The organism is Sphaerisporangium melleum, assembly GCF_014646695.1.
GTDB lineage: Bacteria > Actinomycetota > Actinomycetes > Streptosporangiales > Streptosporangiaceae > Sphaerisporangium > Sphaerisporangium melleum.
The window spans coordinates 1-57,081 of record NZ_BMNT01000039.1 but is presented as its reverse complement, the minus strand read 5'-3'; the positions used below and the strand labels follow the sequence as shown (position 1 = coordinate 57,081).

Annotated in this window: 53 protein-coding genes and 1 riboswitch (1 of these 54 only partly in view); of the genes, 38 read left to right on the top strand and 15 right to left on the bottom strand. The window is 73.4% G+C overall.

Translation table 11 applies throughout. The annotated features are described in order from the left end of the window. Window positions 1-2,184 carry the 5' portion of a P-loop NTPase fold protein gene (locus IEY93_RS29385; protein WP_189166392.1) on the bottom strand. Its footprint begins 930 nt before the window's first position, so only the first 2,184 of its 3,114 coding nucleotides appear in the window; it begins with the start codon at window positions 2,182-2,184; its stop codon lies off the left edge, out of view. Between the two features lie 193 nt (window positions 2,185-2,377). Next, entirely contained in the window at window positions 2,378-3,289 is a 912-nt protein-coding gene (locus tag IEY93_RS29380; protein ID WP_189166391.1) for a bifunctional helix-turn-helix transcriptional regulator/GNAT family N-acetyltransferase, read from the bottom strand. A gap of 174 nt (window positions 3,290-3,463) precedes the next feature. Here IEY93_RS29380 and IEY93_RS29375 point away from each other — a divergent pair, with 174 nt between their 5' ends. After that, window positions 3,464-4,486: a lactonase family protein gene (locus IEY93_RS29375; protein WP_189166390.1), complete on the top strand. Its 1,023-nt coding sequence runs from the start codon at window positions 3,464-3,466 to the stop codon at window positions 4,484-4,486. Window positions 4,487-4,652: 166 nt separating this feature from the next. Further along, window positions 4,653-5,678, top strand: coding sequence for a 6-phosphofructokinase (locus tag IEY93_RS29370; RefSeq protein ID WP_189166389.1), 1,026 nt, complete (start codon window positions 4,653-4,655; stop codon window positions 5,676-5,678). A 129-nt stretch (window positions 5,679-5,807) separates the two neighbouring features. On the opposite strand, the gene IEY93_RS29365 is transcribed toward IEY93_RS29370, so the two are convergent. Then, the gene (locus IEY93_RS29365) at window positions 5,808-6,683 is read right to left on the bottom strand and encodes an MHYT domain-containing protein (protein ID WP_189166388.1); all 876 of its coding nucleotides are present in this window, start codon (window positions 6,681-6,683) and stop codon (window positions 5,808-5,810) included. Window positions 6,684-6,991: 308 nt separating this feature from the next. Here IEY93_RS29365 and thiI point away from each other — a divergent pair, with 308 nt between their 5' ends. Then, window positions 6,992-8,218 carry a tRNA uracil 4-sulfurtransferase ThiI gene (gene thiI, locus IEY93_RS29360; RefSeq protein ID WP_189166387.1) on the top strand — a complete coding sequence of 409 codons (1,227 nt, stop codon included), beginning with the start codon at window positions 6,992-6,994 and terminating at the stop codon, window positions 8,216-8,218. 45 nt (window positions 8,219-8,263) lie between these two features. Here the strand turns inward: thiI and aroF are convergent, their stop codons facing one another. Further along, window positions 8,264-9,301, bottom strand: a complete 1,038-nt coding sequence (gene aroF, locus IEY93_RS29355; protein WP_189166386.1) for a 3-deoxy-7-phosphoheptulonate synthase — start codon at window positions 9,299-9,301, stop codon at window positions 8,264-8,266. A 388-nt stretch (window positions 9,302-9,689) separates the two neighbouring features. Between aroF and IEY93_RS29350 the strand changes: the two genes are divergently transcribed. From IEY93_RS29350 to IEY93_RS29340, 3 genes are all read left to right on the top strand, one after another. Then, the gene (locus IEY93_RS29350) at window positions 9,690-10,298 is read left to right on the top strand and encodes a molybdopterin-dependent oxidoreductase (protein WP_189166385.1); all 609 of its coding nucleotides are present in this window, start codon (window positions 9,690-9,692) and stop codon (window positions 10,296-10,298) included. 62 nt (window positions 10,299-10,360) lie between these two features. Beyond that, window positions 10,361-11,560 (top strand): histidine kinase, encoded by a 1,200-nt coding sequence (locus IEY93_RS29345; RefSeq protein WP_189166384.1) that lies wholly within the window; start codon window positions 10,361-10,363, stop codon window positions 11,558-11,560. A 72-nt stretch (window positions 11,561-11,632) separates the two neighbouring features. Next, a complete protein-coding gene (locus IEY93_RS29340) occupies window positions 11,633-12,535 on the top strand; it encodes a LytR/AlgR family response regulator transcription factor (protein ID WP_189166383.1) in 903 nt (300 codons plus the stop codon). A 484-nt stretch (window positions 12,536-13,019) separates the two neighbouring features. Here IEY93_RS29340 and IEY93_RS29335 read toward each other — a convergent pair whose 3' ends face one another. Further along, window positions 13,020-13,877, bottom strand: coding sequence for a deoxyribonuclease IV (locus IEY93_RS29335; protein WP_189166382.1), 858 nt, complete (start codon window positions 13,875-13,877; stop codon window positions 13,020-13,022). A 253-nt stretch (window positions 13,878-14,130) separates the two neighbouring features. Here IEY93_RS29335 and uraD point away from each other — a divergent pair, with 253 nt between their 5' ends. The 10 genes from uraD (at window position 14,131) to IEY93_RS29285 (ending at window position 23,359) form a co-directional block, all read left to right on the top strand. Then, window positions 14,131-14,778, top strand: a complete 648-nt coding sequence (uraD, locus tag IEY93_RS29330) for a 2-oxo-4-hydroxy-4-carboxy-5-ureidoimidazoline decarboxylase (protein ID WP_189166381.1) — start codon at window positions 14,131-14,133, stop codon at window positions 14,776-14,778. A gap of 50 nt (window positions 14,779-14,828) precedes the next feature. Beyond that, on the top strand, window positions 14,829-15,098 hold the full coding sequence (gene uraH / locus IEY93_RS29325; protein WP_229691581.1) for a hydroxyisourate hydrolase: 270 nt from the start codon (window positions 14,829-14,831) through the stop codon (window positions 15,096-15,098). 2 nt (window positions 15,099-15,100) lie between these two features. Beyond that, window positions 15,101-15,985, top strand: coding sequence for a factor-independent urate hydroxylase (gene pucL / locus IEY93_RS29320; RefSeq protein ID WP_189166379.1), 885 nt, complete (start codon window positions 15,101-15,103; stop codon window positions 15,983-15,985). 32 nt (window positions 15,986-16,017) lie between these two features. Beyond that, window positions 16,018-16,887, top strand: a complete 870-nt coding sequence (locus IEY93_RS29315; RefSeq protein WP_189166378.1) for an FAD binding domain-containing protein — start codon at window positions 16,018-16,020, stop codon at window positions 16,885-16,887. After that, window positions 16,887-17,381, top strand: a complete 495-nt coding sequence (locus IEY93_RS29310) for a (2Fe-2S)-binding protein (RefSeq protein WP_189166428.1) — start codon at window positions 16,887-16,889, stop codon at window positions 17,379-17,381. The genes IEY93_RS29315 and IEY93_RS29310 overlap by 1 nt, the downstream gene beginning before the upstream one ends. 95 nt (window positions 17,382-17,476) lie before the next feature. Continuing rightward, a complete protein-coding gene (locus IEY93_RS29305) occupies window positions 17,477-18,964 on the top strand; it encodes an 8-oxoguanine deaminase (RefSeq protein WP_189166377.1) in 1,488 nt (495 codons plus the stop codon). A 124-nt stretch (window positions 18,965-19,088) separates the two neighbouring features. Beyond that, complete coding sequence (locus tag IEY93_RS29300; RefSeq protein WP_189166376.1) at window positions 19,089-20,234, top strand: glycerate kinase; 1,146 nt, start codon at window positions 19,089-19,091, stop codon at window positions 20,232-20,234. A 316-nt stretch (window positions 20,235-20,550) separates the two neighbouring features. Next, window positions 20,551-21,831: an allantoinase AllB gene (gene allB / locus IEY93_RS29295; protein WP_307837530.1), complete on the top strand. Its 1,281-nt coding sequence runs from the start codon at window positions 20,551-20,553 to the stop codon at window positions 21,829-21,831. After that, a complete protein-coding gene (gene alc / locus IEY93_RS29290; protein WP_189166374.1) occupies window positions 21,828-22,871 on the top strand; it encodes an allantoicase in 1,044 nt (347 codons plus the stop codon). The genes allB and alc overlap by 4 nt, the downstream gene beginning before the upstream one ends. A 47-nt stretch (window positions 22,872-22,918) precedes the next feature. Further along, the gene (locus IEY93_RS29285; protein WP_189166373.1) at window positions 22,919-23,359 is read left to right on the top strand and encodes a hypothetical protein; all 441 of its coding nucleotides are present in this window, start codon (window positions 22,919-22,921) and stop codon (window positions 23,357-23,359) included. 364 nt (window positions 23,360-23,723) lie between these two features. Here IEY93_RS29285 and pknB read toward each other — a convergent pair whose 3' ends face one another. From pknB to thiO, 4 genes are all read right to left on the bottom strand, one after another. Continuing rightward, window positions 23,724-25,637 (bottom strand): Stk1 family PASTA domain-containing Ser/Thr kinase, encoded by a 1,914-nt coding sequence (gene pknB, locus IEY93_RS29280; RefSeq protein ID WP_189166372.1) that lies wholly within the window; start codon window positions 25,635-25,637, stop codon window positions 23,724-23,726. Between the two features lie 93 nt (window positions 25,638-25,730). Then, entirely contained in the window at window positions 25,731-26,543 is an 813-nt protein-coding gene (locus IEY93_RS29275; RefSeq protein ID WP_203967845.1) for a thiazole synthase, read from the bottom strand. Window positions 26,544-26,643: 100 nt separating this feature from the next. Continuing rightward, entirely contained in the window at window positions 26,644-26,844 is a 201-nt protein-coding gene (gene thiS, locus IEY93_RS29270) for a sulfur carrier protein ThiS (protein WP_189166371.1), read from the bottom strand. Between the two features lie 146 nt (window positions 26,845-26,990). Beyond that, window positions 26,991-28,247, bottom strand: coding sequence for a glycine oxidase ThiO (thiO, locus tag IEY93_RS29265; RefSeq protein WP_189166370.1), 1,257 nt, complete (start codon window positions 28,245-28,247; stop codon window positions 26,991-26,993). Beyond that, window positions 28,241-28,353, bottom strand: a riboswitch (TPP riboswitch). Its footprint overlaps the gene before it by 7 nt. A gap of 170 nt (window positions 28,354-28,523) precedes the next feature. On the opposite strand from thiO, the gene IEY93_RS29260 reads away from it, so the two are divergent. Genes IEY93_RS29260 through thiE form a run of 3 tightly spaced genes read left to right on the top strand, consistent with a single transcriptional unit; the run spans window position 28,524 to window position 30,732 of the window. Then, on the top strand, window positions 28,524-29,693 hold the full coding sequence (locus tag IEY93_RS29260; RefSeq protein ID WP_189166369.1) for an NAD(P)/FAD-dependent oxidoreductase: 1,170 nt from the start codon (window positions 28,524-28,526) through the stop codon (window positions 29,691-29,693). Between the two features lie 48 nt (window positions 29,694-29,741). After that, on the top strand, window positions 29,742-30,116 hold the full coding sequence (locus IEY93_RS29255) for an Rv2175c family DNA-binding protein (protein WP_189166368.1): 375 nt from the start codon (window positions 29,742-29,744) through the stop codon (window positions 30,114-30,116). Next, a complete protein-coding gene (thiE, locus tag IEY93_RS29250; RefSeq protein ID WP_189166367.1) occupies window positions 30,094-30,732 on the top strand; it encodes a thiamine phosphate synthase in 639 nt (212 codons plus the stop codon). Before IEY93_RS29255 ends, thiE begins: the two co-directional genes overlap by 23 nt. Before the next feature lie 62 nt (window positions 30,733-30,794). Here thiE and IEY93_RS29245 read toward each other — a convergent pair whose 3' ends face one another. Continuing rightward, a complete protein-coding gene (locus IEY93_RS29245) occupies window positions 30,795-31,862 on the bottom strand; it encodes a polyprenyl synthetase family protein (RefSeq protein WP_189166366.1) in 1,068 nt (355 codons plus the stop codon). Window positions 31,863-32,194: 332 nt separating this feature from the next. On the opposite strand from IEY93_RS29245, the gene metF reads away from it, so the two are divergent. Continuing rightward, a complete protein-coding gene (gene metF / locus IEY93_RS29240) occupies window positions 32,195-33,121 on the top strand; it encodes a methylenetetrahydrofolate reductase [NAD(P)H] (RefSeq protein ID WP_189166365.1) in 927 nt (308 codons plus the stop codon). A gap of 281 nt (window positions 33,122-33,402) precedes the next feature. On the opposite strand, the gene IEY93_RS29235 is transcribed toward metF, so the two are convergent. Together IEY93_RS29235 and IEY93_RS29230 are read right to left on the bottom strand one after the other, a co-directional pair. Next, window positions 33,403-33,957: a GNAT family N-acetyltransferase gene (locus IEY93_RS29235; protein ID WP_229691573.1), complete on the bottom strand. Its 555-nt coding sequence runs from the start codon at window positions 33,955-33,957 to the stop codon at window positions 33,403-33,405. Between the two features lie 40 nt (window positions 33,958-33,997). Beyond that, window positions 33,998-34,474 (bottom strand): YbaK/EbsC family protein, encoded by a 477-nt coding sequence (locus IEY93_RS29230; protein ID WP_189166364.1) that lies wholly within the window; start codon window positions 34,472-34,474, stop codon window positions 33,998-34,000. A 128-nt stretch (window positions 34,475-34,602) separates the two neighbouring features. On the opposite strand from IEY93_RS29230, the gene IEY93_RS29225 reads away from it, so the two are divergent. From IEY93_RS29225 to IEY93_RS29210, 4 genes are all read left to right on the top strand, one after another. Further along, window positions 34,603-35,478 (top strand): L,D-transpeptidase family protein, encoded by an 876-nt coding sequence (locus IEY93_RS29225; RefSeq protein WP_189166363.1) that lies wholly within the window; start codon window positions 34,603-34,605, stop codon window positions 35,476-35,478. A gap of 134 nt (window positions 35,479-35,612) precedes the next feature. Next, entirely contained in the window at window positions 35,613-36,317 is a 705-nt protein-coding gene (locus tag IEY93_RS29220; RefSeq protein WP_189166362.1) for a hypothetical protein, read from the top strand. Next, window positions 36,314-39,103, top strand: coding sequence for a M48 family metalloprotease (locus IEY93_RS29215; RefSeq protein ID WP_189166361.1), 2,790 nt, complete (start codon window positions 36,314-36,316; stop codon window positions 39,101-39,103). Before IEY93_RS29220 ends, IEY93_RS29215 begins: the two co-directional genes overlap by 4 nt. A 469-nt stretch (window positions 39,104-39,572) precedes the next feature. Further along, the gene (locus tag IEY93_RS29210) at window positions 39,573-40,013 is read left to right on the top strand and encodes an SAV_6107 family HEPN domain-containing protein (protein WP_189166360.1); all 441 of its coding nucleotides are present in this window, start codon (window positions 39,573-39,575) and stop codon (window positions 40,011-40,013) included. Window positions 40,014-40,044: 31 nt separating this feature from the next. Here the strand turns inward: IEY93_RS29210 and IEY93_RS29205 are convergent, their stop codons facing one another. The 3 genes from IEY93_RS29205 to bldD form a co-directional block, all read right to left on the bottom strand. Then, a complete protein-coding gene (locus tag IEY93_RS29205; RefSeq protein WP_189166425.1) occupies window positions 40,045-41,304 on the bottom strand; it encodes a globin domain-containing protein in 1,260 nt (419 codons plus the stop codon). A gap of 91 nt (window positions 41,305-41,395) precedes the next feature. Further along, the gene (locus IEY93_RS29200) at window positions 41,396-41,824 is read right to left on the bottom strand and encodes an RrF2 family transcriptional regulator (RefSeq protein WP_189166359.1); all 429 of its coding nucleotides are present in this window, start codon (window positions 41,822-41,824) and stop codon (window positions 41,396-41,398) included. A gap of 294 nt (window positions 41,825-42,118) precedes the next feature. Continuing rightward, complete coding sequence (gene bldD, locus IEY93_RS29195) at window positions 42,119-42,613, bottom strand: transcriptional regulator BldD (RefSeq protein ID WP_189166358.1); 495 nt, start codon at window positions 42,611-42,613, stop codon at window positions 42,119-42,121. A 469-nt stretch (window positions 42,614-43,082) separates the two neighbouring features. Here bldD and pyrR point away from each other — a divergent pair, with 469 nt between their 5' ends. The 14 genes from pyrR to IEY93_RS29125 form a co-directional block, all read left to right on the top strand. Further along, the gene (gene pyrR, locus IEY93_RS29190; RefSeq protein ID WP_275411973.1) at window positions 43,083-43,700 is read left to right on the top strand and encodes a bifunctional pyr operon transcriptional regulator/uracil phosphoribosyltransferase PyrR; all 618 of its coding nucleotides are present in this window, start codon (window positions 43,083-43,085) and stop codon (window positions 43,698-43,700) included. Then, a complete protein-coding gene (locus IEY93_RS29185; RefSeq protein ID WP_203967843.1) occupies window positions 43,700-44,632 on the top strand; it encodes an aspartate carbamoyltransferase catalytic subunit in 933 nt (310 codons plus the stop codon). The genes pyrR and IEY93_RS29185 overlap by 1 nt, the downstream gene beginning before the upstream one ends. Further along, window positions 44,629-45,933 carry a dihydroorotase gene (locus IEY93_RS29180; RefSeq protein ID WP_189166356.1) on the top strand — a complete coding sequence of 435 codons (1,305 nt, stop codon included), beginning with the start codon at window positions 44,629-44,631 and terminating at the stop codon, window positions 45,931-45,933. The genes IEY93_RS29185 and IEY93_RS29180 overlap by 4 nt, the downstream gene beginning before the upstream one ends. Then, a complete protein-coding gene (gene carA / locus IEY93_RS29175) occupies window positions 45,930-47,078 on the top strand; it encodes a glutamine-hydrolyzing carbamoyl-phosphate synthase small subunit (protein ID WP_189166355.1) in 1,149 nt (382 codons plus the stop codon). The genes IEY93_RS29180 and carA overlap by 4 nt, the downstream gene beginning before the upstream one ends. Then, window positions 47,071-50,361: a carbamoyl-phosphate synthase large subunit gene (gene carB, locus IEY93_RS29170; protein ID WP_189166354.1), complete on the top strand. Its 3,291-nt coding sequence runs from the start codon at window positions 47,071-47,073 to the stop codon at window positions 50,359-50,361. Before carA ends, carB begins: the two co-directional genes overlap by 8 nt. Window positions 50,362-50,374: 13 nt before the next feature. Further along, window positions 50,375-51,271, top strand: coding sequence for a dihydroorotate dehydrogenase electron transfer subunit (locus IEY93_RS29165; RefSeq protein ID WP_372444370.1), 897 nt, complete (start codon window positions 50,375-50,377; stop codon window positions 51,269-51,271). Next, on the top strand, window positions 51,261-52,235 hold the full coding sequence (locus tag IEY93_RS29160) for a dihydroorotate dehydrogenase (RefSeq protein WP_189166353.1): 975 nt from the start codon (window positions 51,261-51,263) through the stop codon (window positions 52,233-52,235). The genes IEY93_RS29165 and IEY93_RS29160 overlap by 11 nt, the downstream gene beginning before the upstream one ends. After that, window positions 52,232-52,927: an orotidine-5'-phosphate decarboxylase gene (gene pyrF / locus IEY93_RS29155; RefSeq protein ID WP_189166352.1), complete on the top strand. Its 696-nt coding sequence runs from the start codon at window positions 52,232-52,234 to the stop codon at window positions 52,925-52,927. The genes IEY93_RS29160 and pyrF overlap by 4 nt, the downstream gene beginning before the upstream one ends. 423 nt (window positions 52,928-53,350) lie before the next feature. Then, window positions 53,351-53,674: an integration host factor, actinobacterial type gene (gene mihF / locus IEY93_RS29150; protein WP_114031276.1), complete on the top strand. Its 324-nt coding sequence runs from the start codon at window positions 53,351-53,353 to the stop codon at window positions 53,672-53,674. 121 nt (window positions 53,675-53,795) lie between these two features. Beyond that, the gene (gmk, locus tag IEY93_RS29145) at window positions 53,796-54,389 is read left to right on the top strand and encodes a guanylate kinase (protein WP_189166351.1); all 594 of its coding nucleotides are present in this window, start codon (window positions 53,796-53,798) and stop codon (window positions 54,387-54,389) included. Between the two features lie 96 nt (window positions 54,390-54,485). After that, entirely contained in the window at window positions 54,486-54,749 is a 264-nt protein-coding gene (rpoZ, locus tag IEY93_RS29140; RefSeq protein ID WP_189166350.1) for a DNA-directed RNA polymerase subunit omega, read from the top strand. A gap of 52 nt (window positions 54,750-54,801) precedes the next feature. Then, window positions 54,802-56,022 (top strand): bifunctional phosphopantothenoylcysteine decarboxylase/phosphopantothenate--cysteine ligase CoaBC, encoded by a 1,221-nt coding sequence (gene coaBC / locus IEY93_RS29135; RefSeq protein WP_189166349.1) that lies wholly within the window; start codon window positions 54,802-54,804, stop codon window positions 56,020-56,022. Window positions 56,023-56,519: 497 nt separating this feature from the next. Continuing rightward, a complete protein-coding gene (locus IEY93_RS29130) occupies window positions 56,520-56,849 on the top strand; it encodes a hypothetical protein (protein ID WP_229691572.1) in 330 nt (109 codons plus the stop codon). A gap of 134 nt (window positions 56,850-56,983) precedes the next feature. Next, window positions 56,984-57,081 (top strand): S-adenosylmethionine synthetase N-terminal domain-containing protein (locus IEY93_RS29125; RefSeq protein WP_189165915.1); only part of this gene is annotated, 98 nt, incomplete at its 3' end.

The following is a 57,081-nucleotide window of genomic DNA, read 5'->3' as shown; positions in this document are numbered from 1 at the left end:
CGCGGCCACCACCTCCGGCTCCATGGCCAGCACGAACACGCAGTTGGGGAACTCCCCGGCGAGGAACAGGTTGACCGCCTCGATGACCTGCGCGACCGTCCCCGGCGAGCACCGGTCGAGATCGTCCACGAACACCACCAGCGGGCGCTCCTCGGTGGCGACCATGCCGAGCACCCGGCGCATGTCGGTCTGCACCAGGTGCAGGAAACCCGTCCTGGACCGGTATCCGGGGCCGGCGGCGGCGACCAGGCCGGGCGCGTCGCCGAGCAGGTCGGGCTGGCGGACGAGCCGGGTGAACGCCGTGTCGGCCGACTCGCGCAGGAACCGCGCCAGCCGCAGGCACGCGGCGGCCAGCACGAGCAGCGAGCCGCCCGATCCGACGGCCGCCGCGGTGCCGCGCAGCAGCGCGCCGGCGGCGGGCACCAGGGCCGAGGCCGCCAGCGAGGCCGAGGTGACCAGCAGGGTCGCGCAGAACGCCAGCGCGACCGGCAGCAGCCGGGTGGCGGCCATCCGGTAGGCGCGGCGGCGCACCTCCTCGCGGTCGATCCGCGAAAGGTTGAGCGCCAGCCAGAAGCGCTCCCGCTCACCGCGCGGCAGCCGTCCGGTGACCTGGCTGATGATCTCGTGGGCCAGTCCCGCCCACACCTGCTCGCCGCTCTGGTACATCCAGGGGTTGAACCAGACCGTGGGCCGCCAGTCGGCGTGCCGCAGCGGCAGCTCGCCCGGCACCGCGTACTCCGCGCCGCCGGCCTCCGCCTTCCTGGCGCGGGACAGCACCTCGCCGTTGGTCACCCGCCCCCGGACCGCACCGGCACCGGACGCGGACGCACCCCGGGCATGGCGACCGGCGAGCCGTTCGCGCAGGGACGGACGGCCGGCGGGCGCGGCTGCGGCGAGATGGATCTCGGCGGGCCGGTCCTCGGCGGCGCCCGGATCGAGCAGGTCCTGCACCATGCGCATCAACGACGTCTTGCCCGCCCCCCACGGCCCCTTGACGCCGATCGTCAGCGGCGGCCGGGTCTCCGGGTGGCGGACGAACGCGGCGATGGCCTCGGCGTGGACCCGGTGCCCGAGACGGTCCTTCAGGGTCCACCGGTCCCCGGTGAGCCGGGCCCGGGGACGGACGGCGCGACGACCGGCCCGCCAGCGGCGCAGCACGCCGGAGACCCGGGCCTGCTCCCGGCGGTCCAGCCGGGCCGACAGCGCCGCGCGCACGGCGGGTACGGCGACCGGGGCGCCCTCCCCGAGCAGCCCCCACGACGCCAGCTCCGCCAGTGCCGCCTGCGCCGGGCCGCCCTCCATGAGCAGCGCGGCGGTCTCATCGGTGAGCGGCTCGTCCTCGGCCAGCAGGCTGGTGCGGCGCAGCAGCCGCCGGGCGTCCTCGTCCAGGTGGACGTCGTGGACGCGCGCGGCCAGGTCGCCGGCCGAGCAGGGCGCGACCGTGTCACCGGCGTCGGCCAGCCGGGCCAGCGCCGCGGCGAAGGCGGGGCCGAGGGCCTGACCCGGACCGCGGGCGCAGGCCACGGCGATCGACTCGCCCTCGCCGTAGGTGAGCAGGTAGGGCCGCCGGTCGGCGCCGAGGCCGGCGCAGCGCTCGTCGGCGTACCGGTAGAGGTCGGCGACCGAGATGGTGCCGTCCCGGTCGAGGTCGGCCTCCCCGGACAGGATGCCGTCGGCCAGCATGGCGGTGAGCGAGACGGCCCGGTCCGGCCGCTTCCCGGGAAGGGCGGCGCTGGTGGTGAGCGCGGCGGCCGCGGCGACCGGCTCGCCTCGCACCCGCAGATGGGTGAGCGTCTCGTCCGGGCGGCCGGGGCCGGCGCTCACCAGCCAGCCGAAGTCGACGATCAAGAGCAGGGCGGCCCCGTCGGACCGTTCGACCCGGCGGGCGAAGTCGGTCATCAGCGCGCCGAAGTCTCCCGGCCCCCGCCCCGAGTCGGACGACCAGCGGACCAGCAGCAGGTCGCCCGGCTCGACGCCGTCCAGGAACGCCCCCACCCGGGAGTGGTCCCCCGCGTCGGACTCCACGGTCCGCACCGCGTACCCCTCGGTGGTCAGGGCGTGGGCGAGCCGGCGGCCGGCCGCGCCGCCGGAGGCCTTCCCCGCGCCCGCGCCGTCGAGGAACACCAGGGCCTTGCGGTTCCTGATCGCCGGAGCGGGCGGCGCGGAAAGGGTCATCGTGGTCATCGGCGGGCTCCCAGTGCCGGGCGGCGGGCGGGCGGGAGCGCCGGCCCGTGCGACGGGGCGCGGGCACGATGCTCCCGCGGGCCCGGCCGACCCTAGGCCGGACGCGCACGCCCCGGCCGCCCCTTTGCCGGAAGTTTCCGCCGCCCCGAACGAGGGAGGAGCCGGGGCGGGAGCGCCGGAGGGCGGTGCGGGATCAGAGCGGGCGTGACCAGTACTGTTCGACGAGGTCGCGGCCGTACGCCTTCATCGGGTGCTGCTCGTCGAGCGTGAAACCCGCCCGCTGGTAGAGCCGGCGGGCCTCGGCGAGCTCGTCCACGGTCATGAGCACGATGCGCTCGTAGCCCACCCGCTTGGCGAAGGCCAGGCACTCCTCGATCAGCCGTCCGCCGATGCCCATGCCGCGGGCGGACGGCTCGACCAGCAGCAGGCGCAACTGCGCCGTACGGTCGTCCCGCTTCACGCAGAGGATGGACCCGGCGGGCTCGCCGTCGACCTCGGCGATCCAGCCGGCCTCCCGCTTCGGGTCGTGGTCTTCGGCGTAGTCGGCGACGATGCGCGCGGCCAGCCCCTCGAAGTTCTCGTCCCAGCCGCGCTCCTCGGTGTACAGGGTGGCGTGGCGGTGGACCACCCAGCCGAGGTCGCCCGCACGCGGCGGCCGGATGACGTACCCACGGGGAGCGGGGGCGTCGCCCAGGATGCGCTGGATGGCGGTCATGGCGGCGATCAGGCGCCGCCGGTCCTCCCCGCTCAGCGGGACCAGCTGGTCCCGCACGGCGGCCGAGGACGCGTCGTCGAGCTCCCGCTGCACCTGCCTGCCCCGCTCGGCGAGGCGCAGGACCTGCCGGCGGGCGTCGGCGGGGGAGCGTTCTTTGGTGAGCAGGCCGTCGGCCTCGAACCGGGCCAGCATGCGGCTGAGGTACCCGGCGTCCAGGTCCAGCATCCGGCGCAGCTCGCCGGTCTCCATCTCGCCGGTCTGCCGCAGTTCGTAGAGCACCCTCCCCTCGGTGAGGGAGTACGAGGTGTCGTACATGCCGGCGCCGACCACACCGATGACGCGGGTGTAGAAGCGGTTGAACGCACGTACCTGGGAGACGAGCTCGTCCATACCGTTGCTCCGATCAAGGGAATCGTTGCCTCAGTCAAGCATGCTGCGGGCCGGAGATCCAGCCCTTCGGCCGAGGCGGGCCGTGGACCGGGCGATCCGGATCGCGCGCCGGCTGGTCAGGAGGGACGGTGTCGCATGATCAAGGAACCCGGGGTTGGCGGTATCGTCGATCACATGACATCGGGGCGTGAGCTGCTCTACATCGGCGGATACACGCCGGACACCGGCGGGACGGGCCCCGGGCTGACCGTGGTCCGGCGAGGGGCGGACGACACGCTCGAGGTCGTGGCCGAGACCCCCGCCTCCGGTCCGTCGTTCCTGGCACTGCACCCCCGGCTCCCCGTGCTGTACGCGGCCCTGGAGCGCGAGGAGGGCGGCGTGGCCGCCTACTCCGCCGACCCGGAGGGCCCCGTCCTGCTCGCCGACGGCGCCAGCGGCGGGTCCTACCCCTGTCATCTCGCCGTGGACCCGGCCGGCGCCTGGCTCGCGGTGACCAACTACGGTGACGGCACGCTGGCGCTGTACCGGCTCGGCGACACCGGGCTGCTCACGGGGCGGCCGGTGCCGTTCCACCACGAGGGCCACGGCCCCGACCCCGCACGCCAGGCCGAGCCGCACGCCCACCAGGCGGTCTTCGGCCCCGATGGCGTCCTGTACGTCACCGATCTCGGCACCGACGAGGTCCGCCGCTACGTGCTCGGCGCCGCCGGCCCCGCGCCGCACCCGGAGGGGCCGGTGCGGCTGAAGCCCGGCAGCGGGCCGCGCCACATGGTCCACCTCGGCGGCCGGTGGTTCGTCGGCTGCGAGCTGGACGGCACCGTCGCGGTCTACGACGAGGAGTGGCGCGAGCTCGCCCGCACCCCCGCCAGTCATCGCACCGGCGTGCCCAACCAGGTCTCGCACGTCCAGGCGTCCGGCGACGGCCGCCACCTCTACGTCGCCAACCGCGGGCCGGACACCATCGGCGTGTTCGCCGTCGGCCCGGCCGGCGGCGGAGATCCGCTCACCCAGGTGGCGGAGGTCGGCTCGGGCGGCCTGTGGCCCCGGCACTTCGCCCTGGCCGGCGAGCGGATGTACGTCGCCAACCAGCGCTCCGACGACGTCGCGGCCTTCGTCCTGCGCGAGGGCGTCCCGGTCCCCACCGGGGAGAGCCTGGCCATCGGCAGCCCTTCGTGCGTACTCGCCCTGCCGATCTGACGCCGGGGATAGGGTGGTGATGCCCGCTCACCGTTTGGTCTAGACCAATGTTGGCGACTGCGGCAAAATCTCCATGGCGCAGGCCGCACCGTGTCCGTGAATCGCCCGGAGCGGCCCCGTGTCTCACCGGTAATCTGAATGCGTACCCCATCGGGAGGAACCCGTCATGCGTATCGGAGTGCTCACAGGAGGCGGCGACTGCCCCGGACTCAACGCGGTCATCCGCGCGGTGGTCCGCAAGGGCGTCGGCGTCTACGGCCACGAGTTCGTGGGGTTCCGTGACGGCTGGCGCGGCCCGCTCGAAGGCGACACCATGCCGCTGGACGTCCAGGCGGTGCGCGGCATCCTTCCCCGGGGCGGCACGATCCTCGGCTCGTCCCGCACCAACCCGATCAAGATCGACGGTGGTGTCGACCGCATCAAGGCCAACCTCGCCGAGCAGGGCGTCGACGCGCTGATCGCGATCGGCGGCGAGGACACCCTGGGCGTGGCCAAGCAGCTGTACGACCGCGACGTCAAGGTCATCGGTGTGCCCAAGACCATCGACAACGACCTGAACGCCACCGACTACACCTTCGGCTTCGACACGGCCGTGAACATCGCGGTCGAGGCGATCGACCGGCTGCACACCACGGCCGAGTCGCACCACCGCGCGCTGATCTGCGAGGTCATGGGCCGTCACGCCGGCTGGATCGCCCTGCACGCCGGCATGGCGGGCGGCGCGAACGTCATCCTCATCCCCGAGAAGCCGTTCGACATCGACAAGGTCTGCGAGTACGTCGAGAGCCGCTTCCAGACCCGCTACTCGCCGATCATCGTGGTCGCCGAGGGCGCGCACCCGATCGAGGGCCAGATGGCCCTGCAGGCCGGCGAGCTGGACGCCTTCGGCCACGTCCGCCTCGGCGGCATCGGCGAGTTCCTCGCCAAGGAGATCGAGAAGCGCACCGGCAAGGAGGCCCGCACCACGGTCCTCGGCCACGTCCAGCGCGGCGGCACCCCGACCGCCTACGACCGCGTGCTCGCCACCCGGTTCGGCCTGCAGGCCATCGACGCCGCCCACGAGGGCGACTTCGGGAAGATGGTCGCGCTGCAGGGCACCGACATCATCCGGGTCGGCCTGGACGCCGCGACCGCCGAGCTGAAGACCGTGCCGGCGTCCCGCTACGAGGAGGCCGAGGTCTTCTTCGGCTGATCCTCCCGCCGCACCGTGGGCCCGCGTCCGGGACGCCGGCCCGCCGGGTGGCACCCGCGTGAGCATCCGCCGCCCCTGGCCGTCACGGCCGGGGGCGGTTCGCTTCGTCCCCCCGCCGCGTGCCGCCTCTCAGGGTTCCCGCCGGTCGGGCCGCTGGAACAGCGACCCGGCGCCCGGCGGCGGTGACGGGGCCGAGGGCGCGGCCGCCGGGGCGGCGCCGGCCTGCGCGCGTCGCTCCTCGATCTGGCCGAGCAGCCGGGTCTCGCTCTCCAGCTCCTCCCGGGACGGTGACAGCGTCACCACCAGCAGCAGCACCAGCGTGATCAGGCTGATCCCGATGAGGAGCGGCAGCAGGAAACTCATGGCGGTCGCGCCGGCCAGCGCCTCGGCGGCCTTGGAGCGATCCAGGGTGACGCTGAGCGAGAACATACCGGTGTAGTGCATGCCGGTGACCGCGACCCCCATGATGAGCGCGGCGCCCGTGGTCGCGAGCAGCCCCTCCACCCGCAGGCTGAACCACAGGGCGACGGTCGAGGCCACCACCGCGATCACCACCGACGCCGCGACCGGCAGCGGGTCGTAGTGCTTGACGGCGGCCATGTGCATGGCGGCCATGCCGAGGTAATGCATGGCGGCGACGCCGAGCCCGGTGACCAGCCCCGCGCCGAGCAGCGCGGGCAGGCGTTCGCCGGACCGCGAGACCATGGCCAGGCCGACGCCGACGATGACGACGGCCACCAGGGCGGACACGATGGTGAGCGGCACGTCGTAGGTGATCGCCGTGCCGGGGACGCGGAATCCCGTCATGGCGACGAAGTGCATCACCCAGATGCCGGTGCCGCCGAGCGCGAGCGCGGCGCCCGCCAGCCACCTGAGGCGGGCGCCGCCCTGCGTCCCGCGTGCCCGGCTGGCCAGCAGCAGACTGAGGAACGATCCAATGGCCGACATCACATAGGCGGCCAGCGGAGTGAATATTCCTTGCGCGAAGTGGTCAATATGCGACACTAGGTTTCCTTGGGCAATAAAGATGATCTACAGCATGAAAAACTGATGTTCTGGACAGTGAGCATGGGCGGAGAAGGATTTTCGGTCAAGCTGAGTCCTCGGTTTGTTATCGCCGAAAAGAGGGATCCGGGTCCCCGCCATGATCCGCCGAACGACCGTCCCGCCGGTCCGCGTGCCCACCGCCGATGTCGCCGGGCGGGCTCGGCGGCCCTCGATCCGGGATAAATTGAAGGGTGCCCAGCGCGGGAGGACCTTCCGCCGGCACGTGTCCCCACCCCGACCCCACCATCCCCGCCGGAGGCAGCCCCATGTCCGTCGTGCCCCCGTCAGCGCTGGGCGAGCCCTGCGTACTGCTCAAGCTGGGCGAGGTCGTCCTCAAGGGCAGGAACCGCGAGCTGTTCGAGCGGCGGTTGCAGAACAACATCAGGGCCGCGCTGAAGGACATCGGCATCCGGGTCGACGTGCGGCAGCGCCATGGCGTCATCGCGATTCTGCTCCCCGAGGGCACCACCGTCGAGACCGCCGACGCGGTCGCCCACCGTCTCACCGATGTGATCGGCCTGGTGTGGGTGCACCGCGCCTGGCGGGTGGCCAAGGACCCCGACGCCGTCACCGCCGCCGCGCTCGAGCTCGTCGCCGGCCGCCCCGAGGTCGAGCGCCGCGCCACCTTCGCCGTGCGCTCCCGCCGCCGCGACAAGCGCTTCCCGTTGCGCTCCAACGAGCTCGACCGGCTGGTCGGCGGTGAGATCAACGACAAGTACGACCTGCCGGTGCGGCTGAAGAACCCCGAGCTCACCGTGTACATCGAGGTCGACAGGGACGAGGTGTTCGTCTTCACCGACGGCCTGCCCGGCCAGGGCGGCCTGCCGGTCGGCACCAGCGGGCGCGGCCTGGTGCTGATGTCCGGCGGCATCGACTCCCCGGTGGCCGCCTACCGCATGATGCGGCGCGGCCTGCAGGTCGACTTCCTGCACTTCTCCGGCATCCCCTTCACCACCTCAGAGTCGATCTACAAGGCGTACGCCCTGGTGCGGGCGCTGAGCAGGTTCCAGGGCAAGGGGCGGCTGTTCGTGGTGCCGTTCGGCAAGGCGCAGCAGTCGCTCAAGGCGTCCGGCGCCGACCGGCTGCAGGTCGTGGCGCAGCGCCGCCTGATGCTGAAGACCGCCGAGGAGGTCGCCCACCGGCTGCACCGCGGCGTGCTGGTCACCGGCGACTCGCTGGGCCAGGTGTCCTCCCAGACCCTGCAGAACATCACCGCGCTGGACGACGCCGTCGACATGCCGATCCTGCGTCCGCTCATCGGCATGGACAAGACCGAGATCATGTCCGAGGCCCGGCGCATCGGCACGCTGCAGATCTCCGAGCTGCCGGACGAGGACTGCTGCACGCTGCTGACCCCGCGCCGCGCCGAGACCGCCGCCAAGATCGCCGACCTGCGCCAGATCGAGAAGCGCCTGGACGCCGAGGAGCTCGCCGTCCAGCTCGCCGGCTCCATCCAGGAGTACAAACTGGACGGCGCTCCCGTTCCCGCCTGACCCGTGGCCGGCCGCTCGTGCGGCCGGCCACGGAGGCTTTTCTCGCTAGGCCACCGGGGTGAGCCCGGTGGCGAGCGTGCGGCCCATCAGCGGAGGCAGCTCGCGGACGATGCGGCCGAGCTCGTCCAGATCGCCGTCGACCAGCGCCTGCGGGCCGTCGCACAGCGCCTGCTCGGGGGTGGGGTGCACATCGATGATCACGCCGTCGGCGCCCACCGCGATCGCCGCGCGGGTCAGCGGCAGCACCAGGTCGCGGCGGCCGCCCGAGTGCGAGGGGTCCACGATGACCGGCAGGTGCGCCAGCCGCTGGACCACCGGCACCGCCGAGATGTCCAGCGTGTTGCGGGTGGCCGTCTCGAAGGTGCGGATGCCGCGCTCGCACAGCACGATCTCCAGGTTGCCGCGCTGGGCGATGTACTCCGCGGCCATCAGCCACTCCTCGATGGTGGCGCTCATGCCGCGCTTGAGCATGACCGGCTTGCCGACCGACCCCACGGCCTGCAGCAGGCCGAAGTTCTGCGCGTTGCGGGTGCCGACCTGGAGCATGTCGGCGTAGGAGGCCACCAACTCGACATCGTGCGCGTCCACGACCTCGGTCACGATCGGCAGGCCGGTCTCGGCGCGCACGTCGGCCAGGATGCGCAGGCCCGCCTCGCCCAGCCCCTGGAAGGCGTAGGGGGAGGTGCGGGGCTTGTACGCGCCGCCGCGCAGCAGCGTCGCCCCCGCGGCCTGGGCCATCCGTGCGGCGGCGAGCGTCTGGTCCGGGGTCTCCACCGCGCACGGCCCGGCGATCAGGGTGATGGTGCCCGGGCCGATCGGCACGTTCCCGACGCGCACGGTCGAGCGTTCGGGATGGTGGTCCCTGCTCACGAGCTTGTAGGGCGTCGACACGCGCATGACCTCCGCCACACCGCTCATGCCGCCCAGGTTCAGGTTCATGAACCGGGCGATGTCCCCGACGAGGCCGATGATCGTCCGGTTGACGCCACGGCTGACGAACGCGTCGCCGCCGGCCCTGCTCACCAGGCCGACGATCGCCTCGATGTCCTGCTGCGTGGCCTCCGGGGCCATGACGATGACCATGTGGTGCCTTTCTGCTCCGACCGCGTCGGCGGTCGTCTGGGTTGGCCGGGAACGACAAAGGCCCCGGGTCCGTCCTGGACCCGGGGCCTTCGCCGATGTTTGCCGGTCAGCGCAGCGTCTGACGGCGAACGGACAGCTCCACGGGTCCGTCGCCATACCAAAACTCAAACGCGGTACGCATCGCCGTCAGCATAGCTCATCTCCGCGCCCGCGACGCCGCCCGCCGCCCGCGCCGGGGTGACCCCTGCCCCGGCGGCCCGGCCCCGCCTCGCCCGGATCGTGGCCGGCCGTGGCACGGAAAAGGGGGTACCCCGAGGCAGGGACGCGGTCACCGCGCTAACGGGGTGCCAATGACACGCGGTCAGGAGCGCGGTGGCAGGATTGCTGCGTGCCGGATCATACGGAGGAAGCTCGCCTGCCCCCCGGGCAGTACGTCCCGCGTGGCCACCCCGTCCTGCACTACGGACGGGTCCCGCAGTTCCGCCCGGAGCGCTGGAACCTGGCGGTGTTCGGCGCGACGGCGTCCGGGGAGGAGACCCGCTTCGCCTGGCCGGAGTTCTCCGCGCTGCCGCGCACCAGCGTCATCGCCGACTTCCACTGCGTCACCAAGTTCTCCATCATGGGCAGCGAGTGGGGCGGCGTCCCGGCCACCGTCCTGCTGGACCTGGTCCCGCCCGCTCCCGGCGTCGCCCACGTCATGATCTGGGGCGAGTACGGCTACAGCGCCAACATCCGCATGTCCGACTTCCAGCGCGACACCACCCTGTTCGCTCTCGAACTGGACGAGAAGCCGCTGACCGCCGAGCGCGGCCTGCCGGTGCGCATGGTCGTCCCCCACCTGTACGCGTGGAAGAGCGTCAAATGGGTGCGCGCGGTGGAGTACCTCCTCGCCGACCGCCGCGGGTTCTGGGAGGAGCGCGGCTACCACAACGTCGGCGACCCCTGGCGCGAGCAGCGGTACGCCTACCAGGAGGAGCCCGGCGAGGGCCCGGCCTGACGCGAGGCGTTCTCTCCGCGTTCGCCCACGCTCACCGACGGTGACCGATTACGGTTGCCCGCATGCTGCACACCGGGTGGGCGCTGCTGTGCGCCCTGAGCGGCCTTCTCGGGTACGGACTGGCCCGCCGTGGCCCCGGCGCGGGGCCCGGCGACCGTCCGGGGGACGCCCCCGAGGCCGCGTGCACGGCACTGCACACCGCCTCGGTCGCCGCTCCCTACCTGCGGGCCGGGCTCTCCCGCGACTCGGCCCGCAGGGCCGTCCGCCACCTGCGCGTCCTGGTCGGCGCCACGGCGCTCGTGGTCACCTCCACCGAGCAGATGCTCGCCTGGGACGGCGAGGGGGAGCCGCCCGGCGAAGACCACGTGCGCGATCTGCTCGCGCACGTCCACGGCATCCTGGCCGGCGGGCGGCCGCACGTGGTCGCCGGCGACGAGCTGTTCTGCGAGGCCGACGACTGCGCGATCAGCAGCGCCGTCGTGGTGCCGCTGACCGTCGACGGGCGGGTCATCGGCGCGCTCGCCGCCTACGACCCGCGGGTGAGCGCCACGCTGGTGCGCGCGGCGACCGAGGTCGGCAGGTGGGCGTCCGGGCAGCTCGAACTGGCCGAGCTGGACGCCGTCCGGCGCCGGGCGCTGCGGGCCGAGAGGCGGGCGCTGCGCGCGCAGATCTCCCCGCACTTCATCTGCAACTCACTGGCCACGATCGCCTCCTTCACCCGCAGCGAGCCCGACCGGGCCCGGGAGCTGCTGCTGGACTTCGCCGACTTCGCCCGGCACGCCCTGCGGCGCTCCGGAGACTTCACCACGCTGTCCGACGAGCTCACCTGCGTCGACCGCTACCTGCTGCTGGAGCGGGCCCGCTTCGGGGAGAAGCTCCGCTACGTCGTCGACGTCGTCCCGGAGGTCATGCCGGTGCCCGTGCCCTTCCTGTGCCTGCAGCCCCTGGTGGAGAACGCCATCACCCACGGCATCCGGCACGGCCGGGGCTCCGGCGAGGTGAGCGTCGTGGTGCGCGACGCCGGCGACGAGGTCCACATCACCGTCGGGGACGACGGCGCGGGCATGGAGCCCGAGCGGGTGCGCCGGCTGCTCACCGGCGAGCAGCCCAGCGGCGAGGGAGGAGGCATCGGCCTGGCCAACGTCGACGTCCGGCTGCGCCAGATCTACGGTCAGGAGTACGGGCTGGTGATCGACACCGCTCCGGACAAGGGCACGACCGTGCGCATGCGCGTACCGAAAACCCGGCGCAACCAGAGCTAATCGCATTCGGGTCACTACCGAATGTTGATAGAGGGCTTGCCTGAGCGGCGGTCCGGGCGGCAGCGTGTCCCCATGCTCCGTGTCTTGGCGGTCGACGACGAGGTGCACGCGCTGTCGGAACTGGCCCTGCTCCTGCGGCAGGACAGCCGCGTCGAGCAGGTCCTGACGGCCTCGGACGGCGTCACGGCCCTGCAGGACATGGTCGCGATGATCGGCGCGGGGGACCGGCTCGACGGCGTCTTCCTCGACATCCGCATGCCCGGCCTCGACGGCCTCAACCTCGCCAGGCTGGTCGCCGCGTTCCCGAACCCGCCCAAGCTGGTCTTCGTCACCGCGCACGACGACCGCGCGGTGCAGGCGTTCGAGCTGGAGGCCGTCGACTACCTGCTCAAGCCGCTGCGGCCCGAGCGGGTCGCCGAGGCCGTGCGCCGGCTGGAACAGGCCACCTATGGCCCGGCGGCGCCCGAGCCCGCGATGGACGACGTCATCCCGGTCGAGCTGAGCGGACGCACCAGCTTCGTCCACCAGCACACCGTGGCCTACGCCGAGGCCAGCGGCGACTACGTGCGCCTGCACACCGCCGACGGCACCCACCTGGTGCGCATGTCGCTGGCGGCCCTGGAGCGCCGCTGGGCGTCCTCGGGGTTCATCCGGATCCACCGCAGCACGCTGGTGTCGGCCCGGCACGTCACCGAGATGCGCTTCGACGAGGGCCGCATCGTGCTCCGCGTCGGCGAGACGACCCTGCCGGTGAGCCGCCGCCACAGCCGCCGCGTCCGCGACCAGCTCGTCCGGCAGTTCCGCGTCCCCCCGTCCCCGGCCTTCGGCCTCCCGGCCTGCCCCGCGCCGCCCGCGCCCGGCGCCGAGGCGTCCGAGGCCGGCGGCCAGGCCGCTCGCGCGCCCGGCACCGAGCCGGCCTCGGGCGAAGGGCCAGGGCACCGGGGCGCCCCGCCCGCGCAGCGGCCGGAGGGCTGAGCGGCGGGCGCGCGAGCCCCCGCGCCACCGTTCGTCGGCCCGGGCGCGCCGCTCGTCGCGCCGTGACGCTCCGCATATCGAGGACTACGCACCGCTCGGCGAGCGGAGCCGCAAGAGCCGGCACGACCGCGATGACCCAACGTAATGTCGTCCGCATCGAAGAGCCACTCTGCGTGACCGGGGGGGACACCGGCCCTGACAAGGGCGGACGGACCTTGGACACGCGGATCCCGATGGTGATCACCGGGTCCGGCGCGCCCACACGCGCCGCCGGTGACGCCGAAGGTCGCCGGGCCCTTACCGGGGGGTAGGGCCCGTCGGCCGGGCGGGGCGGGGTGTTCGCCGATCGGCCGCAAGGCCCCGCACGTGATCCGGCCCAAAGGGGGGCGGCCGGATCTCGTTGGCGAACGCCCCGCCCGTGCCCTGCTCGCCAGGGCCGCACGTCGTCCGGCCTGCCCGCGCCGCAAGGGCCGGACGGAGGCGTTCAGCCGGCCGCGGCGGTGACGGACTCGCGGAGCTTCTTCAGCAGCAGGATGTCCTCGCGGTGCTTGTCGGCCTTGCCGGGGGTCTCGATGCACAGCGGCACGCCCGCGGCCGCCGGGTGGCGCAGCAGATCGGCGAACGGCTCGGTGCCGATGTGCCCGGCCCCGATGTTCTCGTGGCGGTCGCGCTTGGAGCCGCACAGATCCTTGGAGTCGTTGGCGTGCACGAGCTTCAGCCGGCCCGGGGCGACGGCGTGCAGGGCGTCCAGCATCTCGGCCACGCCGCCCGGGGCGGCGAGGTCGTGCCCGGCGGAGAAGGCGTGGCAGGTGTCCAGGCAGATGTTCGCCCGCGGGTGGTGGTCCAGCGCGTCGAGGTAGGGGCCGAGGTCCTGCACGGTGGCGCACAGCATCTGCCCCTGGCCGGCCATCGGCTCCAGCAGCAGGTCGGGACCGTCCTCGGGGATCTCCTCCAGCAGCGGCAGCAGGTGCTCGTGGAGCTGCCGCAGCGCGGCGTCCTTCGACTGGCTCACCGCCGACCCGGTGTGCACGACCACGCCGAGCGCGCCGATCTCGGCGCCGCGCCGCAGCGCGTGCCGGACGCTCTCGGTGGACTTCTCCAGGGTGTCGGCGGTGGGCGAGCCCATGTTCACCAGATAGGGGGTGTGGAGGAACACCGGCACGCCGGACTCGCGCAGCGCGGCGTCCTCGGAGGGCTTGCCGTCGTTGAGCGCCCAGCCGCGCGGGTTGGTCACGAAGACCTGGACGACCTCGGCCTCGATCTCGGCCGCGTACCGCAGCCCGCCGGTGGCCAGACCGCCCGCGACCAGCACGTGGCCGCCGATGAGAGAGGTAACCGTCATGATGCTCCCAGCTTATGGGAGAGGCTCCGGTGCGTCTCGCGCCAGGTGGGCGGCGCGTCGGTCCGGGCGATGACGCCCCTGGGACGAGCGCCGCGCCGCACGCGGTGTGCCGCCACCTGGGCCGACGTCCGGGCGGGCAGGCCGGCCCGCCGCGGGCGTTGGAGCATGACACGAAAATTCATGACGATGCGTTGCCGCACTTGGGAGGTCCCGCCGCTGGACCCGGCCCGCCGGCGAGGGTTCACTAGCTGGCATGCCGAACGTCACGCCCGGCCGGCCCGGTCTTTCCGGGCTCAACGCGCTCAGCCCTCCTGAGGCCGAGCGGGAGTTGCTGAGTTGCTGCGCCGCCCCCGCGTTCGCCCGGCGGGTCGCCGGAGCGCGGCCGTTCGCCGACGCCGCCACGCTGGGCGCCGCCGTCCGGGAGGCCGTCCGCGGGCTGAGCTGGCCCGAGGTGCTGGAGGCGCTGTCCGCGCACCCGCGCATCGGCGACCGGCCGGCCGGGGAGGCCCGGGAGGCGTCCTGGTCCCGTGCCGAGCAGTCCGGTACGGCCGGGGCGGACCGCAAGGTGCTGGCGGGGCTGGCCGCGGGCAACGCCGAGTACGAGCGGCGCTTCGGCCACGTGTACCTGGTGTGCGCCACCGGCCTGTCCGCCCCGGAGATGCTCGACCGGCTGCGGGACCGGCTGGGCAACGACGAGGACGCCGAGCGCTCCGTGGTCCGAGAGGAACTCGCCGAGATCGCCGCGCTCCGTGCCCTGAAGCTCGCGAAGCTCGCGGAGCTCGCGGCCGGTGATGCTCCGGGAGGCGGCGGGCGCGGCGGTGGCGGCGGGGAGACCGAGAGCGGTGGGAGCGGCGGACCCGGTGCACACGGCCGGGGCGACGGAGACCGGGAGGGAATGTGAGCCTGTCCACCCATGTGCTGGACTCCAGCAGGGGCCGGCCGGCCGAGGGCATGACCGTCACCCTGTACCAGGGGGACCGGGTCGTCGGCAGTGGCGTGACCGACGACGACGGCCGGCTGGCGGAGTGGCTGCCCCCCGGTGAGCCGGGCAGGGGCGTGCACCGCCTGGTGTTCGACACCGGCGCCTACTTCGCCGCGAGCGGAGTGGTCGGCTTCTACCCCGAGGTCGTCGTCACGTTCGTCGTGGCCGACCCCGAGCAGCACTACCACGTCCCACTGCTGATCAGCCCGTTCGCCTACTCGACCTACCGGGGGAGCTGACGATGGCCATCGTGCTCGGGCCCAACCGTTACGGCAAGGCCGAGACCCGCGTCGTCCACGTCACCCGCGACGGCGAGGTCCACCACCTGAAGGACTGCAACGTCAGCGTCTCGCTCTCGGGAGAGATGGAGCAGGTGCACCGCAGCGGCGACAACGCCGCCGTGCTGCCCACCGACTCGCAGAAGAACACCGTCTACGCCTTCGCCAAGAAGCACGGCATCGGGGAGATCGAGGAGTTCGCCCTGCTGCTGGCCCGCCACTTCGTCGACTCCCAGCCCACGATCCACCACGCCAGGGTGGCGGTGGAGGAGTACGGCTGGGAGCGCCGGGGCCCGCACTCGTTCGCCCGCTCCGGGACCGAGGTGCGCACCTGCGTGGTCCACCACGACCGGGACGGCTCCTCCGCCGTCGTGTCCGGCCTGCGCGACCTGGTCGTGCTCAACTCCACCGGCTCGGAGTTCCACGGCTTCGTGCAGGACGAGTACACGACGCTGGCGCCGGCCACCGACCGCGTCCTGGCCACCGCCGTCACCGCCCGCTGGCGGCACGCCCCGTACGCCGGCCGCACCGGCTCCGGCGGCGAGCGCGACTACGGCCGCTCGTACGCCGAGGCGCGCGAGTGCCTGCTGGACGCCTTCGCCGGCACGCACAGCCTGTCGTTGCAGCAGACCCTCTTCGCGATGGGAGAGCGCGTGCTGCTCGCCCGCCCGGAGATCTGCGAGGTACGGCTGGAGCTGCCCAACAAGCACCACTTCCTGGTCGACCTCGCGCCGTTCGGCATGGACAACGACAACGAGGTGTACTTCGCGGCCGACCGGCCCTACGGCCTGATCGAGGGCGCCGTGCTCCGGGACGGCGCCCCGCCGGCCGGCCCGGCCTGGGACTGAGCGCGCCGGCCGCGACGAGGAGGACGCAACCGATGGACTTCCTGAGACCCGCCACCTGGGCCGAGGCGCTGGCCGCCAAGGCCGCCGACCCCACGGCCGTGCCCATCCAGGGCGGCACGGACGTCATGGTCGAGATCAACTTCGATGTACGCCGCCCGCCCGCGCTGCTCGACCTCACCGCGATCGGCGAGCTCGGCGACTGGGAGCTCACCGCTGACGGGCTGCTGCGGGTCGGGGCCGGCGTGCCGTACGCGCGGATCATCACCGAGCTGGGCGACCGGCTCCCCGGCCTCGCCCAGGCGTCCCGCACGGTGGGCTCGCCGCAGATCCGCAACCGCGGCACGGTCGGCGGCAACCTCGGCGCCGCCTCACCGGCGGGGGACGCCCACCCGCCGCTGCTCGCCTGCGACGCCGTCATCGAGGCCGAGTCCGCCGCCCGCGGCACCCGCATGATCCCGGCCACCGGGTTCTACCTGGGCGTCAAGCGCAACGCCCTCGAACCCGACGAGCTGATCCGCGCCGTGCACCTGCGCCCGGCCACCGGCCCCCAGTACTTCTCCAAGGTCGGCACTCGCAACGCGATGGTGATCGCCGTCTGCTCGTTCGCCCTGGCGCTGCACCCGGGCGAGCGCCGCCTCGGCGCCGCCGTCGGCTCGGCCGCGCCCACCCCGCTGCGCGCCCGCGCCGCCGAGGAGTTCGCCGCGCGCGAGTTCGACTGGTCCGGCGCGACGGCGCTCGACCCCGCGCTGCTCGCGCGGTTCGGCGAGCTGGCCGCCGAGGCCGCCTCGCCCATCGACGACGTGCGCGGCACCGCGGCCTACCGGCGCCACGCGATCGCGGTGCTCGCCCGCCGCACGCTCACATGGGCCTGGAACGACTACCGGGGAAAGGCGGCCGCGTGATGCGCGTGCACCTCACCGTCAACGGCAGGGACGAGACGGTCGACGGCGTCTGGGAGGGCGAGAGCCTGCTGTACGTGCTGCGGGAGCGCATGGGGCTGCCCGGCGCCAAGAACGCCTGCGAGCAGGGCGAGTGCGGCTCCTGCACGGTCTACCTCGACGGGCTGCCGGTGTGCGCCTGCCTGGTGGCCGCCGGTCAGGCCGACGGCCGCCGGGTGCGCACCGTCGAGGGGCTCGCCGACGGCGGCCGGCTGCACCCGATCCAGGAGGCGTTCGTCGAGTGCGGCGCCGTGCAGTGCGGCTTCTGCACCCCCGGCCTGCTCGTCCAGGCGCACGACCTGATCGAACGGGTCGGCGAGCCCAGCGACGCCGAGATCCGCGAGGCCCTGGCGGGCAACCTGTGCCGCTGCACGGGGTACGAGAAGATCCTCGACGCCGTGCGCCTGGCCGCCGCCCGCAGGGGCGCGGCCCGGACCGGCACCGAAGACCGCTCCTGATGACCGGGCTCGGCGGCGGAACGCGATGACCGTGACCGGGAGCGGGAACCCCGAGACCCGATGAGCGAGACCACGAGCGGAACGGAGCGCAGACCATGGGCGGCGGCGTGGCGCAGGGCGGGAGCACGGACGGGGACAGCGGGAACAACGGGAACAACGGGAACACGGCTGTGACCAGGAGCGCGGCGGGCGGCGGGCACGCGTCCGAGACGGTCATCGAGAACGTGGCGATCGCCCCGGTCACCGGTCCGGAGATCACCCGCGGGTACCTGCACGTCCGCGACGGCCGGGTCGTCGCGCTCGGTGAGGGCCCCGGCCCCGAGGCGCCGGGCGCGGAGCGCATCGACGGCACCGGCTGCCTGGCCACCCCCGGCCTGGTCAACACCCACCACCACCTGTACCAGTGGGCGTCCCAGGGCCTGGCCCAGGACGCGACACTGTTCGAGTGGCTCACCGCGCTCTACCGCGTCTGGGCGGCCATGGACGCCGAGGTGGTCAAGGGCGCCGCCACCGCCGGGCTCGGCTGGCTCGCCCTGTCGGGCTGCACCACGACCACCGACCACCACTACATCTTCCCCAAGGGCCGGGGCGACCTGTTCGCCGCCGAGATCGAGGCCGCCCGCGACATCGGCCTGCGCTTCCACCCCTGCCGCGGCTCGATGGACCGCGGCGCCTCACAGGGCGGCCTGCCGCCGGACGAGGTGGTGGAGAGCCTTCCGGAGATCCTCGCGGCCACGGCCGAGGCCATCGACGCCTACCACGACCCCTCGCCCGGATCGATGCTGCGGGTCGCCGTGGCCCCCTGCTCGCCGTTCTCGGTCAGCGCCGACCTGATGACCGAGGCCGCCGCGCTCGCCCGGGCCAAGGGGGTCCGCCTGCACACCCACCTGTGCGAGACCCTCGACGAGGAGGAGCACTGCCTGGAGCAGATGGGCTGCACGCCGGTCGACTACATGGAGAAGCTCGGCTGGCTCGGCCCGGACGTGTGGTTCGCCCATGCCGTCCACCTGCATGATCGCGACATCCAGCGCTTCGCGGCCACCGGCACCGGCTCGGCGCACTGCCCGAGCTCCAACGGCCGGCTCGGCGCGGGCATCGCCCGGGTCTCGGAGATGCTGCGGGAGGGGGCGGTCGTCGGGCTCGGCGTGGACGGCGCCGCCTCCAGCGAGCTCACCCCGCTCGGGGGTGAGATGCGGCAGGCGCTGCTGTTCCAGCGGGCCCGCTACGGCCCGGCCGCCCTCACCGCCCGGCAGGCCCTGGAGATCGCCACCCTCGGCGGCGCCCGTTGCCTGGGACGCGCCGACGAGATCGGCTCGCTGGAGCCGGGCAAGCTGGCCGACATCGTGCTGTGGCGGGTGGACGGGTACGCCGCGGCCGTGGACGACCCCGTGTGCGCGCTGGTCTTCGGCGCGCAGCCGCCCGTGGCCCGGGTGCTCGTCGCCGGGCGCACCGTGGTGGCCGACGGCGAGCTGCGCTCGGTGCCGCACGACGCCGCCGGCCGGGCCGGCGCGGACGCGCACCGCCGCCTGCTCCGCCTGGCCGCCGACCGCGGCATCGCCGTCCGCCCGTGGGGCCGGTCGTGATCGCCGGCCGCGCGCCGTGGAAGATTCTCCTGGGGACGCCGCGGCCGCCCGGGCACGCCCGGGAGCGGCCATGGCGCGGCTCCCCGGGCGAGGTCGGGACAGGTGGAGTGGAGGTCGCCGGGTGATGTCGGGACATGTGCTGGTCGCGCCGGACAAGTTCAAAGGATCTCTCAGCGCCGTCGAGGTGGCCGGGCGCGTGGCCGCCGGGCTGCGCGCCGCCCATCCGGAGGTCGAGGTGGTCACCATGCCGGTGGCCGACGGCGGGGACGGCACGGTCGAGGCCGCCGTCGCCTGCGGGTTCCGGCGGGCCGAGACCGTCGCCGCCGGGCCCACCGGCGAGCCGGTGCGCGCGGCCTACGCCCTGCGAGGCGACGTCGCCGTGGTCGAGCTGGCCGAGGCCTCCGGCCTGCACCGGCTCACCGGAGGCCGGCTCGCCCCGCTCACCGCGACCAGCCACGGCACCGGCGACCTGATCGCGGCGGCGCTGCGCCACCGCCCCCGGCAGATCGTGCTCGGCCTGGGCGGCAGCGCCTGCACCGACGGCGGCTCGGGCATGGTGCGCGCCCTCGGCGTGCGCCTGCTCGACGCCCGCGGCCGCGAACTGCCCCCCGGCGGGGGAGCATTGACCGACCTGCGCACCCTGGACCTGTCCGGCTTCACCCGGCCGGCCGGCACCGCGTTCGTCGTGGCCAGCGACGTGGACAACCCCCTGCTCGGCCCGGACGGCGCCGCCGCCGTGTACGGCCCGCAGAAGGGCGCCGGGCCGGACGAGCTGCCCCGGCTGGAGGAGGGGCTGGCCCACTGGGCGGACGTCGCCGAGCGCGAGCTGGGCGTGCGCCTGCGCGACGCCCCGGGTGCCGGGGCGGCGGGCGGCGTCGGGTTCGCCGCGCTGGCCTTCCTCGGCGCGCGGGTCCGGCCGGGCATCGGCCTGCTGCTGGACCTGCTCGGCTTCGCCGACCGGCTCGCCGGCGCCCGCCTGGTGGTGACCGGGGAGGGGTCGCTCGACGAGCAGACGCTGCGCGGCAAGGCCCCGGCCGGGGTCGCCGAGGCGGCCGGCCGCGCCGGGGTGCCGGTCGTCGCCGTCTGCGGCCGGCGGACCCTCACCGGCGAGCAGTTGCGCGCGGCGGGCATCCAGGCGGCGTTCGCGCTGACCGACATCGAGGCGGACGTGCGCCGCTGCATGGCCGAGGCCGGCCCGCTGCTGGAACGGCTCGCCGCCACACTCGTCGCCGACCGGCTCCCGGAGGTGCCCGCCCATGTCCGCGACTGACCCCGCCCGCCCGACCGCGCCGGGGCCCGCGCAGGCCTCCTCGGCCCCCGGTGGCCCGCCTTTCCCCGCGGAGCGTCCTGCCGTTCCCTCTCGTACGGACGGCGCTGCGCACTCCCAGCCGGACGGCCCCACTCACCCCGGTGTGGAGGGCCCCGCTCTCCTCGCCGCCGACAGTCCCGGATCCGTGCCTGCTCCGCGCCTTGCGGCTTCGCGCGCGCGGGGCCTAGGGCCCTCCCGTACCGACGGCTCCGAGGCCGCACCGGCCGGTGGGCGGCAACCCGGTGATCCGCACCTCGAGGCGGGGCCGTTCGACCTGGTGGTGCGGTCGCGGCGGGTCGTGCTCCCCGGTGGGGAGCGGGCGCTGGCGGTGGCCGTCCGGGACGGGGTGATCGCGGCCCTGCTGCCCTACGACGCCGAGGCGAGCGCCGCGGAGCGGGTGGACCTCGGGCAGGTGTGCCTGCTGCCCGGCCTGGTGGACAGCCATGTGCACGTCAACGAGCCGGGCCGTACCCACTGGGAGGGCTTCGCCACGGCGACCAGGGCGGCGGCGGCCGGCGGCGTCACCACGATCATCGACATGCCGCTGAACTCCCTGCCGCCCACCGTGGACGTCGCGGCCCTGGCGGTCAAGCGGGCCGCGGCGGCCGGGAAGTGCGCCGTCGACGTCGGCTTCTGGGGCGGCGCCATCCCCGGCAACGCCGCGGAGCTGCGGCCGCTGCACGAGGCGGGCGTGTACGGGTTCAAGTGCTTCCTGTCGCCCTCGGGCGTGGAGGAGTTCCCGCCGCTGGACGAGACGGGGCTGCGCGCGGCGATGCGCGAGCTGGCCGCGTTCGACGGGCTCATGGTGGTGCACGCCGAGGACCCCGCACTGCTCACCGACCCGGTCGGTCCGACATATCGCCAATTTCTGGACTCGCGGCCTGGGGAGGCCGAGCGGCGGGCCGTCGAGCGGGTCATCGCCGCCGCCCGCGACACCGGAGCCCGCGCGCACATCCTGCACGTGTCGGCCGCCGCCTGCCTGGAGCCGCTGGAGGCCGCGCAGCGCGACGGCGTGCGGGTCAGCGCCGAGACCTGCCCGCACTACCTGACCCTCACCGCCGGCCAGGTGCGCGGCCCCGAGTTCAAGTGCTGCCCGCCCATCAGAGACGAGGGCAACCGCGACGAGCTGTGGCAGGGGCTCGCGGCCGGCGTGCTGACCTGCGTCGTCTCCGACCACTCGCCCTCCACGCCCGACCTGAAGACGCCCGACTTCGCCACCGCCTGGGGCGGGATCTCCTCACTCCAGGTCGGCCTGCCCGCCATCTGGACCGAGGCCCGCGAGCGCGGGCACCCCCTGACCCGGGTGACCGAGTGGATGGCGCGGGGGCCGGCGGCGCTCGCGGGCCTGCCGGCCAAGGGCCGCATCGCCGTGGGTGCCGACGCCGACCTGGTCGCCTTCGACGACACCGCCGCGTTCACCGTGGACGCCGCCGAGCTGCGCCACCGCAACCCGCTCACCCCCTACCACGGCCGCACGCTGACCGGGGTGGTCGGCGCCACGTGGCTGCGCGGCAGGCCCGTCACCGACTCCACCCCGCCCTTCGGAGCCCTCCTGTGACCCTCCGCCCGCCGCACGGCCCGGTACGCGACCCGGCAGGGACCCCGGCGCGGAACGGGTCCGCGGACCCGGCCCGGCTCCCCGATCTGGCGCTGCGCTCGTACGGCGGGTCGGTGCTCGCCGCCAGCGACGAGTCCTTCGCCGAGCGCCAGGCGCTGATCAGGCCCGGCAGGCCCGCCTTCCAGCCCGGGACGTTCGGGCCGCGCGGGCAGGTGTACGACGGCTGGGAGACCCGCCGCCGGCGCGACCCCGGGCACGACTGGGCGATCGTCCGGCTCGGCATGCCGGGCGTCATCAGGGGCGTGGTGGTGGACACCGCCTGGTTCACCGGCAACTACCCGCCGCACGCCTGGGTCGAGGCGTGCGAGATGGCGGGCCATCCCTCGGTGGCCGAGCTGACCGCGGCCGCCTGGACCGAGATCGTGCCGAAGAGCCCGCTGACCGGCGACAGCGAGCACTTCTTCGCGGTGCCCGGCGGCCGGCGGTACACGCACGTCCGGCTCAACATCCACCCGGACGGCGGCGTGGCGCGGCTGCGGGTGCACGGCGAGGTGGTGCCCGACCGCGCGCTGTGGGCCGACATGCCGGTGGACCTCGCGGCCCTGGAGAACGGCGCGCTGGTCACCGCCTGCTCGGACGAGTTCTACTCCTCGCCGCTCAACGTCATCGCCCCCGGCCTGCCCCGCCACCAGGCCGAGGGCTGGGAGACCGCCCGCCGGCGGGACGGCGGCCACGACTGGCTGGTCGTGCGGCTCGCCGCCCCCGGGGTGATCCGCCTCGCCGAGCTCGACACCGCCAACCTCGTCTACAACGCGCCCGGCGCCGCGGCCCTGCACGGCGCGGACGCGCGCGGCGGCGGCACGCCGGGGGAGGACGCCGAGTGGTTCGACCTGCTGTCCCGCACCGCGTTGCAGCCCGACACCCGCCACCGTTTCCGGCTCACCGGGGAGCGGGTGGTCACTCATGTGCGCCTGGCCATCCACCCGGACGGCGGCATGGGACGGCTCCGGCTCTACGGCACCCCCGCCCCGCCCGGCTGAGGCGGGCAACCCTTGCGCGGCTTCAAGGGTTTGGGCATGCTCGGGCCATGGAACGCGTGCGGTCGCCGCGCGACCATGAGCTGCTCGTGGCCGCCAGACACATCGCCGTCGCCCTCGGGTACACCGCCGCCGACGTCACCGGGCTCGCGGTCGAGCTGGGTGGGCTGGGCCGCCGCGACTGGCCCACCGCCGACCTGCTGCTGATCGCCCTGGCCGAGCTGGCGCGCCGCGAGCCGGGCCGTGCGGACCTGGTGGGCGCGGTCGAGGCGGGCGAGATCCTCGGTGTCTCCCGCGCGCGCGTGCACCAGCTCGCCGAGCGGCCCGACTTCCCGGCGCCCCGTTATGTGCTGGCCGCGGGCAAGCTCTGGGATCGGGCCGACATCGCCGCCTTCGGCGCCCGCTGGCGCCGCCGTCCGGGCCGTCCCCGCAAACCCGGCACCGGCGCCGACCCGCGACTCCCCCCGGCCCCGGACGACCCGGACCCCTGACCGGTCCCGTCCGGCCCATCGGGGGCCAGGTCGGGGAGCCGTTCCCGAGTCCGTCGCCATGGTGCGCTCGGCGTACACCTCAGGGCCGGTGGCCGCCGGCGTGTCGCCGGCGCGAGGCGGCGCTGTCGAGGTGCCACGCCACCCACCGCTCGCCGCAACGCCGGTAGACCGGCCACGCCGCGACATGGGCACGTTCTCCCGAGAGTGCGCACGCGTCGGCCGGCGTCCCGATCCCGGGGCCGATCAGCGCCGGCGGATCGGGACGCCGTGCCGAGGATCGCCGGCGAGGACGCATGCCGTCCCCGCCGGCCTGCGAGATCCCGCTGCGACGCCCTCCATGAGGGCGATCACGGGTCAGCGGCGGTCAGTGCCAGATGGTGACGCGGGTGCCGGCCGGGGCCTGGCCGAGGGGGTTCTCCGCGACCACCGCACCGGTCCCGGCGATCTTGCGGACCCGGACCCGGAAGCCCGCGGTGCGCAGCTCGCTCACGGCGTCGGTGACCTTCTTGAAGCGGACGTCCGGGATGGGCACCAGGGCCTGGCCGGGCTGGGCGTTGTCCGGGTTCTCCCAGGGCCAGTGGAAGCCGGTGTCGGGTCCCTTGGAGCAGGTGAGCTGCACCGCCTGCCCGGCCGTCACCTCGGCGCGGGCCGCGGGGACCTGCGCGATGATCGTGTTGGGCTGGGCCTGGTCGGTCTGCTGGACGACCGTCGGGTTGAAGCCCTTCTGCCGCAGGAAGGCGTCGGCCTGGTCGCACTGCATCTCGCTGACGTCGGGCATCAGCAGCCCGGCGCTGAGCACGAGCTGCACCTTGCTGCCCTCGCGGAGCCTGGTGCCCACGGCCGGGCTGGTGCGCATCACCAGACCACGCTGGACGGTGTCGCTCGGCACCCGGCTCACGCTGCCCGGCGTGAGACCGACCTCGGAGATCTTGGCCCGCGCGTCGCCCTCGGAGAGGTTGACCACGTTCGGCACCGGGACCTTCACCGGCCCGGAGGACGGGATGAGGGTGATGACGGCGTCCTTCAGCACCTCTTTGCCCGGCTCGGGGTCACTGCGCAGCACCTTGTCCTCGGCGAGCTTGTCGTCGTGCTCGGCCGGGCCGATCTTGACGGTGAAGCCCTGCTTCTCGGCCTGCGCCTTGGCCAGCGCGACGTTGAGGCCGAGCAGTTCGGGGACCTTGGTGTACCGGCCCTCGGAGAACCACCAGCCGGTGCCGGCGATCGCGGCGACCATGACGACCGCCAGCGCGGCCAGGAACCAGACGGGCCGCACGCCGCGGCGCCTGGCGGGCGCGGGCGGGGCGATCTCGGGGGCGGCCAGCATCTCGGTGCGTGAGGCGACCATCGTCGGGTTGGCGGGCGGGGCGCCGAACCCGCGGGGCATGGAGGGCGACGTCGCGCCGGGAAGCGGGCGCTGCGGCGTGGAGTCGTGCGGCATCACCCGGTGGGTCTCGACGGCGGCGACGAGCATCGCGGTCGCGTCGGTCGGCCGGCGCGCGGGGTCGCGGTCGGTCGCCGCCAGCACCAGCGCGTCGAGCGCGGCCGGGACGCCCGGCACGAGCGTCGACGGCGCGGGCACCCGGTCGTGGACGTGGCGGTAGGCCACCGACATGGGGCTCTCGCCCAGGTAGGGCTGCTGCCCGGTCAGCAGCTCGAACAGCATCACCCCAGCGGCGTACACGTCGCTGCGCGTGTCGGCCACCCCAGAGGTGACCTGCTCGGGCGACATGTACGCGATAGTGCCGATCATGACACCGGTCTTGGTCTGGTTGCCCGCGTCGATGGCGCGGGCCAGCCCGAAATCGGCCACCTTGACCCGGCCGTCGTCGCTGAGCAGGACGTTCTCCGGCTTGACGTCCCGGTGCACCATGCCGGTCTGATGCGCGGCGCCGAGGGCGGCCAGCACCGGGATCATGATCTCCAGGGCCTCGCGCGCGGGCAGGCGGCCGCGCTCGCGCAGCACGTCGCGCATGGTGCGCCCGGGGACGTACTCCATCGACAGATAGACGTTGCCGGCGTCGGCGCCCTGGTCGAAGACATGGACGACGTTCGGGTGCGACAGGCTGGCCACGGACTTGGCCTCGCCGATGAAACGCCGCACGAAATCGGGGTCCTCGGCGAGCGAGGGGTGCATGACCTTCAGGGCGACCGTGCGGTCGAGCCGGACGTCCAGCGCGAGGTAGACGGCGGCCATGCCGCCCCGGGCGATCCGGGACTCGACCCGATAACGCCCGTCCAGCAGCCGCCCTAGAAGGGGGTCCGCAACCGTCGTGTCCACGGGAGTGAGTTTACGGGCGGTTTGCCAGGCCGAGGGCAAGCACATCCCAAACCGATGCCGACATGTTCTCCCGTCCCGAAGGGCTCGTCGTTGTCACCTGGCACCGGGCTCGATCGCCGGTGAAGAGGCCTCAGCGTACCGCCGGCGAGGGATCCGACCGGCGAGGCGCGCCATGCGACCTGCGATGACGGCCTCGCGCATCGCCGTCGCCATCAGCCCGGGCCGCCGCGCGCGGGTGACCGCGCTGGCGAGCAGGACCGCGTCGCATCCTAGCTCCATCGCCAGCGCGGCGTCGCTCGCCGTGCCGATGCCGGCGTCCAGGATCACCGGGACGCCCGCGGCCTCCACGATGAGCTCGATGTTGTGCGGGTTGCGGATGCCGAGGCCGGAGCCGATGGGGGAGCCGAGCGGCATGACCGCCGCGCATCCGGCCTGCTCCAGCCGCCGGGCGAGGGCCGGGTCGTCCCCGATGTAGGGCAGCACGACGAACCCGTCGGCGACCAGTCGCTCGGCGGCGTCGAACGTCTCGATGGGATCGGGGAGCAGGGTCCGCTCGTCGCTGATGACCTCCAGCTTCACCCAGTTCGTGCCGAGCGCCTCGCGGGCCAGGCGGGCGGTGAGCACGGCCTCGCCGGCCGTGTAGCAGCCGGCCGTGTTCGGCAGCACCCTGATGCCGCGGGCGCGCAGCACGTCGAGCACCGATCCGCGTGCGGCGGGGTCCAGCCGGCGCATGGCCACCGTCGTGAGTTCGGTGCCGGACGCGTCCAGTGCCCGGTCCAGGACGTCCAGCGACGGCGCGCCCCCGGTGCCCATGATCAGCCGGGAGGTGAACTTCTCGCCGGCGACGACCAGCACGTCGCCGTCGAGGCCGGTGTCCCATCCCTGCGCCGTCCCGTCCCCGGTCATCGCGTCTTCTCCGCTCGTGCCGTACCCGGTCACCCCGCGCTCCTTCCTCATGTCCTGCCCGCCCTGTGCCTGCCCGCTCCGTGCCGGGGTCGTGTCGCGGTCAGCCACCCTGCACCGCCGTCAGCACCTCGACGCGGTCGTGCTCCGACAGCGGGGTCGAGTCCCAGGCGCCGCGCCGCACCACCTCGTCGTTCACCGCCACCGCGACGCCCGCGACGGCCGAGGTCAGCTCCTGTACGGCCCGCCGCACCGTCGCGTCGGCGGGCAGGTCGTGCGGGACTCCGTTGATCAAGACGTTCATCGGCGTTCCGGGGCGGGGGAGCCCTGGCCGCATCGCCAGGGGCGCGGGCCCCGTTCCTCCTTCGTTCGAGCTGCGTTCGGGTCGGTTCGAGGTTCGTGCGGGCGTTCGAGGGGGGGAGAGGAGGGGCGGGACGGTGCCCCGAGTGGTCAGGAGAAACGCGACGGGGCACAGAGCGCGGCCAGCGGCGCGAGGCCGTCAGGCCACGCGTGATCCGCGGGCTGTGCCGGCCATGTGGGCTTCGCGGGCTCCGCCCGCTCCGCGGGCGTTGTGCGCTCCATGGACCGCGCGGGGCCGGGGCCGAAGGCCGCGGTGGCCAGGTCCGCGGTGAGCGGGGCCAGCAGGACGCCGCCGCGGTGGTGGCCGGTCGCCAGGACCAGCCCGTCCAGGCCGCTCGGCCCGATGACCGGCAGGTTGTCCGGCGTCCCCGGGCGCAGCCCCGCCGACACGTCGGCGACTTCCAGCTCGGTGATGCCGGGCACCAGCTCACGGGCGTCGCGCAGCAACTCCCACAGGGCCCCGGCGGTCACCCGTGTGTCGAACCCCATCTCCTCCTGCGTGGCGCCGAGGACGATCTCGCCGTCGCCGCGCGGCACCAGGTAGGCACGTGAGCCGTGCACCATGCCGCGCACGCACCGGGTAAGGAGGCCCGGCGCGCCCCGCAGCCGCATGATCTGCCCCTTCACCGGCCGCACCGGCGGGAGCGCCTCCGGCGGCAGGCCGTCCAGCGAGCCCGACCAGGCCCCGGCGGCCAGCACCACGAGGCCGGCCCAGAACGTCGCGCCGGACGCGCACCGCACGCCGGTCACCGTCCGGTCGGTGGTGACCAGCCCGGTCACCCGGTCGGTCACGATCTGTACGCCGCGGCGGGCCAGGGCGGCGAGCAGGGCGGCCGTCACCCGGCGCGGGTCGACCCAGGCATCGCCCGAGGCCAGGATGCCGCCGCGCACACCGGGGGCGAGCATCGGCTCCGCCCGGCGGCACTCGCGCCCGGTGAGGCGCTCGACGGGCAGGGAGAGCTTCTCCAGGAAGCCGGCCATCTCCTCCAGCGCCACCAGGTCGTCGGCGGTGAAGGCCACGTCGAGCGTGCCGTCGGTGCGGTGGTCGACGTCCATGCCGGCCTCCTCCGACAGCTCGGCCGCGAACGCCGGCCAGCGGGCCAGCGAGGCCAGGCCCAGCCGCAGCAGGGGCTCCTCGGTGTAGGTCACCTCGCTCACCGGGGCGAGCATGCCCGCCGCCGCGTGCGAGGCGCCCGACCCGGGCGCCGGGTCGATGACGATGACGCCGCGGCCCTCGCGCGCGGCCCGCCAGGCGATCGACAGGCCGATGACGCCGCCGCCCACCACGACCAGGTCGGCACCGCCGCTGCCGCCGCCGGAGGGCGCCGTCGCGTGTGGTGAGTCCATGGAGATCCGCTCCCTTCGCCGGCATGATCCGGATCAGGTTCCTGGCGGTCGAGGGCCGCGAGCCCTCCTCTCAGCCCGGTTCCGCCGGGCTCCCGCGCGTACTGTCCACCCAAGGGTATTCCCGCCCGGAAGTGTCCGCGGACCCGGGCATTCCTCCCCGGGTACGGCTTGCGCTACCGCATGAGCAGTCTCATTACTGGCCGTATGGGTTAGTGAGCTAATTTGTTACCAAATCGCCGTTGGCGAGTTACCATCCTCGCCGCTTAGGGTCAAGTTGTGAATCATGTCGTGGTGGTGGGAGCCGGACTGGCCGGCGTGCGGAGTGTCGAGGCTCTACGGGCGCGCGGATACCGAGGGCGCGTCACCCTGATCGGGGAGGAGGCCCATCGTCCGTATGACCGGCCTCCCCTGTCCAAGGCGGTGTTGCTGGGCGATCTGGACTCCACCGAGGTGGACTCCGACCTCGGCGCGCTCAACATCGATGTGCGCACCGACGTCTCCGCCAAGGGCCTGCGCGAGGGCACCGTGGAGACCACCGAGGGCGAGCTGGAGTACGAGGGCCTGGTGATCGCCACCGGCGCCTCTCCGATCCGGCTGCGCGGCGAGGGCCCGCAGTACGTGCTGCGCACCATCGATGACGCGCTCGCCCTGCGCGCCGCGCTGGTGCCCGGTGCCCGTGTCGTCGTCGTGGGCGCGGGCTGGATCGGCGCCGAGGTCGCCACCGCCGCCCAGCGCGCCGGCTGCCGGGTGACCGTCGTCGAGGCCGCGGCCGCCCCGCTCAGCGCGGCCCTCGGCCCCGAGGTCGGCGCCTGCACCGCCCCCTGGTACGCCGAGGCGGGCATCGAACTGCTGCTCGGCACCATGGTCGGCTCGGTCGACCCCGGCGGCCTCACCATGATGGACGGCTCGTGGATCCCCGCCGACGTCGTCGTGACCGGCATCGGCGTGCGTCCCAACGTCGCGTGGCTGGCCGGCTCGGGCCTCGAACTGGACAACGGCGTCGTCGTCGACGAGCGGCTGCGCACCTCGATGGACCGCGTGGTGGCGGCGGGCGACTGCGCGGCCTGGTGGTCGCGCCGCTTCGGGCGCCGCATGCGCGTGGAGCACTGGGACACCGCGCTGAACGCGCCCGAGACCGCCGTGGCCAGCCTCCTCGGCGACTGCGCGATCTACGACCCGGTGCCCTACTTCTGGTCGGAGCAGTTCGGCCGCATGGTCCAGTACGCCGGAAACCACGAGGGCGCCCGGCTGGTCATGCGCGGAGACCCCGGCGCCGGCCGCAAGTGGGCGGCGTTCTGGCTCACCGAGGACGACCGGCTGGCCGCCATCCTCACCGTCGACCGTCCCCGTGACCTGGTACAGGGCCGCCGCATCGTCGAAGGAGGGCAAAGACTTGACGTCGATCGCGCGATGGACCCCTCGATACCCTTGCGCGACTGCCTGTGACCCCTGCCGGGTGTTTGAGAACTCGCGCGACGTGGTAGTTGTGGTGGCGTGACGCTTTCTGTTGCGCAGATCGACCGGGAAACCGACCAGCTCGTAGGGGAATGGCTTCCCCTCACCGAAGTGGGCCGGCGGCTCGGGCTCAGCATCGGCCGGGCCAAGCAGCTTCTCAAGGACAAGAAGCTGATCGGCGTCCGCCGTGGCGGACCCGAGCCGGAGGTTCCCGCGAAGTTCATCGCAGGTAACGATGTGGTGAAGGGCCTGCCAGGCACACTCACCGTCCTGTCCGACTCGGGGTACGACGACGTCGCGGCCCTGCGCTGGTTGTTCACCGCCGACGACTCCCTGCCGGGAGCGCCGGTCGACGCGATCCTCGCAGGTCGGCACACCGAGGTGAAGCGGCGTGCCCAAGCGCTCGCTTTCTGACGCGCGGCTCTACCTCTGCACCGATGGACGCCGCCGCCAGGGCGACCTGCCGTCCTTTCTGGACGCCGTCCTGGCGAACGGCGTGGACATCGTCCAGCTCCGCGAGAAGGGCCTTGAGGCCCGCGAGGAGCTGGACCTGCTGGAGGTCTTCCGCGCGGCCTGCGACCGGCACGGAGCCCTGCTCGCGGTCAACGACCGGGCCGACATCGCCTACGCGGCCCGGCCCGACGTGCTGCACCTCGGCCAGGACGACCTGCCCGTGGCGGTCGCGCGCGACATCCTCGGGCCCGATGTCCTGATCGGCCGCTCCACCCACAGCGAGGCCGAGGCCTCCGCCGCGGCGCAGGAGGAGGGGGTCGACTACTTCTGCTGCGGTCCGATCTGGCCGACGCCCACCAAACCGGGCCGTTTCGCGCCCGGCCCCGAGCTGCTCAAGCACGCCGCGGGCCTGCCGGGCGACCGGCCGTGGTTCGGCATCGGCGGCATCGACCTGGGCAATCTGGACGACGTCCTGTCCTACGGGGCGACCCGCGTCGTGGTGGTGCGCGCCATCACCGAGGCCGAGGACCCCGGCGCCGCCGCGGCGGAGTTCGCCCGCCGCCTGGCTCCCGCCTGACGCGTCCTGGCTCGTTCCACCGCCCGCCCGCGGACGCATGGGTTCCGCGGGCGGCGGCGCGGTCAGCTGCGGCGGCTGGTCGCGGCGATGGCCAGCTCGCGCAGGGCTTCGCGGGCCTCGGCGGTGATCGGCGCGCTCTCCAGGCAGGCCAGGGCGTCGTCCAGGTACCGCTTGATCATCTCCTCGCTCGCCGCGAGGGCGCCGGTCTCCTCGATGATCTCCCGCAGCCGGCGGACGCCGTCCTCCTCCAGCTTGGGGTCGCCGAGCAGCAGGCGCACGTCGGCCGCCTGCCGCGGCGTCGCCTCCGACAGCGCACGGGCGATCAGCATCGTCCGCTTGCCCTCGCGCAGGTCGTCCCCGGCCGGCTTGCCGGTCTCCACCGGGTCGCCGAACACCCCGAGCACGTCGTCGCGAAGCTGGAAGGCGATGCCCACCTTCTGCCCGTAGTCCACGCACAGCCGGTCGATCCACGGCTCCTCGGCGCGCGCGGCCAGCAGCAGGCCGAGACGCAGCGGCTGCTCCACCGAGTACTTGCCGCTCTTGTGCAGGGCGACCCGCAGCGCGCTCTCGAAGGTGCCGCCGCCGTGCGCCTGCTCCAGCAGGTCGAGGTACTGCCCGCACATCAGCTCGGTGCGCATCTGGTCGTGCACCCTCTCGGCGGCGGCCAGCGACGCGGCCGGCAGCCCGCTCGTCCGCCACATCTCGCTCGACCACACCAGCAGGAGGCTGCCCAGCAGCACCGCGGCACCCTCGCCGAACTGCTCGGCCGACCCCTGCCAGCCGGACTCCTCGTGCAGCGCCTGGAACCGGCGGTGGGCCGCGGGCCGGCCCCGGCGCAGGTCGCTGGCGTCCATGACGTCGTCGTGGATCAGGGCGCTCGCCTGGAGCAACTCCAGTGAGGCGGCGGCGGTGAAGATCGCGGGGTCGTCGCCTCCGCCGGCGCCCCGCCAGCCCCAGTAGCAGAACGCCGGGCGCAGGCGCTTGCCGCCCGACAGGAAGTCCTCGGCGGCTTCGAGGAGAGGGTTCAGCTCCGGACCACTGATCAGGGGGCGCTGCCGGTCGACGAACGCTCGCAGGCGCTGGTCCACCTCGGCGAGGAACACGTCCGACAGGGCGAAGGAAGTGGGCATGCTCTGAGATTAACGGCCCCACAACGGGCCGCTGATCGGCCTCCCCTCGTGTTACGAGACGCGCCTGCCGGGGAAGGCGCGTTCCCCGTTACGGTCTGAAGTGCGAGACCACCGTGCCGGTCACGCCCGGGTGAGCCCACAATCGTGACGACACCGCTGTGGCACTGTGGTTTCACGCCTCACCAGGCCTGTCCCGGCGGCCTTCCGCACGCCGCCGGCCCGGCCGCGACCGGCCGTGAGCGGCGCACGATCAGGGCCGGCGATGGGACCGTGACGAGAAAGCGCACGTTGGCGATCGGTGCGCGAGGGCGTGGACCTGTAGCCTTGGCAGCATGGCTCTGGGTCGTCCATCAGTCCTTCCCGACCGCGTTCCGACGGTGCGGGAGCTGCTCGCCTCCGGGCGGCGTTCGTTCTCGTTCGAGTTCTTCCCTCCGAAGACCGACGCGGGGGAGCGGCAGCTGTGGCACGTCATCCGTGACCTCGAGCGGCTGCAGCCGACCTTCGTCTCGGTGACCTACGGCGCCGGCGGCTCGACCCGCGACCGCACGGTCGAGATCGTCGAGCGGCTGGCCCACGAGACGACGCTCACGCCGGTCGCGCACTTCACCGCCGTCGAGCACTCGGTGCGCGAGCTGCGCCACCTGGTCGGCAGGTTCGCCGGGGCCGGGGTGCGCAACATCCTCGCCGTGCGCGGGGACCCGCCCGGCCGTGACCCGCTGGCCGAGTGGACCAAGCACCCCGAGGGCGTCGCGTACGCCGAAGACCTCGTCCGCCTGATCCGCCAGTCGGGCGACTTCTGCGTCGGCGTCGCGGCCTTCCCCTACCGGCACCCGAGGTCCCCGTCCGTGGAGTCCGACACCGAGTACTTCGTCCGCAAGTGCCGGGCCGGCGCCGACTACGCCATCACCCAGATGTTCTTCCGCGCCGAGGACTACCTGCGCCTGCGTGACCGGGTGGCCGCCGCGGGCTGCGACACGCCCATCATCCCCGGCATCATGCCGGTCACCCAGGTGAGCACGATCGCCCGGTCGGAGCAGCTCTCCGGGGCTCCGTTCCCGCCCGACGTGGCGGCGCGGTTCGAGGCCGTGGCCGACGACCCGGCCGCGGTGCGCCGCCTCGGCATCGAGCACGCCGCCGAGCTGTGCCAGACCCTCCTCGACGAGGGGGCGCCGGGCATCCACTTCATCACCTTCAACAAGTCGAGCGCGACCCGCGAGGTCTACCAGGCGCTGGTGCCCGCCCCCGCTCCCGTCGGCTAGCGCGGTGATCGCGTACGTTCACCGGGCGCGGCTCCCCGCTGCGGCCATGTGCGGGATGTGATCGGCGCCGGGTTGGCGGGGCGTGGTACGGCGATGCCGGCTACGGCGTCCGACCCGGTCAGCGTTCATGGACAGCGCACGAGCACGTCGAGCCACCCGGCGGTCAGGGTCCTGGGCGCCGGGCTCAGGACCCCGCCTCCGGTCACCGCGACGCCGAGAGCGGCGGGCGTCCGGCGCCTGCGGGCCCAGGGGGTGCGGAGCCGTAGGGGAGAGCGGCGGGGTCAGGGCATCGGGGGGAGGGGCAGCGGGGCGCCCACGATGGCGTACCGCTCGTACCCGCCGGGGAAGACGTACATCGTGATCAGGTCGACGAAGCCCAGCCGCCGGTAGAGATGCCGCGCGGCCGTCGGCTCGTCGTGGGTGGACATGACCGCCGTACGCTCGCCCCTTCCCGCGCACAGGCCGTGCACCAGCCGCCGCCCCACGCCCTTGCCCTGGTACTCCGGGCGCACGTGGACCTCGGCGATCTCCAGGGCGTTGTCGAACCAGGCCGCCGCGGCCGGCGCGCCCTCGCGCTCCTCCAGCGCGCGGCGCACGACGTCGTGCCACCACTGGCCGGCCGAGCCGTGGAAGCCGTACCCGAAGCCGATGACGGCCCCATCGGCCTCCTCGGCCAGCAGGCAGGTGAAGTCCGGGTAGGTGGCGTGGTGGCGCATGATGCTCTGCCGGCCCGAGAGCTGGTCGTCCGGCGGGCGCATCGCCACCGTGTAGATGTCGATCACGGTGGCGATCGAGGCGGCGAACTCCTCGGGGCCGGCGCGTCGCAGTTCGATCACTTTTCGCACACTAGCAGCACGCCGATCGGGCCTGCCTGACTCACTCCACCTCGACCGGCGTGCCGCCGGTCACCCGCACCAGCTCGTCGAACGTCGTCGGGAAGACCGTGTGGACGTGCCCGGCGGCGGCCCAGACGACCTCGTGCTTGGCCAGCCAGGTGTCGACCAGCGTGCGGATCGGCGCCGGGTGCCCGACCGGGGCCACCCCGCCGATCGTCTGCCCGGTCGCGGCCTTGACGAAGTCGGGACTGGCACGCCGGACCTTCGCGGCGCCGGCCACTCCGGCGATCAGGGAGGTGTCCACCCGGTGGGCGCCGCTGGTGAGCACCAGCAGCGGCTCGCCGTCGGCGTCGAAGACCAGGCTGTTGGCGATCGCGCCGACCTCGCAGCCGAGCTGCGCCGCGGCCGTGGCGGCCGTCGGAGCGGGATCGGTCAGGACGACGACCTCACCGGTCGCGCCGAGCTCGCGAAGGACGGCGGACACCTTCGCCACGCTGGGATGCAACTTTTCTGCCACGCGCACACTCTAAACAGATGGGCCCGCATCGGCGATCGATTACATTCCCGTGACACTCCGGGACCGGACGTGATCGATTCGGTAGGGTCCGTTGACCGGAAGCGGTGTTCTCGGAGGGGAGTCCTGACATGACGGCTGGCAGGCGGCTCGGCGTCGCGGCGGCTCTGGTCGCGGGAAGCATGCTGGCCTCGGGCCTGTTCCCCGGCGGGGCACAGGCGGCACGAGGTGCCGTGGCACCCTCTGGCGCGAGCGCCGCCGCTTCAGCGTCCGCGTTCTCCCATGCCGCCGTCTCGCTCCGGACGTCCCCGGCGGCCTCGTCCGGCTCCGCGCGCGCCGCGTCCCGTGCCTACCCGCCGTTCAGCGCGCCGGGTCGCACTCTGCGGCTGGGCGCCAAGGGCGCGGCGGTCAAGGATCTGCAGAGCCGGCTGCGCGAGCTGGGGTACCTCCCCGGCAAGATCGACGCGAGGTACGGCGGTGCCACTCAGTCGGCCGTCTGGGTGTTCCAGAAGGTCCAGGGCATCCGCCCGACCAGCACGATCACCGCGCGCACCTGGCGGGCGCTGGAGAGCCCCAGGGCGCCCCGGGTGCTGGTCCCGAACGGCAGGCCCGACCGCGTCGAGATCGACCTCACCCGGCAGGTGGCCGTCCTCTACCGGGGTGGCGAGGTGCGGCTCATCACCCACGTCTCCTCCGGCAGCGGCATCCCCTACTGCGAGACGGCCACCTGGCAGGGCAAGGCCCAGCGGTTCTGCGGCTCGGCCCGCACGCCCACCGGCGACTACAAGACCACCTGGCGGCGCTCGGGCTGGCACCGGTCCTATCTGGGGCAGCTCTACAACCCGATCTTCTTCAACGGCGGCATCGCGCTGCACGGCGCCCTGTCGGTGCCGCTCTACCCGGCCTCGCACGGATGTGTCCGCCTGCCGATGCACGTCGCCGAGATCCTCCCCGGCCTCCTCGGCACCGGCGTCCCCGTCCACGTCCGGGGCGCGTTCAGGCGCTGAACGGCGGGGCGGGCGCCCGCCCCGCCGCGATCACGAAGTCCTATCGAACCAGTTCAAGATCACCTGACGTCGCGGTGGCGGCCGTAACCTGTGGTTCCAGGCGCAGGAAGGCGGAAGCGACCGTGAGTGTTTCCGTGGATCCACAGCGAGACCAGGACGGCCGTCCCACCGTCCGCGCGATCGTCCGGGATGTCGTGGCCGTGCTGGCGCCCGAGGAACTTCCGCTCGTCGACGGGCTGGCCTCGGTCGGGCACGCGACGGCGGTGCGGCGGCTGCGGCGTGCGCGGTCGCGCCGGGAGCCGCTCGGCTTCGGCCTGGAAGAGGTCGCCGCTCTGGTGACCGCCGTGGTCTGGGTCGCCCTCGACGAGGCGTTCAAGGAGGCCGTCGCCGCCGCGATGGGCGACCTGCGCCGGCAGGCCGGCCGCCGGCTGCGCCGCCTTCTGCGGCGGGGGAAGGCCGAACCCGAGCCCCAGGTCCCGCCGCTCACCCGTGAGCAGCTCGCCGCGGTACACGCACGGGTGCGCGAGCTGTCCACGGTGGCGGGGATGCCCGCCGAACGGGCCGTCCAGATCGCCGACGGCGTGATCGCCCGCCTCGCCCTGGAGTTGCCCGCCGCACCCGAACCCCCTCCTCCCGCCACGCCGAAGGGAGCTGCGCCTGCCGGGACCACGCCGCCCGCCCCTGCGGAGCTCGGCGCCGCGCGGCCGCGAGCCGCTCTTCCCACCGCGGGCGGAAAGGACGGCGGGCGAGAGGGGAAGGGAGCCTCCGGGACGGAAGAGGGCGAGGACGCCGGGCGGGGAACGCCCGGTGACCTCGGGCCGGGGAGCTCACCTGCGTGACCCGGCCGGCAATGGGCCGCGTCCCCGCGGTGGACATCGATCTGGGTGCCTCCGGCACCACCTTGCGGTTCGCGTCGCTGATCCTGCTCCTGCTGGGCAGCACGGTCGCGATGATCGGGCAGATCCTCCAGCCACTGGTGGAGCGCCCCGCGCGGTCGGGATGCATGCTGGCGGCCGGGCTCGACCCCGTGGGCGACCTCGCGGCCGGCGTCAAGCCGCTGGGGATCAACCGCGCGTTGCTCGAGGAGTGCTACCAGCGGACCGATGCCCTCCCTTGGTGGGGGTCCGCTGTGGTGGGCGGGTTCGCCGGCGCGATCGTCCTCGGCGCGGTGGCGCTCTATGTCGCCCTGCCCGCCTGGCGGCACCGGCACGGCCGCGCCGTGCCGGTCGAGGCGGTGGACGCGGACGGGCGGCTCGGGCGGCGGCTCGCCGCTCTGGTGGCCCGCACAGGCGTGCGGCAGGTCCGCTTCGTGGTCGACCCGGCCGCCGCGACGACCGGCGCGGTCGCCTACGGCCACCCCGGCCGGTACATCGTCCGCCTGCACGGTGGACTGGTGGCGCGCCTGCGGTCCGACCCGGACGGGTTCGACGCCGTGGTCCTGCACGAACTGGCGCACGTGCACAACGGTGACGTGCGCATCGCGTACGCCACCACCGCCCTGTGGCGGGTGTTCCTGGCGGGCGTTCTGCTGCCGTACGTCGTGACGCGCGGGCTGTTCCTGCTGGACGGGCTGCTCCACGGCACCGTTTCGGTGTTCTGGGGCGCGGACGCCCCGATGGCGTCGCGGGACTTGCTCCTGACGCTCGTGCTGACGGCGCTGCTCACCGTCGCCCGGGCCGACCTGCTGCGCAAGCGTGAGCTGTACGCCGACCTCGCGGCCGTACGCTGGGGCGCGGCCACGGCGGTGTGGTCCAGGCGTGCCGGAGGGCTCGTCGACGGCGGTCGCCGCCGGCTGATCGGCGACCTGTGGCGCAGCCACCCCCGGTGGGAGCAGCGGGTCCGCTCCCTGCGAGAGCCCACCGCGCTGCTCGGCCCGCCGGCGCTGCCGATGCTGGTCACCGGCATCGCCACCCTGGTCACGACGGCGAGACTGCCGCGCCTTCTGGGCCTGTTCGGCGTGTCGGGCGCGCCCGCGCAAGCGCTGGTCGTCCTCCTCGCGGCCGGTCTGGCGGCGGGCATCGTCGCCACGACGATGGGTCAGGCGGCGGCGCACTCCGTGGTCACCGGACGGCCGCCGCCGTCACCCCTGCGCGCCGGTCTGTGGTTCGGCGCGGGCATGGTCGTCGCCGAGCTGTTGCTCAGCAGGGCCAACATGAGCGCGTGGCTGCCCGCCGAGCCGGCGATGCTGCTCGCGCTGCCGGCGGCGGCCGCCGTCACCTGCTGGTGGACCGCCGAGTGCGCGGAGCTGTGGCTCAGGACCCGCCCTGGCCGCCCGGCCCGTCCGGTACTCCTCGCCGGCCTGGTGACGACCTGGATCGCGGTCGCCGTCTGGCTGAACTGGTGGGAGACGTTCGGCATGCCCATGGCCATCGGTGCGTTGATACCGCCGGACGCCCTGCTGGAGGTGCTGCGGTCGCCCGCCGCGCCGGACGGCGGCTGGGCGCTGCCGATCGCCTCGGCCATTCTCGGTCTCCTGTCGCTGTGGGGACCGCCGGAGTGGCTGCTTCTCGGTGCGATGCTGTGGCTGTACGCCCTCCTCCCGCTCGCCTGGCGCCCGAGCCCGGGCGCCGTCCGCCCCTCACTGAGCAGGCTCGCGGCGGCGGCGTCGGCGGGGGCCGTGCTCGCCTGTACGGGGAGCCTCGTCGCCAATGCCTACGTCGGCGGCCTGGCGGCGGGCGAGAACCGGGCGCTCCTGTACCTGGCGTCGCAGATCTTCGTCCTGCTGCCGGCGACGGCCGTGACCGCGACGGTGGTCGCCATCACCGCGCGGCGGTACCGGATGGTCATGGCGCTGGGCGCCGCCGGCCTGGCCTCCCTGCTCACCCTGGGCGGCGTCTGGCTCCTCGGCGCGTTCGACGGATGCCTTGGCCCATTCGACATCTCCGCCGTCTCCTGCTCGTTCAGGCCGGACCGGGTGGTGCGGGGCCTGCTGGTGCCGGTGTCGTTTCTGATGGTGCTCGCCACGCCGGTCGCCGGGGTCGCCGTCCTGCTCGCGGGGCCGTGGCGGAACCGCCTGCGCGATGACGGGCACTGGACGACGTACGGGCCCGCCGGGTGGACCAGCCGGGTGGCGGTCGCCGTCCTGACCACGCTCGCGATCTGCCTGCCGGTGGTGCTGCGGCCGCCGGGCACCTTCGCCGGTGACGCCGTGGCCGACCGGCGAGGGCTGGAGGCGACGCTGACCCGCACTCTGGTTCCGGCGTCGACCCCGGAGGTCCGGGGCGTCCAGATCGGTGCGTGGTTGTTCTACGGAGGCCTCGACCTGATGGATGGGTTCGTCCGGGACTACATCGCCGTCACGAAGATCGCGCCCGACCTCGTCGTGACGCAGGAGAACGCCGCCGGGCTCGTCACCCCGCTGCGGGCGCTCGTCGCCGACGCCGACCGTGTCGACCGGTACTTCCCGATCCCCGACCCGCGTGAGCAGCGGGCCTGGGCGCGGCTGACCGCGACCGTGCGGGGTGAGGCCGGCGACTGCCTGTACGCCCTCGCCCGTGACGACCTGGACGTCTGCGGCGCGGCGCTGCACCGGCTCACCTCGGCCATGGAGGAGATGTCGGCGCTCCTCGCCCGGCTGCGGGCGATCATCGCCGAGCGCCACGGCACCCCGCGGAAGCCGCGATGACCGAGTGATCGAACGTGTGTTCGTCAGATGCTTGACATGAGGGGTCATCGAATCTATGTTCGATGCAGTGAGGGTGGGACTCGCGGCCCACCCTCACCCATCCGGCTGGGAGGCTCGTCCGCGGCGGTCCTCCCACCACGTGAACCGAACGGCCGGGCGGGGAGAGGGGAAGCTCCTCGTCCGGCCCGTACGGTCCCCCGGCCGGTGGAGGCGTGACAACACCACATGGTCGTGAGGGCACGGAAAGACCAAAGCCATCGGACAGGTGGTGGCCGGGTGATCGCCGGTCGCACCGTCCGGAGATCGAGCGGGCCGGAGCCGGAATCCCGGGCTACGGCCGGGGGGTTCCCCATGAGGGGAGCGTGGCCCCGTGGTCCATGACCGGTCGGCCACCGGAATTGTCGGTGGGGTCTGCGACCGTGTTATCACCGGCGGTCACCGCCGGAGCCATGACCCCGAGGAGGGTGGCATGACTCGAACGTCCGGAGAAGGTCCCCGGGTCTCCCAGACCGTGCGCGCGCACCTCGCCGACGCGCGTTCCTGCCTGGCGGACGCCGCGGCGGCCCGCACCCCTGCCGAGCGCTACGTCTCGGCGCACCTCGCGGCACTGCGCGCCGCCGCGGCGATCCTGGCCGCGCTGCCCCGGCCGATGGACGGCCGCAGGCGCCGCCTGCGCAGCGCCTGGGAGCTGCTGCCCGAGGCCGAGCCCAGGCTGGCCCGCTGGGCGGTCTTCTTCGCCGACAGCGCCCGCAAGAGGGCGGCCGCCGAGGCCGGCATGGTCCGTGTCGTGTCCGCCGCCGACGCCGAAGAGCTGATCGCCGAGGCCGAGAAGTTCGTCGGCATCGTCGAGGACATCCTCGGCATCCCCGGCCAGTCGGCCCTCCCGGTCAAGGCGCCCCTGGCCGGTTGAGCACGGCGGTCCTCCCCGCCGCCAGGCGCGGTCAGTCGCGGCCGAGCCACAGGTCGGGGCCGAAGACCTCGTAGTGGATGTCCGACGCCGGCACTCCGCGGGCGATGAGCTGCGCGCGCGCCTCGCGCATGAACGGCACCGGGCCGCACAGGCAGGCGGTCAGGCCCTCGGGCAACTCGATCTCCGACAGGTCCGCCCGGCCGACCCGCACCGGCACCACCTGCGCCGAGGCGCGGCCGGTGCTCCCACCTGCCGCCGGAACGGCGGCCTCGACCCGCTCGCCGAGGGCGGGCTCGGCGCAGGCGCAGGAGCAGCCGTCGGTGTCCTCGTACCATCGGTGCAGCGTCGCGCCGGGAAGCGCGGCGACCAGGTCGTGCAGTTCTTCCCGGTGGGCGTGGTGGGCGGGCGCGCGGTCGGCGTGGACGACGACGACCCGGCGGGTGGAGCCGGTGGCCGCGAGATGGCCGAGCATCGACAGGATCGGCGTGACACCGATGCCGGCCGAGGCCAGCAGCAGCGGCCCGTCCCCGGGCGGCAGCACCAGGTCGCCGAACGGCGCCGAGACCGAGAGCACGTCTCCGGGCCGCACGCTCGCGTGCAGCATGCTCGACACCTCGCCGTCGGGGCCGCCTCCGCTCACCCGCTTCACGGTGATCCGCCAGTGGTCGCGGCCCGGGGCGGACGAGAGGCTGTACTGCCGGATCTGCCGGGCCCCGTCGGCGAGCGGAACGGCGACGCTGATGTACTGCCCGGGACGGAAGGCGCCCGGCGACGGCGGGCGCAGGGTGAACGACACCGTGTCCGGGGCCTCCTGGCGGCGGTCGACCACCGTGGCCGGCAGCCATCCCTGCTCCGACTCGCTGTACATCACGGCCTCCATCGCGATGAGCGTGCCCGCCATCAGCCAGTACACCTCGTCCCAGGCCCGCACGACGTCGGGGGTGGCGGCGTCGCCGAGGACGTGCGCGATGGCGCCGAAGAGGTATCTCTGCACGACCGTGTACTGGTCGGATGTGACCCCGAGTGAGGCGTGCTTGTTGGCGATGCGCGCCAGCATCGCGTGCGGGACGCCGGCGCCGTTCACCAGGGAGGATGCGTACGCGGCGATCGATCCGGCCAAGGCGGCGCGTTGTTCGCCGTTGGCCTGGTTGCCGCGGTTGAACAGGTTCCGCAGCAGCTCCGGGTTGTCGGCGAACATCGTGTCGTAGAACCGTGCCGCGATGTCGTCGATGGCCGCGCCGATGACGGGCAGGGTGGCGCGGACCGTCGCGGTCGCCTCCGGGGAAAGCACCATGACCTCCAAGTAATTGGTATTTGATCTTCGTATTTAAGGGCGGATGGCGGTATGTGGTCGGTGAGCAGGGACGAAATGGCCGGGCGGCTCAGGTCAGGGAGAGCAGCACCGGGCCGGTCGGCGTGGTGACCAGGTCGGCCACCGTGAGCGGGTCCAGCGCGGCGTAGAAGGCCCGCTGCGCGTCGCGCAGCGCGCCGCGCAGCCGGCAGGCGGCCCGCAGCGGGCAGGGCGTCTCGCCTTCACAGGTCACGACCTCCTCCTCGCCCTCCAGTTCGCGGACCAGCCAGCCGAGTGAGGCGGACCGGCCGAACGCGGTGAGCTCCAGGCCGCCGCCCCGGCCGCGCCGCGCGTCGACCACGCCCAGGTGCTGCAGGCGCGAGATGGCCTTGGCGGTGTGGGTGTAGGGGATGGCCATCGCCTCGGCCACCTGCCTGGTGGTGAGGGTGGTCCCCGGTCCGGCCACGGCCAGGCGCATGGTGACGCGCAGGGCGAGGTCGGTGAACTTGGTCAGCCGCACGTCATTGACGCTAGCAATGTGGAATGCCAGATGACAATTAAAGGTGCCGCGATGTGCGGCATCCCACACACGGGCGCGGCGAGCCGCCGAGTACGCCGGAGGGTTCTTCGTGGCATCCGGGCGCGGCCCGGGAAAGGCGAAGAGCCCGCAGGGAGCGGGGAGGCTCCCTGCGGGCTCTTCGCGGCTGGTGTCCGTCCGGATCGCGCCGCCCGGCCGGGGGAGTCCCGGCGCGCGCGTCCGGCGACGGGGCTCGCGATGGGGGTGCGGCCGCCGGGTGCGACGAGGCGCGGTGGGTCAGAAGGACTCGACGGCGCGCCGCGCCTCGGCGTCCAGCACGCCCCAGTTGATGAGCTCCTCGGTGAGCTCGGTGGGGGACTTGTCGTAGATGACCGCCAGAGAGCGCAGGTCCTCCTGGCGGATGGACAGGACCTTGCCGTTGTAGTCGCCGCGCTGGCTCTGGATGGTCGCGGCGTACCGCGCGAGGGCGCCGGCCTTCTCCTTGGGGAGCTGGGCGAGCCGCTCGAGATCGATCACGAGCTTCGGTGTCGGGCCGAGCGGGCTCGGCGCGCTGCCGCCGGGGAGCAGCTCGGACACCGGCACGCCGTAGAAGTCGGCCAGCTCGGCGAGCTTCTGCACCGTCACGGCGCGGTCGCCTCGCTCGTAGGAGCCCACGACGACGGCCTTCCACCTGCCGCGCGACTTCTCTTCGACTCCGTGCAGTGATAGCCCCTGCTGGGTGCGGATGGCGCGGAGTCGCGCGCCCAGCGACTTGGCGTAGTCAGACGGCATGTTCGGCCCCCCGGCTTTCTATGAACGTTCTCACTTATTGTGCGCCTTGCGACGAATGCCACGGCGATCGGGTGGTACCCGGGGAGGCACCATCGGTGACCGACACGTCGTGGTTTACCCGAGAACGTCGCGAGGTGTGGTTACGGACAGTGACGGTAAAGGTGTGGGCGTCATTGGTCAAGCTGATTGGAAAAAAGATGCCGAATCCTGTCCGGTTCGGGCCCGATCCGCGCGCGCTCGCGCGCCGCGCGGGGACCTCCGGCCGTGCCCCGGCATGGATTCGGTCACCCTTCGGCACGGATCGGCGGGCGGCGGGAGGGGCACCGCTGGTACCCCGATGACCGGCTTGGCGGCATCTGCCCAGGTTGCGCGGCTCCACCGGTTCCGAGCGTCCGGCACAGGGCTGCTAACGTGGGGGCGCCGGTTCCTTTAAGACCCGTCCTGTGAGGCGGGAAAGGTGGTGACCTTCATGAATGCCGCCCGAAATCAGGCGCGCGACGGCGAGCCCCGCACAGGGGAGGCCGTTCCCGCAGGCGGGCGTCCCGTGGACGGCGAGCGTGCCGTCCTCGAGGCTCCCGACATCAACCGGGCTCTCACCCGCATCGCGCACGAGATCCTCGAACGCGCCAAGGGTCCCGACGATCTGCTGCTGCTGGGCATCCCCACGCGCGGCGCGCTGCTCGCGCGGCGCCTGGCCGACCGCATCGAGCAGGTCGAGGGCCGTCCGGTGGCCTGCGGCTCGCTGGACGTGACCATGTACCGCGACGACCTGCGCCTGCGGCCGGCCCGCGCCCTCGGCCGCACCGACCTGCCCGAGGACGGCGTGGACGGCCGCATCGTGGTCTTGGTCGACGACGTGCTCTACTCCGGCCGCACCGTGCGCGCCGCGCTGGACGCCCTCAACGACCTCGGCCGGCCCACGGCGGTCCGCCTCGCGGTCCTGGTCGACCGCGGCCACCGTGAGCTGCCCATCCGCGCCGACCACGTCGGCAAGAACCTCCCCACCTCGCGTTCGGAGACCGTCCGGGTCTGCCTGGCCGAGATCGACCAGCGCGACGCGGTCCTGCTGAGAGGAGGTCAGCGATGATGCGTCATCTGCTGTCCACCGCCGACCTGTCGCGCGACGACGCGCTGCTCATCCTGGACACCGCCGAGCAGCTCTCGCAGGTCTCCGGGCGCTCGATCAAGAAGCTGCCGACCCTGCGCGGCCGCACGGTCGTGAACCTCTTCTTCGAGGACTCCACCCGCACCCGCATCTCCTTCGAGGCCGCGGCCAAGCGCCTGTCCGCCGATGTGATCAACTTCTCGGCGAAGGGGTCCAGCGTCTCCAAGGGCGAGAGCCTGAAGGACACCGCGCTCACCTTGCAGGCCATGGGCGCCGACGCGGTCGTGGTGCGCCACGGCGCCTCCGGCGCGCCGCACCGGCTGGCCAACTGGGTGGACGGCAGCGTCGTCAACGCCGGCGACGGCACCCACGAGCACCCCACCCAGGCCCTGCTGGACGCCTTCACCATGCGCAGGCGCCTGGGCGACCTGGAGGGCCGCCGGGTGTCGATCGTCGGCGACGTGCTGCACAGCAGGGTCGCCCGCTCCAACGTGCACCTGCTGACCACCCTGGGCGCCGAGGTGACGCTGGTCGCGCCGCCGACGCTGCTGCCGGTGGCCATGGGCGAGTGGCCGTGCGAGGTCTCCTACGACTTCGACGCCGTGCTGCCCAAGTCGGACGTGGTGATGATGCTGCGCGTCCAGCACGAGCGGATGAACGCCTCCTACTTCCCCTCGGCCCGCGAGTACAGCCGCCGCTACGGGCTCGACCCCGAGCGGCTCGGCCGGATGCCCGACGGCGCGATCGTCATGCACCCGGGGCCGATGAACCGCGGCATGGAGATCGCCGCCGAGGTCGCCGACTCCGGGCGGTCCACCATCGTCGAGCAGGTCACCAACGGCGTGACCGTGCGCATGGCCGTTCTGTACCTACTGCTGTCCGGCTCCGAGCCCGCGATCGGGGGAAACCAGTGACCTACCTTCTCAGGGGCGCCCGGGTGCTCGGGGGCGACCCCCGTGACATCCTGCTCAAGGACGGCTACGTCGCCGAGATCGGCGCCCCCGGCACGGTGGACGCCCCCGGCGCCGGGCACGTCGACGCCGGCGGGCTGATCGCCCTGCCCGGCCTGGTCGACCTGCACACCCACCTGCGCGAGCCGGGCCGCGAGGACGCCGAGACCGTCGAGTCCGGCACCGCCGCCGCGGCCCTCGGCGGGTACACCGCCGTCCACGCGATGGCCAACACCTCCCCGGTCGCCGACACCGCCGGCGTCGTGGAGCAGGTCTACCGCCTCGGCCAGGAGGCCGGGCACTGCGACGTGCGGCCGGTCGGCGCGGTCACCGCGGGCCTGGCCGGCCGGCAGCTCGCCGAGCTCGGCGCGATGGCCGACAGCGCCGCCCGGGTGCGGGTCTTCTCCGACGACGGGGTGTGCGTCTCCGACGCCGTCCTGATGCGCCGCGCCCTTGAGTACGTCAAGGCGTTCGACGGGGTGGTGGCCCAGCACGCCCAGGAGCCCCGCCTGACCGAGGGCGCGCAGATGAACGAGGGCGCCGTGTCCGGCCGCCTCGGGCTGACCGGCTGGCCGGCCGTCGCCGAGGAGGCCATCATCGCGCGCGACTGCCTGCTGGCGGCGCACGTCGGCTCCCGGCTGCACATCTGCCACGTCTCCACCGCCGGATCGGTCGAGATCATCCGCTGGGCCAAGTCCAAGGGCTGGGACGTCACCGCCGAGGTGACCCCGCACCACCTGCTGCTCACCGACTCCTGCGCCGAGAGCTCGCCGACCGGCTCCTACAACCCGATCTACAAGGTCAACCCGCCGCTGCGCACCGCGGCGGACGTCCAGGCGCTGCGCGAGGCGCTCGCCGACGGCACCATCGACTGCGTCGCCACCGACCACGCCCCCCACCCGGTCGAGGACAAGGAGACCGAGTGGCCCGCCGCGGCCATGGGCATGATCGGCCTGGAGACCGCCCTGTCGGTGGTCCAGGAGGCCATGGTCGAGACCGGGCTGCTCGACTGGGCGGGCGTGGCCGACCGGATGTCCGCCCGTCCCGCCCGCATCGGGCGCCTCGACGGGCACGGCGGCCCGCTCGCCGCCGGCACCCCCGCGAACCTCACCCTGTTCGACCCCTCCGTGCGCCGGACGGTCGAGCCGGGCGGGTTCGCCTCCAAGAGCCGCAACACCCCCTACCAGGGCATGACCCTGCCGGGGCGGGTCGTCGCCACGTTCCTGCGCGGCCGGCCCACCGTTCTCGAAGGGAAGCTCACGTGACGCTCGCGACCACCGGATCGGCCGTCCTCGTGCTGGAGGACGGCCGGGTCTTCCACGGCGCCGCCTACGGCGCCGAAGGCGAGACCTTCGGTGAGATGGTGTTCAACACCGGCATGACCGGTTACCAGGAGACACTCACCGACCCCTCCTACCACCGGCAGATCGTCGCGATGACCGCGCCGCACATCGGCAACACCGGGGTCAACGACGAGGACCCGGAGTCCTCGCGCGTCTGGGTCGCCGGGTACGTCGTCCGCCAGCTGGCCCGGGTCCCGTCCAACTGGCGCTCCCGCCGCTCGCTGGACGAGGAGCTGCGCCGCCAGGGCGTCGTCGGCATCGCCATGCCGGGAACGCGCGCGCTCACCCGCCACCTGCGCGAGCGCGGCGCCATGCGCGCCGGCGTGTTCACCGCCCCCACCGCCCCGGTCGAGGAGCTGGTCGAGCGGGTGCTGGCGAGCCCGTCGATGATCGGCGCCGACCTGGCCAAGCAGGTCTCCACCGCCGAGCCGTACGTCGTCCCGGCCCGCGGGGACAAGCGCTTCACCGTGGCCGCGGTGGACCTCGGCATCAAGGCGATGACCCCGCGGCTGCTGGCCGAGCGCGGGTGCGAGGTGCACGTGCTGCCCGCGGGCGCGACGGCCGCCGACATCCTCGCCCTGGACCCCGATGGGGTGTTCCTGTCCAACGGGCCCGGCGACCCGGCGACCGCCGACTACGCCGTCGAGGCGCTGACCGGCGTCCTCGAGGCGGGCCGGCCGGTCTTCGGCATCTGCTTCGGCAACCAGATCCTCGGCCGCGCCCTGGGCCTCGGCACCTACAAGCTGCGCTACGGGCACCGGGGCGTGAACCAGCCGGTGCAGGACCGCCGCACCGGCAAGGTGGACATCTCGGCGCACAACCACGGCTTCGCGGTCGACGCCCCGGTCGACGGCCCGTTCGACACGCCGTATGGCCGGGCCGAGGTCAGTCATGTCAACCTCAACGACGGCTGCGTGGAGGGGCTGCGCCTGCTCGACCGACCGGCGTTCAGCGTCCAGTACCACCCCGAGGCCGCTGCCGGTCCGCACGACGCCGCCGGCCTGTTCGACGAGTTCTGCGCCCTGATGGCGCGCCCGGACACCAAGAAGGGTGGCACGCGTGTCTAAGCGCACCGACATCTCCTCGATCATGGTGATCGGCTCCGGCCCCATCGTGATCGGGCAGGCCTGCGAGTTCGACTACTCCGGCACCCAGGCGTGCCGGGTGCTGCGGGCCGAGGGCTACCGGGTGATCCTGGTCAACAGCAACCCGGCGACGATCATGACCGACCCCGAGTTCGCCGACGCCACCTACGTCGAGCCGATCACCCCCGGCATCGTCGAGCAGATCATCGCCAAGGAGCGTCCGGACGCCCTGCTGCCGACCCTGGGCGGGCAGACCGCGCTCAACACCGCCGTCGCGCTGCACGAGGCCGGGGTGCTCGAGCGCTACGGCGTCGAGCTGATCGGCGCCGACATCGACGCCATCCAGGCCGGCGAGAACCGCGAGCTGTTCAAGCGGATCGTCGCCAAGGTCGCCGAGGAGCACGGCCTGAACGCCGAGTCGGCCCGTTCGGCGATCTGCCACACCATCGACGAGTGCCTGGCCGCCGCCGCCGACCTCGGCTACCCCGTCGTCGTGCGCCCCAGCTTCACCATGGGCGGCGCCGGCTCCGGCTTCGCCTACGACGAGGCCGACCTGCGCCGCATCGCCGGCGCGGGCCTGGACGCCTCGCCGACCACCGAGGTCCTCCTGGAGGAGTCGATCCTCGGCTGGAAGGAGTACGAGCTGGAGGTCATGCGCGACCGGGCCGACAACGTCGTCATCGTGTGCTCCATCGAGAACATCGACCCGATGGGCGTGCACACCGGCGACAGCGTCACCGTGGCCCCGGCCATGACGCTGACCGACCGCGAGTACCAGAACATGCGTGACGTCGCCATCGCGGTCATCCGCGAGGTCGGCGTGGACACCGGCGGCTGCAACATCCAGTTCGCCGTGGACCCGCGCACCGGGCGCATGATCGTCATCGAGATGAACCCGCGCGTGTCACGCTCCAGCGCCCTGGCGTCCAAGGCCACCGGCTTCCCGATCGCCAAGATCGCCGCCAAGCTGGCCGTCGGCTACACCTTGGACCAGATCCCCAACGACATCACCCGCGAGACGCCCGCCTCCTTCGAGCCCTCGCTCGACTACGTCGTGGTCAAGGTGCCGCGCTTCGCCTTCGACAAGTTCCCCGGCGCCGACCAGACCCTCACCACGCACATGAAGTCGGTCGGCGAGGCCATGGCGATCGGCCGGTCCTTCCCCGAGGCCCTGCAGAAGGCCCTGCGGTCGCTGGAGAAGAAGGGCTCGTCGTTCTCCTGGACCGGTGACCCGGGCGGCAAGGACGAGCTGCTGGCGGCCTGCCGCAAGCCGCACGACGGGCGCCTGCGCACGATGCAGCAGGCCATCAGGGCCGGCGCCACGCTGGAGGAGCTGTACGAGGCGACCAGCGTCGACCCGTGGTTCCTGGACCAGCTCCTGTTCATCGACGAGGAGGCCCGCGCCCTCGCCGAAGGCGAGCTGGGCGCCGAGGCGCTGCTGCGCGCCAAGCGCAACGGCTTCAGCGACGCGCAGATCGCCGAGATCCGCGGCCTGCCCGAGCCTGGGGTGCGCGAGCTGCGCCACCGGCTCGGCGTGCGGCCGGTCTACAACACCGTGGACACCTGCGCCGCCGAGTTCGCCGCCAAGACGCCCTACCTGTACTCCACCTACGACGAGGAGACCGAGGTCCCCGGCGGCGACCGGCCCAAGGTCATCATCCTCGGCAGCGGCCCCAACCGCATCGGGCAGGGCATCGAGTTCGACTACGCCTGCGTGCACGCGTCCTTCGAGCTGGCGGCCGCGGGGTACGAGACCGTGATGGTCAACTGCAACCCCGAGACCGTCTCCACCGACTACGACACCTCCGACCGGCTGTACTTCGAGCCGCTCACCCTGGAGGACGTCCTTGAGGTCGTGCACGCCGAGCAGCAGGCCGGCCCGGTCGCCGGGGTGATCGTCCAGCTCGGCGGGCAGACCCCGCTCGGGCTGGCCCAGGCGCTCAAGGACGCCGGAGTGCCGGTGGTCGGCACCAGCCCCGAGTCCATCCACCTGGCCGAGGAGCGCGGCGCGTTCGGCCGCGTGCTGGCCGAGGCGGGCCTGCCCGCCCCCCGCCACGGCACCGCGGTCACCGTGGCGGAGGCGCGGGTCATCGCCGACGAGATCGGCTACCCGGTGCTGGTGCGCCCGTCGTACGTCCTGGGCGGCGCGGGCATGGCCATCGTCTACGACGAGGGCACCCTGGACGCGTACATGGAGCGGGCCGGCGCCGCCAGCGACCATCCGGTGCTGGTGGACAAGTTCCTCGACGAGGCCATCGAGATCGACGTCGACGCGCTGTTCGACGGCGAGGAGCTCTATCTCGGCGGCGTCATGGAGCACATCGAGGAGGCCGGCATCCACTCCGGCGACTCGGCGTGCGCGCTGCCGCCGATCACGCTGGGCGGGTTCGACATCAAGCGCATCCGCGCCGCCACCGAGGCCATCGCCCGCGGAGTGGGCGTGCGCGGGCTGCTGAACGTCCAGTACGCCATGTCGGCCAACATCCTGTACGTCCTGGAGGCCAACCCGCGGGCCAGCCGCACCGTGCCGTTCGTGTCCAAGGCGACGGCCGTGCCGCTGGCCAAGGCCGCCGCGCGGGTCATGATGGGCGAGACCATCGCCGCGCTGCGCGCCGAGGGCATGCTGCCGGCCACGGGTGACGGCGGCACCCTGCCGCTGGACGCCCCCATCGCGGTCAAGGAGGCCGTGCTGCCCTTCAACCGCTTCCGCGGCGTGGACATCGTCCTCGGGCCCGAGATGCGCTCCACGGGCGAGGTGATGGGCATCGACGAGGTCTTCGGCACCGCCTACGCCAAGTCGCAGTCGGCCTCCTACGGCTCGCTGCCCACCAAGGGCCGCGCGTTCGTCTCGGTGGCCAACCGCGACAAGCGCGCGATGATCTTCCCGGTGAAGGCCCTGGCCGACCTGGGTTTCGAAATCCTGGCCACGGAGGGCACCGCCGAGGTGCTGCGCCGCAACGGCGTCCATGCCAAGATCGTGCGAAAGCAGAGCGACGGTGTCGGCACGGACGGTGAGCCCACGATCGTGACCCGCATCCTGGACGGGGAGGTGGACCTCATCGTCAATACCCCCTTCGGCAGCCCCGGGCAGTCCGGGCCGCGCCTGGACGGCTACGAGATCCGCACCGCCGCCGTCCTGCGGGGCATCCCGTGCGTCACCACCGTGCAGGGGCTCGGCGCGGCCGTACAGGGCATCCAGGCGGTCGCCGCCGGCTCGGTGGGCGTACGGTCACTGCAGGAGCACGCCCAGCGGCTGAGGGGCTAGCGCCCGGCGGGAGGTGGGGGAGACGGCCGTTTCTCCGGTGCAGGTGACCGGCACGGTGCTGACGACGCGCCGCGTCGATGCCTACCACGCCCTGACCGTGGTCGCGCCCGGCATCGCCGAGCGCTTCCGCCCCGGCCACTTCGTCACGGTGGCCGTGGGCGGGCCGCACACCTCCATGCCGGCCCGCCGGGCCTTCTCGGTGCACGACGTCAAGCCCGACTACGGCGGCACGGTGGAGTTCGTCTTCGCCGTGCGCGGGCCGGGCACCTCATGGCTGGCCGAGCGCAAGGCCAGGGACACCCTGGACCTGGTCGGGCCGCTCGGCCGGCCGTTCCCGCTGCCGCGCGACCCGTGCGCCTGCGTGCTGGTCGGCGGGGAGTACGGCTCGGCGTCGCTGTTCGCGCTGGCCGACAGCCTGCAGCAGCGCGGCTGCCGCGTCGACTTCGTGCTCGGCGCGGCCTCGGCCGACCGGGTCTTCGGCGCCTTGCGCGCCCGTCGCATGGGGGAGACCACCACCCTCACCACCGAGGACGGCTCTCTGGGCCTGCGTGGGCGGGTCACCGACGCGCTGCCGTCGGTGATCGCCGACGCGCGCGCCGACGTGGTCTACGCCGCCGGGCCGATGGCCATGCTGCGCGGGGTGACGGCGGTCGCCGTGGAGTTCGACATCCCGGTGCAGGTCAGCGTGGAGGAGGCGATGGCCTGTGGGTACGGCGTCTGCATGACGTGCGTGATCCCGGTGATCGGCGAGGACGGCGTGACCCGCATGGTGCGCTCGTGCGTGGAGGGGCCGGTCTTCCGGGGCGAGCGGGTGCGGTTCGAGGACGTCGGGACGATCCCGTTCGACGCCCTGGGGGCGCCTGGGGGACGAGCACAGGAGGGAGGTGCTCACACCCGAAATGTCAGTTGATATGCGCACATACCTGGCGCACGTCGAGCTGCCCAACCCGATCACCACGGCCGCCGGGTGCGCCGCCTCCGGCGCCGAGCTCTCCCAGTTCTTCGACCTGTCCCGGCTCGGCGCGCTGGTCACCCACTCGATCACCATGGCCCCCCGCGCCGGACGGCCCACCCCGCGCATGGCCGAGACGCCCTCGGGCATGCTCAACGCCGTGGGGCTGCAGGGGCCGGGCATCGAGGTCTTCCTCGACCGCGAGCTGCCCCTGCTGGCCGACCGCGGCGCGCGGGCCGTGGTGTCCATCGCCGGCGGCAGCGTCGCGGAGTACACCGCGCTGGCGCGCAGGCTCGCCGACGCGCCCGGCGTGACCGCCGTCGAGGTCAACCTGTCGTGCCCCAACGTCGAGGACCTCGGCCGGGTCTTCGCCCGCGACCCCGCCGCCTCGGCCGAAGTGCTCGCCTCGGTGCGCGCCACCATGCGCTACGACGTCCCCGTGGTGGCCAAACTCGCCCCCGACGTCGCCGACATCGTCGCCGTCGCCCGCGCCTGCGTCGACGGCGGCGCCGACGCCCTCGCCCTGATCAACAGCCCGCTCGGCATGAGCATCGACGTCGAGACCATGCGCCCGTCGCTCGCCGCCGGCACCGGCGGGCTGTCCGGCCCCGCCATCCGCCCGCTCGCCGTGCGCTGCCTGTGGCAGGTGCACGCCGCGCTGCCCGGAGTGCCCATCGTCGGCATGGGCGGCGTCATGACCGGCAGGGACGCCCTGGAGCTCATCCTGGCCGGCGCCTGCGCCGTCTCGGTGGGCACCGCACTGTTCCACGACCCCTACGCTTGCCTGCGGATTCTGCGGGAGCTCGAAGACCTGCTCAAAGAGCGCGGCTTCGAGCGGCTCGCCGACGCCGTCGGCCTCGCGCACCGGCCACCCGGGGCGGGGCCCCGGCACCGCATCGACCTGGAGGAGAGCTCACTTTGACGTCCGCACCCATCGCCGTCGCCCTGGACGCACCCGATCTGGAGACGGCGGCCCGCTGGGCTGCCCTGGTGACGCCGCACGTGAGCACCGTGAAGGTCGGCCTCGAACTCTACCTGCGATACGGACCCGACGTGATCGCCTCCGTACGAGGCGCCTCCGGCGTCCAGATCTTCCTCGACCTCAAACTCCACGACATCCCGAACACCGTCGCCGGAGCGGCCAAGGCCGTCGCGCGGCTCAAGCCGCACATCCTGACCGTCCACGCGTCCGGAGGCGGCCCGATGATCCGCGCCGCGGTCGACGCCCTGCCGAGCACCACCATCGCCGCCGTGACGGCCCTGACGTCGCTCTCAGAGGCCGATCTCGAACGCCTTGGTGTCAGGGGACCCGCCGGTGACGCCGTGCGCCGTCTGGCCGTCGAGGCCGTCGGCGCGGGCGCCCAGGCCCTGGTCTGCTCCCCGCGCGAGGTGGCCGCCGTACGCGCCGAGGTCGGGCCGGACATCAAACTCATCACCCCGGGCGTGCGGCCCGCCGGCGCGAGCACCCAGGATCAGGCCAGGGTCGCGACCCCCGAGCAGGCGATCGCCGACGGAGCCGACCTGCTCGTCATCGGACGCCCGATCACCGGCTCCGCCGACCCCGGCGCCGCGGCCGCGGGCATCGCCGCGGCCCTCCGCCGCGTCCTGAACTGAGTTTTGTGCTGCGTCTATTGGCCTCGCTTCGCTCGGCGTGCTCGTGGCGCGGCCTTGCTCCGCTCGGCGGCTCGTGCGCCCTTGGGGCCACGAGTTCGGGGGGCGGGAAGGCCGCGGGGGCCGCGGAAAGGGGCTCGGAAGGGGGTTGGGGCGGCGGGGGAGGGACGCTCGGCGAGATCGGGGGGATGATCTTTTCGGGTCCGGACGGACTAGCCCGATGAGGGCTCTGCCGACCGACCGGACTAGCCCGTGAGGCGCCAGTACAGGCGGGTTTTGTCGACGCATCGCGACCGGATGAACACGCTGGGTGATGAAATGAATTTCTTGTGGGGAGAAACTGGGCTTGACGTTGCTTGTAGGCCCAAGACCAGCTAGTTTCCCCTCCCGTCCGAGTACATCGACAGAAATTCGAGGTGACCCGGCGTGGCTCTTCCTCCCCTGACCCCCGAGCAGCGCGCCGCAGCCCTGGAGAAGGCTGCCAAGGCCCGCAAGGAGCGTGCCGAGGTCAAGAACCGGCTGAAGCACGGCGCGGTTTCTCTGGCTGAGGTGCTGAAGGATGGTCAGACCGACGACGTCATCGGCAAGATGAAGGTGTCGGCACTTTTGGAGTCGCTCCCCGGCGTGGGCAAGGTCCGCGCCAAGCAGCTCATGGAGCGGCTCGGTATCGCCGAGTCCCGTCGTGTACGGGGCCTCGGCGCGAACCAGCGCGCCGCTCTGGAGCGCGAGTTCGGCGGCGCCGAGAGCTGATCTCGGCTCGCGGAACAAGAATCACGGGGGGTGTGGTGTGACCGGTACGTCCTGGCCCGAAGAGGGCGGAGCTCGCGAGGCTCCCGTTTTCGGGGGGTTCGGGACACGTGACGGTGATTCCATGCCTCCATCCGGGAGTCCGGAGGCGACGAACGTCTCCTCCGGACCGACGGGGAAACGCCTCACGGTCCTGTCCGGCCCGTCGGGCGTCGGCAAGTCCACGGTCGTCGCCGAGCTTCGGCGGTCCCACCCCGAGGTGTGGCTGTCGGTCTCGGTGACCACCCGGACCCCCCGTCCCGGCGAGACCCACGGCGTCGAGTACTACTTCGCCACCGGCGAGGAGTTCGACCGGCTGGTCGCCGCAGGCGAGCTGCTCGAATGGGCGGAGTTCGCCGGCAACCGGTACGGGACGCCCCGCGCGCCGGTCGAGCGCAAGCTCGCCGAGGGCGTGCCGACGCTGCTGGAGATCGACCTCCAGGGGGCGCGGCAGGTGCGCGAGTCCATGCCCGAGGCCCTGCTGGTCTTCCTGGCTCCCCCGAGCTGGGAGGAGCTGGAGAGCCGCCTGCGCGGGCGCGGCACCGAGCCCGAGGACGTCATCGCGCGCCGTCTGGCCGCAGGGCGCGTCGAGCTGGCGGCCGAGAAGGAGTTCGATCTCTCCCTGGTCAACACGGCCGTCGGGGATGTGTGCGACCGCCTGGTAGCCTTGCTCAAGTGAAGATCGGCCCGGCCTGATCGAGTCGGCCCCGCCGTTTGCACTTGGTATCCTTCGAGGCCAAGACCGAAGACTCGACATTCCGAGGAGGCCGACGACGTGGCAGGCACTGCCCCGGTTGCCGAAGGCATCACCAACCCGCCGATCGACCAGCTGCTTGAGGTCGTCGACAGCAAGTACAGCCTGGTCATCATGGGCGCGAAGCGCGCCCGCCAGATCAACGCCTACTACTCCCAGCTCGGCGAGGGCCTGCTGGAGTACGTCGGGCCCCTGGTGGAGACGCACGCCCAGGAGAAGCCGTTGTCCATCGCGCTGCGCGAGATCTCCGAGGGGCTGCTGAGCTCCGAGCCCATCGAGGGCTGACCTCCAAGGCGACGGCGACACCCCTTTTCGATTTTCGATCCGGACGACCGTGATGGCGAGCCAGGGCCGCGTCAGGCCGAGCGTCGTGCTCGGCGTCGGCGCGGGCATCGCCGCGTACAAGGCGTGCGAGCTGCTCCGGCTGTTCACCGAGTCGGGGCACGACGTCCGGGTCGTTCCGACGCGTGACGCGCTGCGCTTCGTCGGCGAGCCCACCTGGGCCGCCCTGTCCGGCAACCCCGTCACCAGCGAGGTGTGGGAGTCGGTCCACGAGGTGCCGCACGTCCGCATCGGGCAGGGCGCCGACCTCGTCGTGGTCGCGCCCGCGACCGCCGACATCCTGGCCAGGGCCGCCCACGGGCTGGCGGGCGACCTGCTCACCAACACCCTGCTCACCGCACGGTGCCCGGTGGTCTTCGCCCCGGCCATGCACACCGAGATGTGGGAGCACCCGGCCACCCGCGCCAATGTCGCCACTCTGCGCGAGCGCGGCTCGCTCGTCATCGACCCGGCCGTCGGCCGGCTGACCGGCGCCGACACCGGCCCCGGCCGGCTCCCCGACCCGGCCGAGATCTTCGAGGTCTGCCGGCGTGTCCTGTCCGGCCGCGGGCGCGACCTCACCGGACGCCGGGTGGTGGTCTCCGCCGGCGGCACGCGCGAGGCCGTCGATCCGGTCCGCTTCATCGGCAACCGCTCCTCCGGCCTGCAGGGGTACGCCCTGGCCCGTACGGCGGTGGCCCGCGGCGCCGAGGTGACCCTGGTCGCGGCGAACGTCGCCCTTCCCGACCCCGCGGGCGCCACCGTGGTGCGCGTGGCCTCCGCGCTGGAGTTGCGGGAGGCCGTGTTCGCGGCGGCCGAGAGCGCCGATGCCGTCGTCATGGCGGCCGCCGTCGCCGACTTCCGGCCCGCCGCGCCCAGCGACATCAAGATCAAGAAGTCGGCGGACGATCCGGAGCCCATCCACCTCACCAAGAATCCGGACGTCCTGGCCGAGCTGTGCGAGCGGCGCGGGGACGGCACCGGGCCCGCGCCGGCAGTGATCGCCGGCTTCGCCGCCGAGACCCACGACGTGCTGGCCAACGGCCGGGCCAAGCTCGCCCGCAAGGGCTGCGACCTGCTGGTCGTCAACCAGGTGGGGGAGGGGCTGGCCTTCGGCACCCCGGACAACGCCGCCGTCGTCCTGGTGGCCGGCGGCGACCAGGTCGAGGTTCCCCGTGGCCCCAAAGAGGCGCTCGCCGACACCGTGTGGGACCTCATCGCCCCCCGCCTGGCCTGAGCCGGCCACCCGGCCGGGTTCCCCGCCTCACCCGGCCCTTTTCACGCCCGGCCGAGCCCTCGTCTCTGGTGAGCCTTCACGCGCGGCCGAGCCCGCGCCCGGCCTGAGTCTTCGCGTGGCGGCCGAGCCCGCGCCCGGCCCGCGCCTTCGCGTGGCGGCCGAGTTCCCGGCCTGCCCTTGATGCCCTTCGCACGGGCGAAGGGCCCCTTGGTCCTCGACGCCCGACGCGCCGTCGGGCACTGGCCTCCCTTGAGTCCTGCTCCGCGCGATCAGGTGCCCCATTCCCCCCTTGAGCCGCTGAAGAAGGGAGAGTCGGGACAAAGGCGTGGTGTGCCGCTGATGCGGCTTTCCCGCCACAGGTGCCTGACCATGCGTGCATACCAGGACGAAGGCGCTTGATGGCCGGCGTTTCCCGGCGGATACTCCAGGTGGGATGCCGGATCGAGAGGGCGTTGACCATGCCGGTGACCGCCGCTATCAGGGGACGCTGCCGCGCTTTGCTACCACCGGGCGAGGACATCCATTACGTCTTCCCGGTCACTCTGGTGCGCTCTGGTGGCGTGGCCAACTACATGATCGTCGTGACCGGCCGTTCCATAACCGTGCTGGCCACCAAGGTGTTCAGCCGGTACGAGCCCGCCGCGGTGTGGGCGACCTATCCCCGGCACACACGGCTCGGACCGGTGCGGTTCGGTGCCGGGCCCACGATCGAGTTGGGTGGTACGGTTTTCGAGGTCGACGATGAGTACGTCGCGGTCGTCGGGGCGGCGGACGCCGAGGCGTTCGCTCCGGGGGATCTGCCGAAAGATCCGCTTCCGGACCTGTAGGCCGCGGCGGCGTGACCGACTATCGGGACGGTAGCGCGGCGCCGCTCCAGGTAGCACTACACTCGGCGGAGCGCTTCGGTCGTCTCACGCCCGAGCCAACGACGTCAGCAGCCGCTGCATGAGGAGCCACTGAGTTGTCCCGCCGCCTGTTCACTTCCGAGTCGGTCACCGAGGGTCACCCGGACAAGATCGCCGACCAGATCAGCGACGCCGTCCTCGACGCCATGCTCAA

Bases quoted from the DNA above. Each gene is read 5' to 3' on its own strand.
- IEY93_RS29380 (WP_189166391.1), bottom strand. From the start codon at position 3,289: ATGGACGAGCTCGTCTCCCAGGTACGTGCGTTCAACCGCTTCTACACC.
- IEY93_RS29375 (WP_189166390.1), top strand. From the start codon at position 3,464: ATGACATCGGGGCGTGAGCTGCTCTACATCGGCGGATACACGCCGGAC.
- IEY93_RS29370 (WP_189166389.1), top strand. From the start codon at position 4,653: ATGCGTATCGGAGTGCTCACAGGAGGCGGCGACTGCCCCGGACTCAAC.
- thiI (WP_189166387.1), top strand. From the start codon at position 6,992: ATGTCCGTCGTGCCCCCGTCAGCGCTGGGCGAGCCCTGCGTACTGCTC.
- aroF (WP_189166386.1), bottom strand. From the start codon at position 9,301: ATGGTCATCGTCATGGCCCCGGAGGCCACGCAGCAGGACATCGAGGCG.
- IEY93_RS29345 (WP_189166384.1), top strand. From the start codon at position 10,361: ATGCTGCACACCGGGTGGGCGCTGCTGTGCGCCCTGAGCGGCCTTCTC.
- IEY93_RS29340 (WP_189166383.1), top strand. From the start codon at position 11,633: ATGCTCCGTGTCTTGGCGGTCGACGACGAGGTGCACGCGCTGTCGGAA.
- IEY93_RS29335 (WP_189166382.1), bottom strand. From the start codon at position 13,877: ATGACGGTTACCTCTCTCATCGGCGGCCACGTGCTGGTCGCGGGCGGT.
- uraD (WP_189166381.1), top strand. From the start codon at position 14,131: ATGCCGAACGTCACGCCCGGCCGGCCCGGTCTTTCCGGGCTCAACGCG.
- uraH (WP_229691581.1), top strand. From the start codon at position 14,829: ATGACCGTCACCCTGTACCAGGGGGACCGGGTCGTCGGCAGTGGCGTG.
- pucL (WP_189166379.1), top strand. From the start codon at position 15,101: ATGGCCATCGTGCTCGGGCCCAACCGTTACGGCAAGGCCGAGACCCGC.
- IEY93_RS29315 (WP_189166378.1), top strand. From the start codon at position 16,018: ATGGACTTCCTGAGACCCGCCACCTGGGCCGAGGCGCTGGCCGCCAAG.
- IEY93_RS29310 (WP_189166428.1), top strand. From the start codon at position 16,887: ATGCGCGTGCACCTCACCGTCAACGGCAGGGACGAGACGGTCGACGGC.
- IEY93_RS29305 (WP_189166377.1), top strand. From the start codon at position 17,477: ATGGGCGGCGGCGTGGCGCAGGGCGGGAGCACGGACGGGGACAGCGGG.
- IEY93_RS29300 (WP_189166376.1), top strand. From the start codon at position 19,089: ATGTCGGGACATGTGCTGGTCGCGCCGGACAAGTTCAAAGGATCTCTC.
- IEY93_RS29285 (WP_189166373.1), top strand. From the start codon at position 22,919: ATGGAACGCGTGCGGTCGCCGCGCGACCATGAGCTGCTCGTGGCCGCC.
- IEY93_RS29275 (WP_203967845.1), bottom strand. From the start codon at position 26,543: ATGACCGGGGACGGGACGGCGCAGGGATGGGACACCGGCCTCGACGGC.
- thiS (WP_189166371.1), bottom strand. From the start codon at position 26,844: ATGAACGTCTTGATCAACGGAGTCCCGCACGACCTGCCCGCCGACGCG.
- thiO (WP_189166370.1), bottom strand. From the start codon at position 28,247: ATGGACTCACCACACGCGACGGCGCCCTCCGGCGGCGGCAGCGGCGGT.
- IEY93_RS29245 (WP_189166366.1), bottom strand. From the start codon at position 31,862: ATGCCCACTTCCTTCGCCCTGTCGGACGTGTTCCTCGCCGAGGTGGAC.
- metF (WP_189166365.1), top strand. From the start codon at position 32,195: ATGGCTCTGGGTCGTCCATCAGTCCTTCCCGACCGCGTTCCGACGGTG.
- IEY93_RS29225 (WP_189166363.1), top strand. From the start codon at position 34,603: ATGACGGCTGGCAGGCGGCTCGGCGTCGCGGCGGCTCTGGTCGCGGGA.
- IEY93_RS29210 (WP_189166360.1), top strand. From the start codon at position 39,573: ATGACTCGAACGTCCGGAGAAGGTCCCCGGGTCTCCCAGACCGTGCGC.
- bldD (WP_189166358.1), bottom strand. From the start codon at position 42,613: ATGCCGTCTGACTACGCCAAGTCGCTGGGCGCGCGACTCCGCGCCATC.
- pyrR (WP_275411973.1), top strand. From the start codon at position 43,083: ATGAATGCCGCCCGAAATCAGGCGCGCGACGGCGAGCCCCGCACAGGG.
- IEY93_RS29185 (WP_203967843.1), top strand. From the start codon at position 43,700: ATGCGTCATCTGCTGTCCACCGCCGACCTGTCGCGCGACGACGCGCTG.
- IEY93_RS29160 (WP_189166353.1), top strand. From the start codon at position 51,261: ATGTCAGTTGATATGCGCACATACCTGGCGCACGTCGAGCTGCCCAAC.
- gmk (WP_189166351.1), top strand. From the start codon at position 53,796: ATGCCTCCATCCGGGAGTCCGGAGGCGACGAACGTCTCCTCCGGACCG.
- coaBC (WP_189166349.1), top strand. From the start codon at position 54,802: ATGGCGAGCCAGGGCCGCGTCAGGCCGAGCGTCGTGCTCGGCGTCGGC.